The following is a 54,514-nucleotide window of genomic DNA, read 5'->3' on the forward strand; positions in this document are numbered from 1 at the left end:
TCACCCCCTCACCCCCAGAACGCTAAACTCATGGAGAACAAGCGCTGGATAAACCATGACCGTCGACTACGATGGGGTAATTTTGGGCGGCACGGTGCAGGGGCGAACGGCGGCGGCCCTAGCGGCCCGCGAGGGGGCGCGGGTAGCCCTGGTGGAGCCGCCAGGGGAAACCGCCCAAGGCATTCGCCGCCAGATCGCCCTTCCAGCGCTGGCCCAGGCCAATGTTGCCCAACCCTGGGGCGACCTCATGACCCAGATCGAAGCCTTGGAAGCCGTGGCCTACCCCAACCTGAACCTGGACTGGCTGGCCACCAGCGGCGTGGATGTGGTACTGGAACCCGGTCAGTTTAGCCCCCGCCCGCAGCTGGCGGTGACCACTGCGACGCGAAGGCTCAGATCGCGCCGCTACCTCCTGGCCCCCGGCACTGCCGTCACGGTGCCCGACATTCCGGGGCTGGCGGAAACTCCTTTCCTCACCCTCGATACGCTGCTGGATTTAGAGGCGCGGCCTGAGTCGGCGATTGTTTTGGGCCACAGCGGCACGGCGATCGCCCAGGCCCAGGCCCTGGCGCGCCTCGGTACCCGCACCGCGCTGGTCAGCCGGAGCGATCGGCTGCTGCCCACCGAAGACGCCGATCTCTCGGCCTTTGTTGAGGTGCTGCTCGAATCCAGCGGGGTCGAGCTCAGGCTGGGCAGCCAGATCGTGTCCATTCGCGCCAAAGACGAGGCTGAGCTTTTGCTCACCAGCGGCGATCGCCTTGCCGCTCAGCAGTTGATCGTCGCCACCGCCAGCCAGCCTAGATTATCTCCCCTCAACCTGGGCTGCATCGGCCTCAAACCCCGCCAGGTCCACGGCACCCCCACGGCCCTGCCGGTGGACGATCGCCTGGCCACCGCCCACCCCCAGGTCTTTGCCTGCGGCCCCGTGCTGGGCGGCTACTGGGCCGAGAGCGCCGATCGCCAGGATGTGGCGATCGCCCTGCACAACGCCCTCTACCTCCCCTGGCGCAAGCTGTCTTGCCTGAATCGCTCGGCTTTGCTGCACACCGCGCCAGAGTATGCCCGCCTGGGCCTCACCGCCACCCAGACCCGCCGCTGGTACGGCAGCGAAGCCACTGTGCTACAGGTTCCCTTTGGCCAGGTGCTCAAGACCCACTACGGCGACGACATCACCGGCTTTTGCCGCTGGATGGTGCGGGCCGACGGGCAGCTTGTGGGGGCGCAGATCTGCGGCCCCGGCGCCAGCGAGCTGATGCAGACCGTGGCCCTGGCCCTGCACCAGGAGATTCCGCTCCAGCGGCTGGATCGCCTGCCAACGCTCTCCCCCAGCCTGGCGGCGATGGTGCCGCTGATGATCGATACCTGGCAGCAGCAGCGCTGGCGGCCCGGCACCTGGCGACGCGACTGGGCCGAGAACTGGTTTAACTGGCGGCGCACTCGCAGGCGGCGATGGTAATTGGTCGGCAATGGGTCAGCCGCGTCCATGGCGGAACTGCTAAGGTTTTGATCAGCTCTTTCCTAGCCTTTGCTGCCGAAGAGGTTGCTATGACGGCCATTCTGTACAAATGGAGTCTGGAGCGTTATCACGCCGCGATCGATGCCGGGGTGTTTGACGATCAGGCCGTGGAGCTGCTGCGGGGAAATATTGTAGTTATGGCCCCAGAACGGGAACCCCACGCCTGTTACAGCAGCCTTGGAGCCGAGTATTTGCGGCAGCTGTTGGGCAGCCGCGCTGCCGTGCGCGAAACCAAGCCAGTTACCCTGCCCAACCATTCTGAACCCGTGCCCGATGTGGCGATCGTACAGTCCCCCCTAGAGCGCTACCTGGCCCACCATCCCTACCCAGCCGATATTTTTTGGCTATGTGCTAATCCATGTGCGGCGGCTCTTGAGTTAGAGCGGCTGGTGGTGAGCAGAATCGTCCAAAAGCGCCGGGAACTAGCGCAGGCTCTCGCAGGCAATGCCGTCGTGGTCGCCGTCAAGGCGATGGGGATCGCCGGGGAAGGCATCTAGGACGGCCTGGGCCTGTTGCCATGTGGCAAAGTCGCTACAGTCGCAGTCGCGTGAGACGCAGGCGGGCAGGCTTTCGGCGGCGGGGGATGGGGTGGCGGGGGATGGAGTAGTTGGAGCGCCTGGGGTGGTGCCGCCCCGGCGAAAGTCCCAGGGCATGGTGGGGTTAGGCTTGCTCCAGAAGTTGCGGCGGGCATTGCGGGCGGCGGCTTCGGCCTGGCGGTAGTCGTCAGCGGTGGCGGCACAGCCGGAAATATACTGCTCGTAAACCACGGCGTAGCCCTCGCGCACCAGCTGCAAGCCAACGGATTGGCCGCCGCTGTAAATTTCGGCCACGGTTCTACCGTAGCGATCGCGCTCAATCGCCCGCACCTCCACCGGCTGCCCGGTCGAGAGCAGCTGCCGCAGCCGCAGCGTGGCCTCCGGGCCAAAGGCCTGATTCGTCTCTGGGGCATCGACACAGGCCAGACGGATGGTGACGGGATCGCCCTGCCCCTGCACCCGCAGGGTATCGCCATCGCCCACAGACACGACCGTAGCGGTGGGCAGGGTCTTGGCGGCGGCAGCATCGGCGGCGTAGGCCCGGTTGGCTTCGTATTCCTGGCGTTTTTGCTGGGCAGTGGAAAAGATATTGCTGCTGCTGGGGATGGCGGCAAGGGAGGCGATCGCCCCGGCCCACTGCCCTTCCACCTGTTGCCAATCGCTGGCGGTTTGGGCAGTTTGGGTGGCCACCGCCGCCGCCATGCCCTGGTCTAACGCCTGGCTGTAGCGCTGCTGCCACCGATCGCCCTGGCCAGAAACCTCAGCCCCAGCAGCCCCAGTCCCAGCAGCCTCAACCACTGAGGAGCCTGGCCCACTGGCCGGAGCGTCGGTAGCGGGATCGGAGTTTTGCCCGATCGCTTCCACCTCAGATAGGGCAGAGCAGCCCGACAGCACCATCACGAGCCCGAGGGCGGACATATTCTTAAGAATTGCAAGAATTGCAGCGTATTGACGGTTCCAGTTCTGGGGCATAGGTGGGGCCAGTAGTGCGATCGCCAGTTTTATCCCATCAGAGCACCCCACGCCATCATAGCCGTCCGCCCCTGCCGCAGGTTGCAGGGGCGGAGGCTCAAGCTTCCCGCGCCTGGGATGCCGGTGGGGCAATCGATATCCTAGGCGTAGGCCGCCGGACGGCGATCCCCAGGTTAGCGCGGCCTAGTAGACTGCGGCGCAAGTGTGGCGACTATTGCCAATCGCTAGGGAGCAGGGGAGCTAGGGAGCAGGGGAGCTGGAATAGTCGGCATATTTCCGCCTTCGAGTACTAGGGACAAAGCGATCGCGTTAGGAGTACGGCGGCCAGCAGGGCGGCGACGGTGCGCACGTGGTTCCACCAGGTCCAGACGTTCAGGTATTTGGCCCAGAGGGCTGCCCCGGCGGCACTGTCGGGCTTAACCACCGCCAGGGCATCGTTGAGGGGGACATTGCCCGCCATCGTCACGCCGATGGTGCCAATCAGGTACAGCAGACTGCCGACCAGCCAGTAGCGAGTCTCCGGCGACATCCCCCGCCGCAGCGCCAGCGCCATCAGCCCCAGGCAGGCTACCCCTGGCCCCAGGAAAACCGTCATAAACCAGGGATTGATCACCGTAATGTTGATGGCCTGCATGGTAGCGATCGCCGTCGCCGCTGGCTGTCGCGCCAGCGCCTGCATCACAAAGGTGGAAAAGGCCAGGAAGACGCCTGCGGTCAGGGCGCTGGCGATCGCAGCGAACATCACCAGGGGCACCCGCCAGGTATTGAGCGTGGCCATAGAAACCTCCAGATATCAAAAAAACTCAGTAGGAAAGGCCTGGGGTCTGGTGCAGATAGGCATCATTTCCCAGCTGTTTCACAATGAAGTCAGCCACATCCGCCCGCGAGATTTTGAGCTGGGAGGTGGTATCGTTGCCCGCAAACCCGTGGCGATACTGCCCCGTTCGCGGCCCGTCGGTAAAGGCCCCCGGCCTCACGATGGTCCAGTCGAGTGGGCTGCTCTTAACCGCGTCCTCCTGCCGCTGGTGGTCGGCAAACACCCGCCGCAGAACAAGGCCAAACATGATGTATTTCCAGTAGAAGTTCAGCGTTCCCCAGCTGTCGCCCGCCCCCAGCGTAGACTGGCAGATCAGTCGGCGCACCCCCGCCGCTTCCATCGCCCGAACGATGTTGCGCGTGCCCTGCGATCGCACGGTGCTCGTCAGGTTTTGCCCCGAACCTAGCACGCAGACCACCGCATCCTGTCCCTGGACAGCCTGCTGCACAGAAGGCAGGTCGAGCACATCCCCCTGCACGATCCGCAGATCGAGATGCTGAACCTCCAGCTTAGCCGGACTGCGAACAAAGGCCGTAACGCTGTGGCCCTGCTCCAATGCCTGGGCGACTACCTGGCGACCAATGCTGCCGGTCGCGCCAAAAATCAAGAGTTTCATCGGTTCTCCTCCCGAGCTATGACACTCTCAGCTTAGGGAGGGGGCGGAAACCCAGCTTTCGGCTTCTTGCTGAACTATCACAATCTTGCGGTCAGTTCGCCGACCGGAGGCTGGCGATCGCAAAAATTGGCGATCGCACTATAGTTGGAACCAGGTAGCCTGGAACTATAGCCTTCGTCACGTTAGTTAGGATTCTGAAGTTAGGACCCTGAAGTTAGGACCCTGAGAGACGTTGAGAACGTTCAAACGCTGGCTCTGAGCAATGCCCTAGCCTACCCGTCGGCTGCTATAGATACACTGGGTTCGTACTGTGGAACAATTGGCGCTTCATCCCGCTCAGCCTGATCTTCTCCCCTGCGGCCCGGCCCCCACCCTGGGATGGGAGCATTTGCAGGTGGACCGCTTTCAGCCCGCCGCCGGGGAAGGGACCTGCCACTGCGAGCGCGAGCACGCGCTGTTTATTTCCCTAGCGCCCCGCCCGGTGCCCATGGTGCACCGCCAGGCCGGTAAAACCTATACCGGGCTATACGGCAAAGGGGATATGGCGATTACCCCCGCCGACACGCCGCTGTTCGCCCGCTGGGAGGGCCACGACGACTTTTTGCAGATTCGGCTCACCGCTGAGTTTCTGCGGCAGGTAGCCCAGGAAACCCTGGATCGCGATGGCGATCGCACCGAACTGCTGCCCCAGTTTCGCCACCGCAACCCCGAGCTAGAGACCATTGGCCTGATGCTCTTTACCGAACTTCAGCGGGGCGGCGCGTCCAACCAGCTGTACCTCGACTCGCTGGCCAACGTGCTCGCGGTGAACCTGCTGCGGCACTACGGCGCCATCCATATCCAGGTGCCCACCTACGAGGGTGGCCTGCCGTCGTACCAGCTGCGGCAAGTTTTAGACTACATCGATGCCCATTTAGGCAGCGATATCAGCCTTGCAGACTTGGCCCAGCTGGTGGATATGAGTCCCTTTCATTTCAGTCGTCTCTTCAAGCAGTCGGTCGGTCGGTCGCCCCACCACTATCTGCTTCAGCAGCGGGTAGAGCAGGCCAAGCAATTGCTCAAGCACACCGACCGATTGATTTTAGATATTGCGCTAGACTGCGGATTCAGCAGCCACAGCCATTTGAGTAAGCTGTTTCGGAAGTTCACCGGCACAACGCCAAAGGCCTACCGAGCCAGCTAGGGCTTGACGGTTGTTTTTTGCTCCGCCGCGCACACCAAGCTAAAATCGCAAAGCCAAAATCCGCAATTGATTTCACCCCATCAAAATCACGTTGTCAAGCACGTGGATGATGCCGTTGTCGGCCTCAATGTCGGCAGCCAGTACCGTGGCATTTTTCACCTCAAACCCTTCGGTACCGTCGATCGGAATCGGCGCGCCCTCCAGCGACTCCACCGTGCCGAGCTTGATCAGCTCGTCTTTGGTGTACTTGCCAGACACGACGTGAAACTTGAGGATGCGGCCCAGCTGGGGCGGATTCTGCACCAGGGTTTGCACCGTGCCGGGGGGCAGCTTGGCAAAGGCGGCATCGTTGGGGGCAAAGACGGTGAACGGGCCAGGACTTTGCAGCGCTTCCACCAGTCCGGCGGCCTGGACGGCGGCGACCAGGGTGGAGAAACCTTCGTTGCTGACGGCGATATCGACGATGGTAGGCATAGGGGTGGATGGGTAGTGGGGTGGATGGGTAATGGGGTGGATGGGTGTCGGGATGGACGGGTAATGGGATGGATGGGGTAGAGCGTAAAGAGCCAACAGGGGGTGAAATGCAAAATGATCAATTCAAAGTTCAAAAGGGAAATTCATTTATTTTGAACTTTGAATTTTCAACGCTGCATTCCCCACCCTTCTACTCATCCACCATCTACCCATCTACCGATAGTCTGGCCCCTGCACGTCGCGCAGGCGGGCTTCGGGGCGCACGAAGCGGTCCATCTGGGCTTCGAAGAATTTGCGGTTGGCGGCCAGGTGGCGGGGGTTTTGGTCATCTAGCGGGTACAGCAGGGCGGTGCGCAGGGCCTGAATGACCGCCGAGGTGACGTTGTACATCGATCGCTGGAAGGTGATCCCCAGCTGAATCAGCATGTCGTCTTCGCCCCGGCAGTGCTGCTGGTAATACTCCAACAGGTAGGGCGGCAAAAAGTGGAGCATGTCCTGCATCAGCAGCGTCGGGGGAATACCGGCGCTGCCCACGGGGAACACGTCGGCGTAGAGAATGCCGTAGTGGAAGTCGTTTTGATCTTCCGGCACCTGGCCCGCCTGGGCGTTGTAGGACTTGGTGCCCCGGAAGGGGGCGGTGCGGTAGAACACGGCTTCCACGTAGGGCAGGGCCGCTTCGTACAGCCAGGTAAAGCCGCAGGATTTGGGGATCAGCTCGAAGCATTCGTCACCAACGTAGACGTGGTGGTAGATGGGGCGGCCGGCAACCGCAAAGATGCCGTTGACGATAAAGTTCATGGCGTCGGGCACGCCCGCAAAGCCGCCTTCGTCGTAGATGTCGCTCATCTCAAAGAAGACCGGGGCCATCACTTCCCAGAACAGGCCCAGGTTGGAGTAGTAGGAAAGCTCGCGGCACTTTTCGTAGAACATCTCGGGGAAGGCTTTGTGCAGCCCCAGCATCACCGGGTTGCCCTTGAAGTAGGCTTTGATGGCGCGATCGCACGCCGACTTATAGTCATCGGTGTACAGGTAGTCGTTGAACCGCCCGCCCATATCCTGGTGCCACAGCATCGCTTTCATGCAGGCTTCGGCAAACTCCATGTTGACGCGATCGTGCCAGAGGTGCAGCAACAGCTTGGGCAGCTTGCGCTTGGTTTCCCCTTTGGCCATAAACTCCAGCAGCTCGGGGTGGGCCTCCGCCTCGCCGCGCCAGATCCGCAGATCCGCCGTATCGCCCGCGTAATGGTTGGGCAAATCCAGATATTCCTGGGGCAAAAAGTACTTAAAGGCGGGCACCGGGTTGAGAAACACCCGCTCAGCAATGTAGAGCAGGTCGCGCCAGTAAAAATCCATCGGCACCGCGTAGGCTTTGTAGATGCCGATGATCTGCATCAGGTTCTCCGGCGTATCGGGCAGCATCGAGCCGCCCGCCTCCAGGCGGTGCACCACGTCGGCGTGGGGGTGGGTGGAGGGGGGGATGAGGGGTTTGGTTTCGGTGAGAGTAGGCATAGGGGTGGATGGGTGGATGGGTAAAAGGGTGGATGGGTGGAGGGGTAAAAGGGTGGATGGGTAAGGGGGTGGATGGGTCGGTGGGGAATGCAAAATTCAAAGTTCAAAATTCAAAGTGGGTTTTCTTTTTAATTTTGAATTGTTCATTTTGCATTCTTAATTCTCTCTATGCTGAGACAGGTGATTTAGGAAGCTGCCCATGGCAAAGAAAGCGCGGATTCGGCCCATTTCGATTTGCCTGCTGCGGCGGGGGGAAGAGATTCTGGTCCATGAGAGCTACGACTCGGTAAAGGAGCGGGGCTTTGCGCGGCCTCTGGGGGGCGGCATTGACTTTGGCGAAACCAGCGCCGATGCGGCAGTGCGTGAAATCAAAGAGGAGCTGGGGTTTGACATCACTGGAGTCAAGCTGCTGGGCATTGTGGAAAACATCTTTGTCTGTGATGGCGAGCCAGGCCATGAGATTGTGTTTGTCTACGACGGGCAGTTTGTCGATGAATCACTCTATGGGCGAGAAAGCCTGGCGGCGGTAGAGGGGAAGCGGCGGTTCGAGGCGGTATGGCGATCGCCTGCGGCCCTCCGCAATGGCCCCCACTACCTGGTACCCGAAGAACTCTGGGACTTGCTCTAACCTCCTTCTCTTGGGTCTCGTAGGGTGCATTAGGCCAAAGATTTGCTCTGCTATTGTCAACAAATTTGGCTTTGGCCGTAATGCACCATTCCGGGAATTTGGCGGGGTAGATAACTTGCCCCATGGGTGGTGCATCGCTGCGCGGATGCACCCTACGAGATCGCCTGTCATCGCAGGGGTGACAGTGCGGCAACGGGCAATAGGACAGGATCCATAGGCAGACCTCCATCAGGCTCCGTAGCTGAGGGAATTTCCTCAATTACCTCATCGGCTACCACCCCTATAGCTACCGGCGGAATAGCGGCGACCATGGTGCTGGCGGTGCGCTCGCCCCATTTCACCAGCCAGTTGGGCTGAATGCCGAGGAACAGAATCAGCCCGGCCAGCACGTAGGCGGGCAGTTTCTCAGAAAAGGTGACCTTGGGGAAGTAGGCGATCGCATTGTCCAGCCGCCCAAAGCAGGTGCGGTTGAGCAAAATCACGAAGTACACCGCCGTCAGGCCCGTGCCGATTACCCCCAGCAGGGTCTGCACCGGGTACACCGCGTAGCTGCCCTGGAACACCAGAAACTCGGTGACAAACCCGACCAGGCCGGGAATGCCCGCGCTGGCCATGCCCCCCAGCACCAGCAGGGCGCTGACCATGGGCAGACCCCGCACCGGGTTCATCAGGCCGTTGAGCACATCCAGCTCGCGGGTGCCGACCTTGGCCTCGATTACGCCCACCAGGTGAAACAGAATGGCCAAAATCAGGCCGTGGGATACCATCTGGCTGAGGGCACCGGTCAGGGCCAAATCGGTCATCGCTGCGCCCCCCAGCAGCACGTAGCCCATGTGGCCAATCGAGCTGTAGGCCACCATGCGCTTGATGTCTTTCTGGGCGATCGCCGTAATCGCCCCGTACAGCACGCTAAACGCCGCCCACACCGCCAGGTAGGGCGACAGCTCCGCCCAGGCATCCGGAAACAGGCCCAGGCCAAAGCGAAACAGGCCGTAGGTGCCCAGTTTGGCCAGCACGCCGCCCAGCATCATCGCCACCGGGGTCGAAGCCGACACGTAGGTATCGGGCAGCCAGGTGTGAAACGGCACCAGCGGAATTTTGATGCCAAAGGCCACCAGCAGCAGCCCCAGCAGCACCACCTGCCACACCATCGGCAGCTCGTGGCCCATCACCGAGTAGTAGGTGAAATCCTTCGCGCCGCTGAGCCATACGGTACCGAGGAACCCGGCCAGCATCAGCGCCCCCGACAGGGCCGTGTAGAGCAAGAACTTCGTCGCTGAGTAGGCCTTTTTCTCGCCGCCCCAGATCGCGATCAGCAGGTACAGCGGCACCAGCTCAATTTCGTAGAGCAGGAAGAACAGCAGCAGGTTCTGGGCCACAAAGGCCCCGGCTACCCCGCTGCTCACCAGCAGCAGCAGGCTGTAGAACAGGCGGGGTCGCTCAGTTTCAGGGGAACTGCTCCAGATTGCAATCCAGGTGATCAGGCTGTTGAGCGCCACCATCAGCAGCGAGAGGCCGTCCAGGCTGAGCTCGTAGTTGAGGCCCAGGGCGGGCAGCCAGGGCAAAAACTCGTGGAACTGAAAGCCGCCAAAGGAGAGGTCGAACTGGATAAACAGCCAGGCCGTCCACAGCAGCGGCAGACTGGCGACCACCAGAGCACCGTTGCGGGCCTGCTTGCTAGTGAGACCGGGCCAGCAGCCGATCGCGATCGCACCGAGGAGAGGAATCAGTAGGAGTGGAGTGAGCATGGTGAGTAATGGGGTGGATGGGTAGAGGGTGGATGGGTGGGAGGGATGGGGGAGATGGAAGGATGGGGAGGACAGTAGCTTGGGTCAGGCATCTCCAGCAGTGGCCGCAATCGGACAACCCCATGGCGCGGCCCCCAGACCTCGATTTGGAAAATTCGCTTAAAACAGCGCCGTCAGGGCATGCCAGTTCATCAACACCCCCAGCAGAGCAACCCCCAGCGAAATCGTCAGCACGTAGAACTGAAGCTGACCGGTGTTGCCGTATTTGAGGGTTTCGCCGCTAAACAGCGAGGCAAGCCCCACCGCGTTAACCAGACCATCGACCACGTAGCGATCGAGCCAGTCGGTCAGGCGCGACAGCATATCGACCCCCAGCACAAAGGTGTTGCGGTAGAGCTTGGGCGTATAGAAGTCGTAGGCCAGCAGGTTTTGCAGGGGTTTCTTCACCAGCCTGGCCGGATGCTCAACCACGCGATTGACGTAGAGCAGCGTGCCAACTGCCGCGCCCAGAATGCTCGACCAGGTCAGCAGCAGCGCCATATCCTGACTCACCTCGGCCCAGGCGGGCAGCAGGCCCAGCAGTCCCAGCACCAGCGGCAGGTGCAGGGTAAAGCCCGCCACAATCGCCGTCGGCAGCACAATCAGCCAAATCGGCTCTGGGGCGCGGATGGTCATCTGCTGGGTGTTGCCAGCAAAAATTAGACCCAGCATGCGGGCCAGGCTGAAGGCGGCGAGCCAGTTCACCAGCAGCACGATCGCCACCAGCAGCCCCCGCTGGCTATCCCACAGGCCAGAAACCAGCGACAGCATGGCCCAAAACCCGCCCAGGGGAGGCAGCGCCACCAGACCCGCCGCCCCGGCGATCATGGCCATGGCGGTGACGGGGCGGCGACCCCAGAGGCCCCCCATCTGGGTCAAATCTTGAGTGGTGATATTGATGATCACAGAGCCTGCCCCCATCACCAGGGCCGCCATGCCCAGGGCGTAGACCAGGGCCAGCAGCAGGGCGGCACCGGGCTGGTGGGCGCCGACGGCAATGAACATCAGCCCCATGTAGGCGCTGCTGAGGTACGAGAGCACCCGCTTAATGTCGATCTGAGCGGCGGAGATTAAGGTGGCGCCGAGGGCGGTGACGGTACCGACGGCGATCGCAAAGGCACTGGCCGTCGACGACAGGGCAAACACCGGCTCTAGCTCCACCAGCACCCATACCCCGGTTGTCACCACCACCGCGTTGCGCAAAATTGTGCTGGGCAGCGGGCCTTCCATCGCCTCATCCAGCCACAGGTGCAGCGGAAACTGGGCGCACTTGCTCATCGGTCCGGCAATCAGCCCGATCCCGAGCAGCGTCATCAGACCTGGATCCACATTTGCCGTCTGAGCCCAGGCCGCCAGCTCCCGAAAGTCCCAGGTGTGGGCCAGGGGATAGATGGCCAAAACCCCCATCAGCAGCACCAGGTCGCCGACCCGCTTGGTCAAAAAGGCATCCCGCGCCCCCGTTACCACCAGAGATTGGTTGTACCAAAAGCCCACCAGCAGGTAGGTGCCCAGGGTCAAAATCTCCAGCAGCATGTAGGCAAACAGCAGCGAGTTGCACAGCACCAGGGCGCACAACCCCGCCTCGAACAGGGCCATCATGGCGAAGAAACGCCCCCAGCCCCAGTCCATTTCTAAATAGCCCACGGCGTAGATCTGAGCCAGCAGGTTCAGCGTCGTAATCAGCACGCAGGCGCCCAGGGTAATCGCCGACGCCTCCAGGGGAATGTTCAGGTTTAGCCCGGCCACATCGAGCCAGGGGGCAAAGAAAAACTGGGGCGACGACTTGCCCCAAAACGCTAGAAACGCGAGGACGCTGTGGGTCAGAGCCAGGGCCGTCATCACAATATTGATGTAGCCCGTCGGGCGCGGCCCGGTGCGGTGAATCATCGCTGGCGACCAGGGAATCGTCAGCAGCGCTCCCAACAGCGGGTAAAGGGGAATCAGCCAGCTAGTTTGAGCCAGAATCGGGGTCATAGTCGGAGAATCCTGGGCAAAAAGGACATCAAAGGGTTGCCAGACGGGGCGGAGGCAGGAACATTACCCCTTCCCCGAAGACGCAAAGTAGATTGACTTGAGTCAATCTATAATCTCATTAAATAGAGTCAGGCCTATTTGAAATAGAGTTTAGCCAATGCTTGGCCCAAAAGGAAGGGGTGGATTGACTAAATGCTATTTGCTTTTCGTTCCTGATTGATAAAGTTCAATAATCAATCTCCCCCCCTCCCCTATCTCCTTATCTTCTCCCCTCCCAACTCCCCCACTCCCCATCCCCCCATCTCCCCATCCCTCCCACCCATCCACTCTCTACCCATCCACCCAACCCCCCTCTCCCCCATCTCCCCAACCCCCCTGAACAAGCTTACTGCCGCACCCGCGTCTATCTTCTTTGTCTATTTCTTTTAAGAAAACTATCCTGACGGCGCGATCGCCCCGCGAAGAGTAAACCAGTAGCGGTAAAGCCCCCCTGACGCCCCCTCAGTTACCGCCACGCCCAGCGTTTGCAATCATCAGGGGAAATAACGTGGCCGATAATCATTGGTTGACCAGGGCCGAACGCGCCCTCGTGGTGGGCTCTGGCGTCGGTGCCATCGCCTCCGTTGCCGCTCAGAACATTGCGCTAGCTTCAGCGCCGCTGACGGTGCTGGCCGCCGTCGGGCTGCTCAATCGCAACCGGGTCGAGCAGCAGCTCGAAGAAGCCCAGGAAAAACTCGCCCGCCAGCACCGCCAGGCCGGGCACCGCCTCACCAATCTCAGCAAACAGGTGACGGCAATGCCCTCCCCTGAGGCGCTGACCAACTTTCAGCGGGCGGTGATGGATCGCAACAACCACTCCTTTATTCGCTTCTCCAAAGAAATTAAGGGGCTCAAGGCCCATGTTGAGCAACGGCTAGAGGCGTTGCCCGTTCCCGATCTGAGCGGCATCAACCGGCAGATTGCCCAGCTGCAAGAGCAGTCGGCGGCGGCCCAGGTCAGCTTTGAAAACCTCACCACCTACATGCAGCGGCTGGCCACCACCCCTCGGGTAGAAGCCGCCGAAGGCAAGCTCTCCCAGGTTAAAACCGACCTCATGCAAACCCGCGTGAGCCTCGAAAACCTGCGCTCGGAGACCCGCAGTCTGGTCAGCAACCTGCAAGATGCCTTTGGGCAAATCGATCGCCGCTGGCACGAATTTCCCCAGACCAGCAGCCCAGGCCAGTACCGGGACGAAATTGGGGCGGTGGTCAAGGCCATGGCGGCCCTGGTGCCCCAGTCAGAATTTAGCCAACTGGTAGAGCATGTCAAAGATCTCACCCGCCAGCAGGCCCGGCTAGAGCAGGCGTTGACCAAAATTCCGGTGGGCAGCGTGAGCGGGCTGCCCACTGCGGCCCCGGCGCCCAGCACCGCTGAGCTAGAGCGCCTAACCGCTAAGGTGCAGCAGCTCCAGCAGCAGATGAGCCGCCAGGAAACCGCTGGCCACACCCAGGAGCAGGTGCAGCAGGTGGTGTCGCAGTACCTGGGCCAGGTGAAGGCCCAGGTGGCGCAGCTCGAAGGGGTGACGCGATCGCTCTCGGAACGCCAGCTGCAGCTGACCAATCAGCTGGTCACCGCCCCCGCCGATACCGCTAGCCGCAAGGCGCTAATCCAGCTGGCGCGGCGGGTGCAGCAGACCGAGACCGACCTCAAAACCTCGCGCCAGGAGCCTTTAGCCAGGGCGGCGGCCCCATCGTCCCAGCCCAACTGGATTATTGATCTGCCCGTGGCGGCCGCAGGCGAACCCCAGGCCATGGCCAGCCGCCAGGCCCTGGAGACCGCCCTGGAGACCGCCACCCGCCGGGTGCTGCTGGTGTGGCCCTGGGCCAGCTACGTCACCATTGATGAACAGCTGCTGAAGCGATTCAGCCAGCTGCTGGAGCGGGGGGGGCAGCTGGAAATTGGCTGGTGCCACCGGGGCGACCAGCACGATGGCCGTCTGGCCTGGCGGATTAGCCAGCGCTGGGGCACCGAGTCCAGCCAGCTTCAGCTGCTCAAGGCGGCCCTCAACCAGCTCTTGCCCCTGCGGGAAAACTATCCCGATCGCTTCAAGTTTAGAATTATGGGCACCGCCGAGAGCTACCTGGTCTGCGACAGCGGCAGTGGCGCCCCACCAGAGAACACCTACGCCATTGTCAGCCTCAAGGCGCTGCCCACCCAGAGCGCCGTCATCCCCGACCTGGAGGCCAAGCTGCGCACCGCCGAACCCGCCGTGGTGCAGGCCCTCATGCAGCGCTTCCACGACCCGGTGATTCCCCCCGGCGATGCGGTCGCCTTCTTTAACCGGGGCACCACCCGCCACGACCTGCGCGATCAGCCCGGTGCCATCAACGACTACAGCCAGGTGATTCAGATGCAGCCTGACCACGCCATTGCCCTCAACAATCGGGGTGTGGCTCAGCTCGAGCTCAATCAGATCGATGCCGCCGAAGCCGACCTCAGCGAGGCCATTGACCAAAACGGCAAGCTGTTCGCCCCCTTCTGCAACCGGGGCTGGCTGCGGCTGGAGCAGCGCCGCTATGCCGCCGCGATCGCTGACTTTACCCAGGCCATTGCCCTCAAACCCCACCTGCCCATGGCCTACGTGTACCGGGGCAGCGCCCTGCAAAAGCTGGGCGACTTAAAGGGCGCCGTGCGCGACTACAGCGACGCGATCGCCTGCGGTGACCCCATCGCCCTGCCCTACTGCTACCGCAGCGCCGCCTACCAGAGCCAGGGCGACCAGCAGCGGGCGATCGCAGACCTAGAGCGAGCCAGTGCGTATCTGGAGGCCCAGGGCGATCGCCAGGGACTGTCGTCGGTGCAGCGCACCCTGGGCCGACTGCAAACCATGGCCGGGCAGCAGGCGCTGTCCCCAAACTAAGGACCTGCGTCGGCTGCACCCCACCGCAGGAATGTCCTCCGCAGGGAGCATAACGCCGGGGCAAGACCCCGGTAACCTGCAAATATGCACCCCAGCAAATTAACGCCAGCAAATCAACAATCGTTTACCCTGTCGCCACCGCCGCCGCATCCTCAACCAGGGCGGGCCGAAGCGCCAGATACAGGCCAGCGCCCACCAGCGGCAGGGCCAGCACCGCTGCCATCACCCAGCTCGCCCCCAGGCCTCGCCGGGCCATATCGTCCTTTAGCAGCACCGGAAACAGCAGCCACAGGGCGCAAAAGTCGAGCGACATCACGTGGATGAAGCGGCTGGTCTGCCACTGCCGCCAGAAATCGGCCCAGTCGCCCTTGAGTAATGCAAAGGCGGCCAGGGCGATCGCCCCCACGGTCAGCAGCAATCCCAGCCAGCGGGATTCTACCAGGCGCAGCAGCAGCCCCTTGGCACCGCTAAAGCTGGAGCTGGGCTGGCGCAGCCCCAGGTAGGGCAGCAGTGCAAAGGCCCCGACGGCAAACGATCCCAGCACAAAAGGACTGGCCCACAGCTTTTGACCTCGGCCATCGACCAGGGCCAGGGCCGCGTAGATCATCGGCCAAAGCCCCATGGCGTTAAACAGCGCTATAACAGCGGGGTTGATGCCCTCCCACGCCCCCGTAGAGAGGCGCAGAATCAGATCTGTGGTATCGGGGCGAGCGGGGGGAGCAAGTATAAATGCATACAGAATAAACCCTATCCAAAGCCCCCAAAAAATCAGTCGATTCATGCCTGCTCAAGTGCTAAGTTTCTCACCAAATTATCAAACAAAAGCAACGAAGGCGATTAGGCTAAGAAAAAGCAAATAAGCTGTATCCAAGCCCTACAGACCCTAAATGGGGCAATTGTTAAAAAATAATTAATCACATTTTGAACTGTAACCTTATGTTCCTGAGTCTTAGTTAAAGAAGCGTTAACCTCACTCATAAAATTCGATCTTCAAAGTTGTTTTTAATACCTCCCCACAGTTTGTATGCCCCGATTTGGGAATCTAACGTGTCCTTAATTGCCCCCCGTGAGTCGGCCATCTCTCCGGCTCACCACCGAAGCATTATGCACATTCAGTACTTTCTGGAACTGTACGAAGCCGGATACCGCGACTTCACGGGCATTAGCCTGGCCGGTGCCGACTTTAGCCATCACATTCTGGTCGATGTCGATCTCAGCCGCGCCAACCTCAAGGGGGCCGACCTCAGCCGCTCGTTTCTCACCCAGTCAAACCTCGACTATGCCGACCTCAACTGGGCCAATCTGAGCTTTGCCAAAATGAGCGAAACTCGCCTGGCCCAGGCCGATCTCACCAAAGCCAACCTGCGGGGGGCGTTTTTGGTGCGGGCCGACCTGCGCCGTGCCAAGCTCAGCGGCTGCGACCTGTGCCATGCTAACCTGCGCCAGGCCGATTTGCGGGGGGCGAATCTCTGCGGGGCCAACCTCAGCGGCGCTAACCTGCGGGGGGCCAACCTGGGCGGGGCCAACCTGTCGTGGGCGCACCTGACCGGGGCGCGCCTGAGCGGGGCCGACCTGGAGCGTACCTGCATGGATGCGGTCAATTTAGAGGGGGCCTGGCTCAACGGACTCGACCTGCACGGCATGAACCTGGCCGGGGCCAATCTCAAAGAGGCCAAGCTCAACGGGGCCAACCTGAATGGGGCCAACCTCAGCTCGGCCAACTTGGCCCACACCACCATGCGCGGCGTCAGCCTGGTGGGGGCCAACCTCAGCGGCTCTGACCTCACCGGAGCCGTACTGTGGAACGGCATCTTAGACGGCGTAGACCTGTCGCGGGCTGACCTCACCCGCGCCCACCTGGGGGAGGCCTCGCTCAAGGCGGCGGTGGTGGTGGGTACTGAGTTCACCGAGTCGGTGCTGCCCGCCGAGGCCCGCGCCTATCTCTACGAAGCCGTCCAGGGCGAAACCCGCTGGACCCATCGCCCCGCCCGCGAAACCCTGAACCAGTCGCAGTTTGTCGATCGCATTCCCTAGCCGCATTCCCTAGCATGACAGCGCCCGCAACCCCTGGCATTGTGCTGGTCACCGCTGGCTCCGAGGCCGAGGCCGATCGCCTGGCTCACTACCTGGTAGAAGCCCGCCTGGCCGCCTGTGTCAGCCTGTTCCCGATGCGATCGCTCTACCGCTGGCAGGGCGAGGTGCAGCGCGAGGCCGAGTGGCAGCTGATCATCAAAACTGACCTCAGCCAGTTTGAGGCGCTGAGTCAGGCGATTATCCAGCACCACAGCTACGAGGTGCCCGAAATCATTGCGCTGCCTATTGCCGATGGGCTGCCTACCTACCTCAGCTGGCTTCAGGCTCAGGTATTAGGAGTCCTATAGCTGTAGCCGGTCTGGTTAAGACATGTCTCCTATGAACGTTCAAACGTTTGAACGTCCACAGGGTTTCTGGATGTCCTAACCAACGTGACTATTGCTATGACAGTCAAAAAAGGGCAAAAAAAGGACTGGCCATTGGCCAGCCCCGATTCAGCTACTCAAGGAGATGTTTAACCACGGTCAAGTCGATTTAGCGACGGTAGGCCAGCGCCAACTCGCTCTCAATCTCGTCAGGCTCAGAGACCAAAACGGTTTCGGTTTCGATCGCCAGGTTCGGCTCAGCCCCCGCCTCTAGGGCGGCAGCCTGGGCCAACCACCGCTTACGCATCAGCACAGTGCCGCCGGTTAGCAGCGCTGCGATCGCGCCCAGCCCACCCAGCGCCACCCCAAGGGCATTGCTGTCTGGAGAGGAGGCCCACCAGCCACCGGGCGGATGGCCAGAGGCAGTTACCTGGGGCGCAGTGGAGGCAGAAAACGGACAGCCAATAGCTGCGTTTCCAGGTACAGCGGCCGCAGTCAGCAAACCAGCCGCTGCCACCAAAGCCACCAGGGCAGAACGTGGGACAAGTTTCATAGCCAGATGAGAAGAAAACGTAAGGCTATTGTTGCGGCACTTGCTCAATCCCACAGCCGCAGGGGCTACAGAACGTGAGAAAAATCTAGCTATCTGAGAATGCGCCCCGCGTTCAAAATGGCCAGCAGGGCAACACCGACGTCGGCAAACACCGCTTCCCAAAGCGTGGCCACCCCGATCGCGCCCAGGGCAATAAACAGCGCCTTTACCGCCATGGCAAAGACAATGTTTTGCCAGACAATGCGCCGGGTTTTTTGGCCGATGTGAATGGCTTCGGCCACCTTCGAGGGGGCGTCGGTCAGAATTACCACATCGGCGGTTTCGATCGCCGCATCGGACCCCAGCCCGCCCATGGCAATGCCCACATCGGCCCTGGCAATCACCGGCGCGTCGTTAATGCCGTCGCCCACGAAGGCGACTTTGCCTCGGGTGCGGCGGGCACGGTGCAAAATTTCCTCCAGGGCCTCTACTTTGCCCTCGGGCAGCAGTTCAGCCCGATACTGGTCGAGGCCGAGCTGACGGGCGATGCGATCGGCCACCGCCTGACTATCGCCCGTCAGCATCGCGGTTTCAATGCCCTGGGCCTGGAGGGCGCGAATGGCCTCAGCGGCATCGGCCTTCAGCTCGTCGGCGACGATAATGCGGCCGCTGTACTCCCCATCGACGGCCAGGTGAGCCACGGTGCCGTCAACCACGCAGACATCGTGGGGAATGGCCTCGCGGTGCAGGAGGCGATCGTTGCCGGCCAGCACGGTGCGCCCGTTGACCCTGGCCCGAATGCCGTGACCAGAGATCTCTTCGTAATCTTGCACAGCGGCGGTATCGACGGCTTGGCCATGGGCTTGACGAATGGACTGGGCGACGGGGTGGTTAGACTGCGATTCCACCTGGGCGGCCAGCTCTAGCAGCTGGGGCTGGCTCAGGCCGTTGTGGGCAATCACCTCGCTGACCCGAAAGTTGCCCTGGGTGAGGGTGCCGGTTTTGTCAAAGACGACGGTTTTGACCTGGGCCAGGGTGTCGAGGTAGGTAGAACCCTTGACCAAAATGCCCCGCCTGGCCGCCCCCCCCACCCCGCCAAAGTAGCCCAGGGGAATGCTGATCACCAGGCCGCAGGGGCAGGAAATGACCAGCAGCACGAGGGCGCGGTAGGCCCACTCGGCCTGGGTGGCTCCGGCCAGCACCAGGGGCGGCAAAAGCGCCACCGCCAGGGACAGAAAGACCACTGCTGGCGTGTAGTAGCGGGCAAAGCGGGTGATAAATTTCTCGGTTTCGGCCTTTTTGCCGCTGGCGTTTTCCACCAGGTCCAAAATTTTGGCGATCGACGACTCACCGAAAAGCTTGCTCACCCGCACGGTTAGGGCGCCCGACTGGTTGATCATGCCCGCCAACACAGTTTCACCGGGGGCAACGGGGCGCGGCACCGATTCACCCGTCAGGGCTGAGGTATCGACTAGCGATTTGCCCGCCAAAATCTCCCCATCCAGGGGCACCTTTTCGCCGGGGCGCACCAGAATTTCAGCGCCGATGCTGACCGTGTCGGGCGCCACCGCTCGAATGTCGCCGTCAACGTACAGGTTGGCGGTGTCGGGCCGGATTTCTAGCAGGGCTTTGATAGAGCGCCGCGAGCGCCCCACCGAGTAGCCCTGAAACAGCTCCCCCACCTGGAAAAACAGCATCACCGCCACCGCTTCGGGAATCTGGTGAATGGCGATCGCCCCCAGGGTGGCCACGGTCATCAAAAAATTTTCGTCGAAGATGCGCCCCCGCAGAAGGTTGCGCCCTGCCGTGGTCAGCACAGTCCAGCCGCTGATCAGGTAGGCGGGGATCAGCACGGCATACTCGGCGATGGCGTAGGGCGTGTTGTGCAGCGCCCCGTTAAAGCCAAATCCGATTGCAAACAGCACTGCCGCGATCGCGATCGGGGTTAGCTCTTGCCGCAGGTCAAAGTCGCCGGAGCCATGGTCATGACCGTGGCCGCAGCAATCGTTATGGACCTCATGCCGGGCAGCTTTCTGGCTGGCAGCCGGAACTGACTGATCGTGGGCGCAGTGGTCGTGGGAGTGGAGCTCTGCCATGGGGACACCTGCCGGATGCGTCTGAATATATGAAAGACTATTCAGATGATATACGATCCTAGAGACCCCATCCCTGGAAATGGGCCATGCTCTGGGCCGCTGCCAGGAAATTTGCTGGGCTAACCTTCCTCTAGATGTTCGGCCACTTCGCGGTAGAGGGCCATAATGTGGCCATCGGCCAGGCCGTAGTAGACGTTGCGGCCCTGGCGACGGTACTTGACCAGCCGCTGCGATCGCAGCACCCGCAGCTGGTGCGACACCGCCGACTCGCCCATCTTCACCGCCGCCGCCAGATCGCAGACGCAAAGCTCCTGCTGGGCCAGGGCCGACAGCAGTTTCAGCCGGTGGGGATCGGAGAGGGCGCTAAAAAATTCCGCCATGCGCTGGGCCTGCTCGGTGCTCAGCACCTCGGGCTGCACCTGCCGCACGTTGTCCAAATGCACCAGCGACTCATCGCAGGCCGGAGCATCGGTCCCTGGCGTTGGCTGTGTGTTCGGCGGTTGCGTATTTATAGAGTGAGAATTGGCCACTACAGCACCCATCGCAGTACTGTCTCCATGATACTGAGAATCATTCCCCTATGAACCCCTGTTCAGATGGTGGGGGATTGGGCCTCATCTCTTCACGGCCTTGGCCAACTCTGCCTCCAGGGCCAGCAGCTTCTCAATGCGGGCCTCGGTCGAGGGGTGGGTGGCAAACAGTCCCGCCATTCCCTGGCGGGAAAAGGCGTTAATAATCAGCAGCGGCTCAAAGGCTGGATTTCCCTGAATTGGCGTCCGCTGGGCGCTGGCCTCCAGCTTTTGCAGGGCGCTGGCCAGGGCGCGGGGGTTCTTCGTCAGCCGCCCCGACCCGGCATCGGCCTCAAACTCGCGGGTGCGCGAAATCGTCATTTGAATCAGCGTTGCTGCCAGGGGGGCGACAAAAATCGCCAGCAGCAGCCCAATGGGGTTCGGCCCACGGTTGTCATCCCGATCGCTGGCCATGCCGTAGCTGGCCCACTGGGCCATATAGGCCAGCGACGAAATCGCGCCGCCCACCGTGGCCGCCACCGCCTGGGTGAGGGTGTCGCGGTTGAGAATGTGCGATAGCTCGTGGGCGATCACCCCCTCCAGCTCTGCGCTGGTCAGCATGGTCACAATGCCCTCGGTGACGGCCACTGCCGCGTGGCTGGGGTCGCGCCCGGTGGCAAAGGCGTTGGCCGCAGGGCCAGGAATCAGGTAAACCCCCGGCATTGGAATTTCCGCCGCCAGACTCAAGCGTTCGACCATGGCGTAAAGGGCCGGGGCCTGATCGCGGCTGACGGGCTGGGCATTGTAAGCCCGCAGGGCAATCTGGTCAGAGAAGTACCAGGAGCTGAGGTTGCTAACGGCTGCGATCGCCAGCCCAACCAAAATGCCCGTGGGACCGCCAATAATCCAATAGCCGAGGCCCACCAGCAGCCCCGACAGCAGCGACAAAAGCGCAAGGGTTTTGACCTGATTCATCACCGTTTCTCCTAAGCGAAGGGGTAAGCCAATCTGCCCCAGGGCCGCCAGCACCTGGCTCGCGATCGCGCCTGAACGGTGGATCGGCACCTCCAAGCGCAGGCCAGCCAGCGACCCGTTTGCCGTATCCATAACCAGGCGACCCATCCTACAAACCAATCATACGCAGGCCCCAAGGGCTGAATTTTCGGGCCGTAACGTTTCTCAATGCCGCTCTAAGGTCAGAGATTCCTGGCTTTTGCGCCCCACACCTAAAGAAAACCTTTGAGAGCATGGCCATTTTGAAAAAGTTGTTTAGGCTGTTGACAGTTTTGATGTAAGTGACAGTTTTGATGCAATCGGCATCCCATTAATGTCCTACTTAATGCACTCACTCCATAGTTTTCCATAGCAATCTGCTTCCGACTGTCGACCGAACCGTTACCGAGAAATTGATATGGCACAGAGTTTTGGTGTAATTGGCCTCGCCGTAATGGGCGAGAACCTGGCGCTTAACGTTGAGAGCAAAGGCTTTCCGGTGTCGGTGTACAACCGCACTGCATCGGTGACCGAGCGCTTTATGGAAAAGCGGGCCCAGGGTAAGAACGTGGTGGCGGCCTACAGCCTCGAAGAGTTTGTGCAGTCGCTAGAGCGGCCCCGGCGCATTTTGGTCATGGTAAAGGCGGGCGCCCCGGTGGATGCGGTGATCGGCCAGCTGCGCCCCCTGCTGGATGACGGCGACATGATCATTGACGGCGGCAACTCCCTCTACGAAGACACCGAGCGCCGCACCAAAGATATGGAATCTACGGGTCTGCGGTTTATCGGCATGGGCGTCAGCGGCGGTGAGGAAGGAGCGCTGCTCGGCCCCAGCCTGATGCCCGGCGGCACCCGCGCCGCCTACGATTCGATCGAGCCCATCGTCAAAAAGATTGCCGCCCAGGTGGATGACGGCCCCTGCGTTACCTACATTGGCCCTCGCGGGGCTGGCCACTACGTCAAAATGGTGCACAACGGCATCGAGTACGGCGACATGCAGCTGATTGCTGAAGCCTACGACCTGATGAAGAACGTGCTGGGCCTCGACCACAACCAGCTATTTGAGGTATTTTCTGAGTGGAATCTCACCGAGGAGCTAGATTCCTTCCTGATTGAAATCACCGCCGATATCTTTACCAACATCGACCCCGACACCAACAAGCCCCTGGTCGAGCTGATCATGGATGCGGCGGGCCAGAAGGGCACCGGTCGCTGGACGGTGATGAGCGCCCTGGAGCTGGGAGTGGGTATTCCGACGATTACGGCGGCGGTGAATGCGCGAATTATGTCGTCGATTAAGGAGGAGCGGGTGGCGGCTTCTAAGGAACTGAGCGGCCCGGTGGCCAGTTTTGACGGCGACACCAAGGTCATGGTGAACAAAATCCGCGATGCGCTGTACTGCTCGAAGATTTGCTCCTATGCCCAGGGTATGGCGCTGATTGGCACCGCCTCTAAGCACTACGAGTACGATGTGAATTTGGGCGAAACGGCCCGGATTTGGAAGGGGGGCTGCATTATTCGGGCGCGCTTCTTGAATAAAATCAAGCACGCCTACGATGAGAATCCCAGTCTGCCGAATCTGCTGCTGGCCCCTGAGTTTAAGCAGACGATTCTCGATCGCCAGTCGGCCTGGCGGGAAGTGATCGCGATGGCGGCGACGTTTGGTATTCCGGTCCCGGCGTTTAGCGCGTCGCTCGATTACTTTGACAGCTATCGGCGCGATCGCCTGCCGCAAAACCTGACCCAGGCCCAGCGCGACTATTTTGGTGCCCACACCTACGTGCGGGTTGATAAAGAAGGGACGTTCCACACCGAGTGGACGAAGGCTCCGGCGCGGGTGTAGGGTTTTCGCCGTCAGTAGCAGCCGCCGATCCGGTTTGGGTTGGCGGCTGTTTTTGCGTAGGGGCGATCGGGCGGGCGCGATGAAGCGTTTTTGGCTTCAGGTTACCGATCGCGGCGCACAATCTGGTCTACAAGCCAGATTTGCTGCTGGGGGCATTTCGCAGCCCCCAGACCCCTTCGACAAGGACGTTCCGTCGTCCTTGACCTCACGGAAAGGATTGATCTGCCATCGGTTTAAACCTCTGTTCTGCCAATTGACCTTTCAGCACCTGTGGCTGACCTATGCACCCGAAGCCGGTAGGGTGCATAACGCTAAGGCGAGGCTCCGCCAACGCGAAGCAATGCACCAATAGAGCATCATATCCGCAAGACATTTCGCGGCCTCGGTATAGTGAAGGTATCCCCTCACACAAAAAGGTCTATGGCTGGACTGCCTCCTGGTTTGCTAATTCGCACGGCCAAGTTGGTCTGGACTACCCTGTGGCAGACCATGATGGGGCAGATGGCTCCCAGCAGCAAGGGCGGCGACTACCAGCGGCCCGAAAGCGAGTTTCGTCAGCGGATTGAGCCGGAGGGTGCCTTTCCTCCGGCGGCCAATCGCTATCAGCTCATTGTGGGTATGGGCTGTCCGTGGGCGCACCGAACGCTGGTAACGCGATCGCTGAAGGGGCTGGAGGGGGCGATTTCGATCATCCCTGTGGTGCCCTCGCCGGACGAGGGCTGCTGGGTGTTTGAAACGCCGTTTCGCGACTGTCGCACGCTGCCGGAGCTGTACCGTCAGGCTCAGCCGGGGTATGGGGGGCGGGCTACGGTGCCGGTGCTGTGGGATGGCCAGAGTGCGGCGATCGTCAACAACGAAAGCGCCGACATCATCGTGATTTTGAATGAAGCCTTTGGTGAGTGGGGCACTCGGCCAGGGGTTGATCTCTACCCGGAAGCTCTCAAAGCAGACATCGACCAGTGGAACGATCGCACCTACCAGGCGGTGAACAACGGCGTCTATCGCTGCGGCTTTGCCCAAACCCAGGCGGCCTACGATCGCGCCGTCAGCGAGCTATTTGACGCGCTGGATGCGATCGACCAGGCGCTGGGCCAGCGCCCCTACCTCTGCGGCGACATGGTAACGCTGGCGGATGTGCGGCTGTTTACCACGCTGTTTCGCTTTGATGTGGTCTACTACAGCCTATTTAAGTGCAACCGCCGCCGCATTCAGGACTACGCCCACCTTGGCCCCTACCTGCGGCGCATGTATCAGCTGCCGGGGGTGGCAGAGACCTGCGACATTGATGCGGTTAAGCACGACTACTACGGCAACCTGTTTCCGCTAAATCCTGGCGGCATCATTCCTTCCGGGCCAGATCTGGCCTATTTGAAAGCTCCGGCTGAAGCGGTATCGAGTTTGTAGGCGATCGCGCTTCAGCTAGCAGACACAGCCCTGGGCCTACAGCAAGCCTAAATCCTCAAAACATCGCCGCGTCAACTCTACTCGATGGCGCGGATCGTTCTCATTGCGAATATCAATGTTGGTGGCAAAGAAATAAACGTTCTCACCCTTTTCGAGATAGCCAACGTACCACCCAACTTGAGATAGCTCCGGTTGATCAAAGCCCACCCAGCCCGACTTTGCTCTAATGGTGTACGTTGGGGTTTGCTCCACAACCATAATATCTTTGACTATGGAGAAAGTTCGTTCGGAAAACGGCAGATCGTTTTGGTAAAACCGACGGAGAAACTGAATCTGCTCTGCGGGCGTAGTTCGAAGCTTTCCGTCTAACCAAAATGTATCGATGTCCTCTTCATCGCCAATAGTTTGGTTGCCGTATTCTGCCTGAGTAACCCCCTGCTGCATGCGCTCGTGCCCCACGCGGCGAGCTAAAACTTGGTAAAAAGGATAGGCGGAAAGCTTAAATGCCTCTCGCATATTCAAGTCTCGGTTCCAGGCGGGCACCTTCCTGGTCACACCATCCCAGGTGAGAATAGCAATTTCATCGGCAATGACGCCATTTTCTAGCGAAATCAGCGAGTTGAGAATTTTAAATGTTGATGCAGGCAAAAAGGCCGTTTGATTGCGCGTAGGGTTGTGTTGATAAGTTCGATCATTGGCGGAATCGTAGATTAAGATAGACCCTTCAACATCCAGGTCTTCAAAGTGCCGTCCAAAGTCAGTATCTTCAGCCGAATTGAGCTGGGCTACCTGCACAGAAGATGACTGGGGCAATGGCGCAGGCATCGTGGCCGCCGCCTCTCCCGACTGTAACCAAACAGCCACAGCGCAGCCGATCGCTACGCAGCCTGCAACCAGTAGACGAGATAGTCGATTCATAAAACTCTTTAGCAAAAAGACAACATATAGCTGCTGCGCGTGGCATGCAGAAAGTCTCAGAGCAGCACGTCGAAGAACTCCTGCATCCCTGGCAGACTATTCGGAGCGCTAATTGATAGCGCTGGCCAATGCGCTTAGGGCATCAGTCACGACCAATGGCAAAAACTGTGCTGGCGTAGGTTGGGTTAGCTTTGGCGTAACCCAACAAAATTTTGTCAGTCAATCAGCTGGCGCGCAGGCATCACTCCAGAGGGCTAACGCAGAATGTCCCACCAAGTTGGTGGTGGCTATAGACAAACTACTGCGAGATGAACCCCGTCACCAGCAGGGGCAGCAAAATCAGCGCCGCCAAAATCACCATCAGGGTTGGCACATCGATTTTAAGGACGTTTTTCTCTGAGGCCGAGGGGTTGCGTTTAGTAGAATTGGGGTCAGTCATAGTTGAACCACTCCGGTTAGCGTACCTGAGCTTAGCTCCAGGGTATCCCCCACCGCCTCTCCCGTATGGTAGGCCGCCAGCAGCACGTCGCTGGTTTTGCCCCAGGCAATTTCTCCCCGGTGGCTGAGGGCGATCGCGCCAAAATCTCGCCCGTTCGCCGTCGCTTCGGCAAAGGATTTCTCCAGGGCAGCGGCGATCGCCATGCCGTCGGTCACTCGCACCACAATGCGGGAGGCCAGACACTCGTCGATAATGTCTTCGCCAATGCCCGTGCAGCTCACTGCCGCAACGCCGTTGGCGTAGTTGCCCGCCACGGTGGCCGAGTCGCTCACCCGGCCCAGCCGCTCCAGCCCCTTGCCCCCGGTGGAGGTGCCCACCGCCAGCCGCCCCTCCTGATCTAGCACCACGACCCCGATGGTGCCGCGCCGCGCCTCAGAATCACCAGAACCGGCAGAATCAATCGGTTCCGCCACCACTCCGGCCATGCTGCGCTGAAAGTTATGGGCTCGCTCCTGCATCCACTCCTTCAGGCGCAGGTCAGTCACCGGGTCAAAGGGCTCAATGCGCATCTCCCGCGCCAGTTCCGCCGCCCCCAGGTCAGAGAGCACGCGATCGGGGGCGGGTTGCAGGTAAGCCGCCAAGTCAATGGGGTGCCGCACCCGCGACACGTTGATAATGCCGCTAAACCGCTGGGTGCTGCCGTCCATCAGCCCCGCGCTCATCCGCACCTGGCCGTCCGATTGCAGCACCGACCCGTAGCCCGCGTTAAAGCGGGGGGTATCTTCGAGCAGCTGGCAGCCAAACACCACGCAGTCGCGGGCGCTGGCCCCGGCCTCGGCTTTACTGTAGATCTGCTCCACAATGGCGTGGAGATCGTGGCGCAGGGCGTTGAGAACGTCTGGATGGGCCAAAGCACCACCGGCTCCCCCGTGGATAATGACCTTTGGTAACGCCTGCGTCATGGTGGTTGTCCTTAAGAATGCTTTTTTATCTTAAGGGGTACATTGCTGGGGAACTGTAGCGTGGGCGATCGCGCCGCTAGCTCAATTCCCCCGGCTCGCCGGGGTAGAACGTCTCATCTAGAACCTCATTGAGGGTATAAACGCAGCGGGGGGGGAAACGTTCGGTCAGGTAAATCGGTTGCAGCGATCGCTAAATCTCTGCCATTGGCGTAGGCATCCGCCAAAATCTCCTCTAAAGCAGATTTCAGACTGGGGCTTTCCTTCAGCAGACGCAGAGCCTCTCGCCGCTGAATTCGAGCGGTAGCGAGCCAGCTGCGGCTGCGGCACTGGGGCTGGTGCTGCCATTTCAGCAGATGCCCCAGCAGCATGCTCAATCGACTGCGGAGTTCCTGACGCTGCTGCCGACCCAAGGACTCAATCTCCTCACTCAGGTTGGGCAGATCAAGTTTGTTCCAGTGGCGATGGCCCAAAAGTTCGGCCTGCTCCACCGTCCAGGCATAAAAATCACTGTCGTAGAGGCTGGGGGTAGCCATGGATCAGCCTAACGAGAATGGCTTAATTTTAGGCTAGCGGCGGCGACGGCAGCGATCGCTGCAATACTTCACCTCATCCCAACAGTCGGCCCACTTTTTGCGCCAGGTAAACGGTCGCTGGCACACCGGGCACACCTTGGTGGGCAGGTCGGCCTTAGCCCGCTGCTTGGGCACCGCTACGCCTCCTCGCTCCACGCCGGGTGAGTCAGCAACGCGGCCATCATCCGCACGCCCCGCAGCTGATTCGACAGAGGCAGATGGCCATCGGGGGCGCTCAAGTCCCAAATAAAGCCGCCGGGGTAGCGGGTCCAAATGTTGTCGTCTTTCCAGGCAATGCGGGGCCAGAGCTTGTCCCAGTTTTGGCCCAGGCTGAGCCAGAGGCGACGCTGCACCGAGAAGCCAAATTTGCCCTCGGAGTAAGCCAGCCACAGGCGATCGAGGGTTTGCAGATCGACCGCAGGAAACTGCTCTACCTCGGTGAAGTAAACCCACTTGCGCTTCACCGCCGTTGGTCCGGCCAGCTCACACAGCTTCGCCAGGGTCAGGCGATCGGCCTCCTCAAAGTCTTGCTGTACCAGCAGCGCTTGCAGCGGCCCGTAGTCAATGCCCTGGGCCGAGGGCATCTCCAGCCGCCCCTGGGGCCAGTGCTGGGTGAGCAGATCGCGCAGCTCATCCCGCTCGGTCGCGTAGAGCACCTGAAAAAGTTTGCCGTCTAGAATTGTGGGCAGCTCGTCTTTGCGATCGATCAGGGTCGTCGTCAACACCTCAACACCCTGCGGTCCCAAAGCCAGCAGCTCGTGAACCGCCGAGAGCTGCTTTTTCAGCGAGTCGCCCTGCAACCGGCTGCGCAAATCTACCAATGTGTCGCTATCCGAAACCATAGATACCGCTAACAAGCGCCATGAGAGTGCCCGCTCTTTATGATAGGGCGTGTTGGGCGACCGGGTGAAGTGGGAGATGGGGGGATGGGGGAGATGAGGAGATGAGGAGATGAGGGGATGAGGGGATGAGGGGATGAGGGAGAGAATTGTGAATGTGGGTGTTGAATGCTTGGTTCCTAAAGCTCAAATCCTGTCTTCCTCACCTTCCCCACCTCCCTCACCTTCCCCATCTCCCCCACCTTCCCCATCTCGCCAGCCCATCACCCCCGCTCCTCCCCCTCCGGTATCTGATAGCCGTGCTCAAAGGCAAAGCGCACAATCTGCGAACGGTTCTCCAGGCTGAGTTTGGTCAGTATGTTGCTGAGGTGGGTTTGCACCGTGCGCGGGCTGAGAAAGAGGTGCTCGCCAATTTGCTTGTTGGTAAAGCCCTGCACCACCTCCCAAAAGACGCGCTCTTCGGCGGGGGTAAGCGGCAGGGGCGCGGGCCGGGCGGTGGACTGTTTAACCATGCGCTCAAAGGCGCTGTGGAGTCGCTGCGATCGCGCGATCGCCCCCCTGACCTTGGCAATTAGCTCCTGGGCCGAGAAGGGCTTGACCAAATAGTCGTCGGCCCCTAGCAGGTGGCCCTGCACCCGATTCGTCAGCTCCCCTAAATTCGTCAGAAAGATAAACGGCACCATCTCTCCTTCCGGTCTGGAGCGCAGCAGGTGGCAAAACTCAAACCCGCTCATGCCGGGCATCATCACATCTGACACCACTACATCGGCGGTTTTAGTCATCAGCATCTCCAGCGCCTCTTCGCCAGAGGTGGCGTTCACCACGTCAAAGCCCTGGTCCTGCAACCGCCGGGTCAGGGCCAGCTGCATAATGGCATCATCATCAACGACTAAAACAGTGCTCATGGATCAAGGCTCTAGAGGGTACGCAGACCAACGGGGTGGGGGCAACGGGGGCTAGCACATCACTTAGCCGCCGCAGTGAGCTGGTGCGGCAGGGGCATTGGGGACCAAAAAGGTCCTGGGAGGCTGCCGCGCCACCGCCGCAGTCTGTCCAACGATTCGCCCCGAAGCGGGGATTTTCGGCCCAGATTCAAATCGTTGTTAAACGAGCAAAAATGTGGGTTAAAGCGCATTAGACTATGGGGTGTTTTATCGTTTGCGGGCAATTTGCGATGTATGAACGGATCACTCCCCCGGCAGTAGGCGAGCGCATCACCTTTAAAGATGGCGAACCTGTCGTGCCAGACACGCCTATCATTCCCTACATCCGCGGCGATGGAACGGGGGTAGACATCTGGCCTGCATCCCAGCGGGTGTTTGACGCAGCGGTGGCCAAGGCCTACGGCGGCAAGCGCGAGATTGTCTGGTTCAAGGTTTATGCAGGCGACGAAGCCTGCGAGCAGTACGGCACCTACCAGTACCTGCCCGACGACACGCTCAAAGCCATTGAAGAGTATGGGGTGGCCATCAAAGGCCCCCTCACCACCCCAGTCGGCGGCGGCATTCGCTCGTTAAACGTAGCTCTCAGGCAAATTAACGACCTCTACGCCTGCGTGCGCCCCTGCAAGTACTATGCGGGCACCCCCTCGCCCCACCGCAGCCCCGAAAAGCTCGACGTTATTATCTATCGCGAAAATACCGAAGATATCTATCTGGGCATTGAGTGGAAGCAGGGCGATCCGGTCTGCGATCAGCTAATCAAAATTCTCAACACCGAACTGATCCCCGCCACCCCAGAGCACGGCAAAAAGCAGATTCCCCTCGACTCGGGCATTGGCATCAAGCCGATCAGCAAAACCGGCAGCCAGCGCCTGGTGCGCCGGGCCATGAAGCACGCCCTGCGCCTGCCCAAGCCCAAGCAGCAGGTCACCCTGGTGCACAAGGGCAACATTATGAAGTACACCGAAGGGGCCTTCCGCGACTGGGGCTACGAGCTGGCCACCTCTGAGTTTCGCGCCGAGTGCGTTACCGAGCGTGAGTCGTGGGTGCTGGGCAACAAAGAAAAGAATCCGGACCTGTCCACCGAAGACAATGCCCGCCAGATCGAGCCGGGCTATGACGCCCTGACCCCCGAAAAAAAAGCCGCCATCTGCGCCGAGGTAGAGGCGATTCTGGCCGACATCTGGGAGACCCACGGCAGCGGCCAGTGGAAGGACAAAATCATGGTGAACGATCGCATCGCCGACAGCATCTTCCAGCAGATTCAGACCCGCCCCGACGAGTACTCCATTCTCGCCACTATGAACCTGAATGGCGACTACCTGTCGGATGCGGCGGCGGCGATCGTCGGCGGCCTGGGCATGGGGCCAGGGGCCAACATCGGCGACACCTGCGCGGTGTTTGAGGCCACCCACGGCACCGCCCCCAAGCACGCCGGGCTAGACCGCATCAACCCCGGCTCGGTGATTCTCTCCGGCGTCATGATGCTGGAGTACATGGGCTGGCAGGAAGCGGCGGACTTAATTAAAAAGGGCATGGCGGCGGCGATCGCCTCCCGCGAGGTCACCTACGACCTGGCCCGGATGATGGAGCCACCCGTCAACCCGCCGCTGAAGTGCTCGGAGTTCGCCGAGGCGATCGTCAAGCACTTCGACGATTAGAGAAAGGAGGTACGGTTAGCGGTGCGCGGTTGAAGGCAACGCCGTACACCGCTAACCTTGAACCTTAAACCTTCTTCATCACCACCGCCAGCCCTGCCCCCAGGGCCTCGGCCAGGGTGCCCACCAGGCGGTACATCGCCACGGCGCTGAGCACAACGCCGGGGGACAGGGTGCCTTGCAGCAGGGTGACGGCGATCGCCTCAAACACCCCCAGCCCCCCCGGCGCACCGGGAATCACCAGTCCCGCCAGCCAGGCCAGACTGAACAGGCTCACTACCGGCAGCCAGAGCTTTATCGGCAGGGGGCTAACGGCGCTGACCACCAGCGCAAACCCGATGCCCCGCAGCAGCACAAACCCCAGTTCTCCCAGCAGCGGTTTGAGGGGATAGTGGTGAAGCGTTACCGGGGGCAGGGGTTCAGCGGCCTCTGCCCCGGCCTTGGCCTGCCCCAGCCAGTTCATCAGCGGGTTGAGCCGTCGTGGGTTCATCATTTCCAGCACCACAGCCAGCATCACCCACTGCCAGGGCCAGTAGCGAGTTGGGCTGGCCAACCCCAGCAGCAGCGCTGCCGCCGCCATCAGCAGGGGTTCTAGTGTCACCCCCACAATCGCCGGTCCCCTGGCCACGCCGATTTCTCCCAGGGCGCGCACTCGCCCGTAGAAGTGCCACACATTGCCGGGCAGGTATTTCAGCAGATTGGTTTTGAGGTAAACCGGTGTACTCCAGGTGCCCTTCACCGGCTGCTGGAGGGCCTGCAAAATCCAGCTCCAGACCCAGCCCGACCAGGCGTGGGCCAGCAGCGTTGTCAGCAGGGCAAGCCCCAGCAGAGCTAGACCGCTGGGGCGGAGGCGGAGGGCCGTAACCTCGCGACCGTGGCTGACCAGGATGTGGGCCAGAAAGGCGATCGCGGCGGCCACAATGCCCCAGCGCAGGTAGCGTTTCAGCAAATCTCCACCCTGGCTTTCATTGTGATACCCTAGTAAAGTTGTCAAAAAACCACACATTCGAATTTTCGGGTCTCCCCCAAATTTAGTTTTTTGGGGAGCACGTTCGAATGGAGGATTAACCCGAAAGGAGTCAAAACCAAATGCCCGTTATTACTCTACCCGAGCTACTAGAGTCTGGGGTTCACTTCGGCCACCAAACCCGCCGCTGGAATCCCAAGATGGATCAGTACATCTTCACGTCTCGCAACGGCGTCCACATCATTGACCTGGTGCAGACCGCCCAGCTGATGGAAGAAGCCTACAAATTCGTCCGCACGGCGGCAGAACAGGGCCAAAAGTTCCTGTTCATTGGCACCAAGCGTCAGGCGGCTGGCATTGTGGCCCAGGAGTCTAGCCGCTGCGGCTCCCACTACGTCAACCAGCGCTGGCTGGGCGGCATGCTCACCAACTGGGAAACGATCAAGTCCCGCGCCAACCGCCTCAAAGAGCTGGAGCGCATGGAAGAAATGGGTGCCATTGACCTGCGCCCCAAAAAAGAAGCCGCCGTGCTGCGCCGCGAACTGGAGAAGCTGCAAAAGTACCTGGGCGGCATTAAAACCATGCGCAAGGTGCCCGATGTCGCCATCATTGTCGACATCAAGCGGGAGTACAACGCCGTGTCGGAGTGCCACAAGCTGGGTATTCCAATCATTTCTCTGCTGGATACCAACTGTGACCCCGACCTGGTGGATGTGCCCATCCCCGGCAACGACGACGCCATTCGCTCCATCAAGCTGATCCTCGGCAAGCTGGCCGATGCTATCTACGAAGGCTCCCACGGCGGTCAGTCGGTCGGCGATGACGACGACTACGACTACGACGGCGCCGAAGACGACGAGTACGGCTACGATGCTCCCGCTGCCGACAGTGACGAGGCTTAGCCGAACAACTGAGCAGCTGATTGAGCCGCCGCAGGGCCTCTAGGATCTTGCAACCATAGGTTTCCTCCCCCGCCATCAGCCCAGGGGGAGGAAGCATACTCCATAGGCATCCCCGAAAGATGCCCCCAGGGGTTTAAGCTGAATAAGGCTTTCCCCCTTTGTTTGGATTGAGTTCGACGACAGCGCGTTAGGACGTGAAATCACCATGGCAGATATTTCTGCAAAGCTCGTTAAAGACCTGCGCGACAAGACTGGCGCAGGCATGATGGATTGTAAAAAAGCCCTGAAAGAAAATGAGGGCGACATTGAGAAATCTATTGAGTGGCTGCGCCAGAAAGGCATTGCCTCGGCCTCAAAGAAAGAGGGCCGGGTGGCTGCCGAAGGCCTGGTTGACAGCTACATCCATACCGGTGGCCGAGTGGGCGTGCTGGTGGAAATGAACTGCGAAACCGACTTTGTTGCCCGCCGCGACGAATTTAAGTCCCTGGTGCGCGATGTGGCCATGCAAATTGCCGCCTGCCCCAACGTTGAGTATGTGCGCGTCAGCGACATTCCCGCTGATGTCGCCGAGAAAGAAAAATCCATCGAAATGGGCCGCGATGACATCGCCAACAAGCCCGCCGCCATGCAGGAGAAGATCGTCGAAGGACGCATTCAAAAGCGCCTGAAGGAGCTGTCTCTGATGGATCAGCCCTTCATTAAAGACCAGAATATCTCCGTAGAAGAGCTGATCAAGCAGGCTATTTCTAAGCTGGGCGAGAACATTCAGGTGCGACGCTTTTCTCGGTTTGTGCTGGGTGAGGGCATTGAAAAAGAAGAGACTAACTTCGCCGACGAAGTGGCAGCCCAGGCGGGGATGAAGAAGGAAGCCGCCCCAGAGCCTGCGCCACCTGCTCCAGAAGCCTCCGCGAAAAAGAAGAAGAAAAAGTAGATCTAGTCCTTCAGGGCTAGGGGGCGGGGGTGCTGTTGTTGCGCCCCCGTTTTTATATCAACCGAGGTCAAGGCCAGAGTCGGGGGTTTGCCAGGGGAAACCTGTCGCTCCCGAGCGGGACCTGGAATAATTCCTATAATCAGGTATGGCATGGGCAGAGGAGCATGGTAAGGCCGGTCGAAAGCATTCGCAAGGATCTCAACACGCTGGAGGGTGCCACCGCTACCCTGGCCGCCGAGTTTAGCCAAATTTATGCCACCTACCTGACGGTGCTAGGGCACGCGATGCGGCGGCAGGTGATTATGGCGACCTATCACCTCTGCACCCAGGTCTACCCCGAGGCCTTTTTGACGCTGACGGTTAGCGATCGCGCCCGACTCCAGCAGAGCATGCAAAATCTGGGGCGCAAAGCCCAGGGCTGGCTTCAGCAGCTGATGGAGCCCGATCTGTCGCCGCCGGAGATTGACCTGACCCAGCGCCTCGCCCCCGATGACCTGAGCCGCCTGGAGGCCGCCCTGTCCACGCTGGCCGATTCCTCCGAGGGGGGTGAGGTTCGCATCGAGATCTCGACGAAGGGTGACGAGGCTGCGGCAGGCCTGCTGTCCGGCGAGGAAAGCGGAGCCGACCCGCTGGCTGCCGAGGGCCAGAACGAGGAGGCGATCGCCCCAGAGACCAACCCAGAGGCCAATCCAGAGACCGACCCAGACACCTCGGCCCCTGCCTCTGACGCCGAGGCCGCGCCAGAGGCAGGCATTGACCCCAAGAAACTGGTGCAGTCTGTGATCATGGCTGCCATGGCCAACGATGTTGACGAAACCTTTAGCGATCGCCCCTTTACCGGCGATCCGCTGACGCCGACGCTGGTCGCCAAGCACCACCTGATTTTGGAGCAAATGATTCGCGCCGTGCTGGAGCGGGCGTCCAAAAAAGCCAATACCCTGCTCAGAACGGCCCAGGTTATTCCCGACCTGCCGGAGTCGTTGCTGGAGGTGGCTTCGGATGCGGATGGGTTTGCGCCCAAGGGGCGCTCTGTGCCCAACGTGCTAAATGTACTGGTGGCGGTGGCGGGCGACGTCGCCTCAGCGTTTGACCGCCCAGAGCCAGAGGAGGATGACCCCGACGGGGAAACCTCCGGCGACGAGGAGGACGACGACGAGTCCATTGAGGGCACCATGACCCACCTGGCGGCCATTCACCTGCGCCTGGCCGACATTGAGTTTAGCGATGTCCAGGCGGCCCTCTGGCGCAGCAAGCTGCGTACGGCGGTGGGCAGGCTGCGCAAACTGGGCAAGCAGTACCAGCAGGCCGAGCGAGAATTGGCGATCGCCCAGGCCGAGCAAGCCTGGCGATCGGTCTGGTACGACGACTCATCCCGGTAGGATTCTGGGGAATGGACCCATGGCGGACGTACAATCCTCCCTACCCGACTGGGTAAGGCTCCAGCGGGCGCTCTCGGTTGAGGCTGAAACCGGCTTCAACGACCTGGTGGGCAAGCAGCAGAGCTTTAGCGAGTTTTTGCGCGGCAGCCTGCGGCTGCCGCCCCCGGTGCTGCCCCCAGACCAGCAGCAGTCCTGGCAAAGTCTGGCCCAAAAATACGACGGCTACGGCGATCTGAGCTTTGCCCAGCGGCAGCACCTGGTGGCCGAAACCCGCCGCTTTTTGCACGGCACCCAGCGCCTGCTAGAAAAATTTGCCGAAACCAAGGCTCTGCGGGCCAGAGAAAGTGCCGCCCCAGAAGCAGGGGAATCCGCGCTTCCGAAGGCTTCCCGAAAGCCCAAAGCCACGCCCAAGACAACCCAGCTAGCCGAGGCCTCGGGCACCGGCAGCCTTCGGTTTGGTCTCGATCAGCCGGTCACCTATCTCAAGGGGATTGGCCCCAAAAACAGCGATCGCCTCGCCAAGCTGGGCCTGTTCACTGTGCAGGATGTGCTCTTTTACTACCCCCGCGACCATATCAACTACGCCCAGCAGGTCAAAATTCGCGATCTGGAACCGGGCGAAACCGTCACCGTCGTCGGCACCGTCAAGCGCGTCAACTGCTTCACCAGCCCCCGCAACAAAAAGCTCACCATCTTTGAACTCCAGCTCTCCGACGGTAGCGCCACCCTCAAGCTCAACCGCTTTTACCCCGGCAGCCGCTACGCCACCCCCAGCTGGCAGCAGCAGCAAAAGCGCCAGTATCCCCAGGGGGCGGTGGTTGCCGCCTCTGGCCTGGTCAAGGACGGCAAGTTTGGCGTCACCCTGGACGACCCGCACCTGGAGGTGTTGGACAGCCTGAGCGATCGCATCGAATCTCTCACCATTGGCCGCATGGTGCCGGTGTATTCCCTCACCGAAGGCGTGGCGGCAGATTTGGTGCGCAAGGCCGTGGCGGCGTCGCTCCCGGCGATTCCCGAATTGCAGGATCCGCTGCCGGTCGATGTGCGCCAGCGCCATGGGCTGCTGGGGGTGGGACAGGCGATCGCCCAAATTCACTTTCCCGACGACGAAGAAAACCTGGCCAAAGCCCGCCGTCGCCTGGTCTTCGACGAATTTTTCTACCTCCAGCTCGGGCTGCTGCGCCGCCGTCAGCAGCAGCAGGCCCAGCAAACCGCCATCACCCTGGCTCCCACCGGAGCGTTAATCGATCAGTTCTACCAGGTGATTCCCTTCCAGCTGACCAACGCCCAGCAGCGGGTGGTCAACGACATTCTCGCCGACTTGCAGCAGCCCGTACCCATGAACCGCCTGGTACAGGGGGATGTGGGATCGGGTAAAACCGTCGTTGCCGTCGTCGCCACCCTGGCTGCCATTCAGGCCGGATACCAGGCCGCGCTGATGGCCCCAACCGAGGTTCTCGCTGAGCAGCACTACCGCAAGCTGGTGGAATGGTTTAACCAGCTGCACCTCCCCGTAGAGCTGCTCACCGGCTCCACCCGCGCCGCCAAGCGCCGCAAAATGCTGGGGGAGCTGGCAACCGGAGAACTCCCCATCTTGGTCGGCACCCACGCCCTGATCGAAGACCCCGTGCAGTTTCGCGACCTGGGCCTGGTGGTGATCGACGAGCAGCACCGCTTTGGCGTGCAGCAGCGGGCCAGGCTCACCCAAAAGGGCGCCAACCCCCACGTGCTCACCCTGACCGCCACGCCCATTCCCCGCACCCTGACGCTGACCATGCACGGCGACCTGGATGTCAGCCAGATCGACGAGTTGCCCCCAGGGCGCAAGGCGATTCAAACCACCCTGCTCACCAGCAAAGAGCGGCCCCACGCCTACGACCTGATCAAGCGCGAAATTGCCCAGGGACGCCAGGTGTACGTGGTGCTGCCCCTGGTGGAAGAGTCCGAGAAGCTCGATCTCAAATCTGCCGTCGAGGAGCACCAGCGGCTGGCGGAGGTGATTTTTCCCGAATTCACCGTGGGCCTGCTCCACGGGCGCATGTCCTCCGCCGAAAAAGATGCCGCCATTACCGCCTTCCGCAACCAGGAGTCGCAGGTTCTGGTCTCTACGACGGTGGTGGAGGTGGGGGTAGACGTACCCAACGCCTCAGTCATGCTGATTGAGCACGCCGAACGGTTTGGTTTGTCTCAACTGCACCAGCTGCGGGGCCGGGTGGGTCGGGGGGCGGCGCAATCCTTCTGCCTTTTGCTCAGCAGCAGCCGCAGCGAACAGGCTATCCAGCGGCTAAAAGTGCTGGAGCAGTCGCAGGACGGCTTCTTTATCGCCGAGATGGACCTGCGCTTTCGCGGCCCAGGGGAGGTGCTGGGCACCCGCCAGTCGGGGCTGCCCGACTTTGCCCTGGCCAGTCTAATCGAAGACCAGGACGTCCTCATGCTGGCCCGCGAGGCGGCAGAGGCCATGCTGAAAGAAGACCCCACCCTGGCCCGCTGGCCCAAACTGGCCCAGGAGCTTCAGCGGCGCTACGAAAAGCTGATGGGTGGCACCATGATGACCTAACTGGCCTTAGCCCATTGGCCACAGCTACCGTTGGGATTGCCCCTCAGTGCGCTTCGCCGATGCGATCGGGCAGCACCCCCTCTAGCAGGGGCGTCAGGTTATCTTTCAGCTGCCCGCCCCGAATGAACTCGGCGTAGGTGTCGGCCTCGATCGCCAGCAGTTCTTCCCGCATCTGCTCGGAGGCGTACTCGCGAATGGTGTCGTTTTTTTGCTCCAGCCGGGTAATTTTTTCCTTTACTTCCTCTAGCTGACCCTGCACCAGGGCCATCTGGTAGCCGACAAACTCGGGGTCAAACTCCTCGTTGGCTTTCATGTCCTCCAGGCGCTGCATGACGCGGGTAAGGGCGACGCGGTGGGCAGTCATCTGGCTGTACTCCAGGCGCAGGGGCTGATCGCCCAGCAGGCCGAGATATTCCAGCAGCGGTTTGGTGGTGAGGCCCTGCACCAGCAGGGTGAACAGCATGACGCCAAACACAATCGAGATGATCTCCTGGCGATCGCCCAGCACGGCAGGCACGCTCAGGGCCAGGGCCACCGATACCGACCCGCGCAGGCCGCCCCACCACAGCACCGTCTGCCCTTTGATGGGCAGATCCATTTCGGGTCCGGTGATGGCGTTGCTGAGCGCCCCCAGGCCGTAGACGCTGATGGCGCGGGCCACCAGCATGATGACGATCGCGATCGCAATTTTGTCCAGCTCGTTGATCAGCTCCGAAAAATTGGCCTGATCGCCAATCAGCAGAAACACAATCGAGTTGATAAAGAACGAGACAAACTCCCAAAACTCCGACACCACCAGCCGGGTGCGGGGGTTCATGCCAATCCGCGAGCCGAAGTTGCCCAGAATCAGGCCCGTGGTCACCACGGCGATGACGCCGGACCCGCCCAGTTCCTCCGCCACCAGGTAGGTGCCGTAGGCCGACACCAGCGTCAGCGACTGCTCCACCAGGGGAATGTCAAACCGCTGGGTGAGAAACGAGAGGCCAAAGCCAATCAGCCCGCCGATGCTGATGCCCACCCCGGCAAACACCAGAAATCGCGCCACCGTCACCGAGACGTCGAACTGCTCCAGGCCCAGGGCAATGCCCAGCAGCAGGTTAAAGGCCACCACCGCCACGCCGTCGTTGAACAGGCTTTCGCCCTCCATCACGGTGGTGAGTTTTTTATCGACCCCCAGCTCGCGGAACAGGGCCACCACCGAGACCGGGTCGGTGGCCGACAGACTGGCCCCCACCAGCAGGGCCGTGGCCAGGGAGGCTCCGGCAAAGGCCTGCAAGCCCCACACCAGGCTGCCGACGCAGATTACCACCCCCGCGATCGCGTACAGCACCACGGGCACCGAGTACTGCTTCAGGCTCTTCCAGTTGAGGTTCCAGGCGGCCTCAAACAGCAGCGGCGGCAAAAAGATAAACAAAATCAGCTGGGGCGATAGGTTAATCAGCCGCACATCGAGCACCGCCAGGCCCAGGCCCACCAGCAGCAGCAGCAGGGTGTAGGGGATGTTGCGCAGGGCGCTAAACACCCGCGACAGGGTGGCTACCCCCAGCGACACCGACAGCACCAGGCAAAACTGGCGCAGGTGAGCCTCAATCGAGGGGTCTTCTAGCAGCGAGGAGGAATTGTCTAAAAGGGGGTCGACAGCGAGGAAGAAATCCATAGAATGCGGGCCTAAGGTCGAGTACGCGACGGATTGAGACAGCTTCAGGTGGATAATACCAAACCCGACGAGATATCATTCCCCCAGCCCTACAGCTTTGCTCGCAGACTGTCCGCCTGGGACAGCAGCGCCTCAGCAAAGGAGAGCGACTGCTGGTGCGACTCGCCCCCGGCCAGCTGGGCCAGCTCTTCGCGGCGATCGCTGGGCGACAGCGGCAGCACCCGCACCACCGTCCGCTCGGTCTCGCCCTCGGTCGCCTGTGCCCCTTTTGCCGCCACCCCAGCAGCTTCCACCACCTGCTTGCCCACCCGAAAGTGGGCATCGGCCAGGGCCGCCACCATGGGCTGGTGGGTAACGCACAGCACCTGGTGCTGGCGACCGAGCTGGTAGAGCTTCTCGGCGATCGCCTGGGCCACCCGCCCCGACACCCCCACATCGATCTCGTCAAACACCAGCGTGCCCACCGGGTCCACCTGGGAAAAGCAGGCCTTCAGCGCCAGCAGAAACCGGCTCATTTCGCCCCCCGAAGCAGTCTCAGCCAGGGGTTGCAGGGGTTCCCCAGGGTTGGGGCTAAACAAAAACCGAATGCCGTCGGCCCCGGTGGTAGTAGGCGCAATGGGTTTTAGCTCTACCTCAAACTGCACCCGATCCATGGCCAGGGGTTTGAGTTCGTTGACCAGGCGGGTCTCGAGCTGCTGGGCCACGCCCTGGCGCAGCTGGGTGAGCTTGGCGCAGGCCTCTCCTAGGATGTCCTGGGTCTTCTCGACTTCGGCTTCTAGGGCCTCGATGGATTGGCCTTCGCCAGAGAGTTCAGCCAGCGATCGCACCACCTCGTCGCGGTAGGCCACCAGCTCCGGCAGGGAGCGGCTAAAGCGGCGGCACAGGGCCTTGAGCTGGCGCATCCGCTCTTCCACCTCTTCCAGCCGCTCGGGGTCGGCCTCCACGCTGGCCCCGTAGGCATTGATGGCGCGCCCGGCCTCTTCCACCTGGGTGAGGGCTTCGCTGACCATCGCCAAAATCGAGGTGATGGCCGGGTCGTAGCGCTCCATATCGATCAAAATGCCCTCGGCTTTGCCCAGCAGGTCGGCGCAGGCGCTCTCCCCGGCATCGCTCTCGTAGAGAATTTGGTAGGCCGCGTAGCTGTTTTGCTGGAGGTCGACGCTGTGGTTGAGGCGATCGTGCTCCTGGGCCAGGTTGTCGAGTTCCTGAGGGTCGTCAAGCTGAGCCTGCTCTAGATCCTGGCGGTGCATTTGCAGCAGCTCCAGCTGATCGCGGCGCTGCTGGTCGGCCCGGCGACGGGTCTCCAGGCGTTTTTTGGCCTGGGCAGCGGCCTCGTAGGCCTTCGCCACCCGCTGGCGCTGGGCCACCAGGGGGGCACCGCCAAAGCCGTCGAGCCACTCCCGCTGGCGATCGCCCGAGCCGAGCAGCACCGTCTGTCCCTGGGCGGTAATTTCCACCAGCTTTTGGCGCAGGCCCTCTAGCTGGGGCCGGGTGGCGGGGCTGCCGTTGAGAAACGACCGACTGCGCAGGGTTTTGCCCAGGGTTAGCTCCCGGCGCAGCACCAGGGCACCGTCCGCCGGGGGAAAGTCCTGCTCCGCCAGCCAGGTTTGAATGTCTTTTGGTACGTCAAAGGTGGCTTCTACCAGGGCCTTGGCGCTGCCCGATCGCACTAGTCTTTGATTCGCCTTGCCCCCCAGCGCCGCATCGATGGCGTCGAGAATGATCGATTTACCGGCCCCGGTTTCACCCGTGAGCACGTTTAGCCCAGCCTCCAGCCGCAGATCGAGGTGATCGATCAGGGCAAAGTTCTCGATGTGCAGGGCGGTCAGCATAGGGGCGATGTTCCAGTACCCACGTATTTTAATGGGAAGTCCTGTGGATACGCCGCTGAAAAGGGGCAGAACTTAGAGGTTACTGCTTTGCCTGTAGCCATTCTAGTGATGCCGACCCCACCGTAGAGCACCCGAGCCACCCCCTGCCTGAGCATAGAGTTCATACACAATAGACGCAGGTTGGGTGACCTTCCGTTTCGCCCAACACACTGAAACTAAGCTTTAAGCCTTTAATTTGTCGCGATGGAGTAGGGGTGCGATCGCATGTATCGACGGTAAAAACGTAGATGGCTTCTGGGATTTGGGGCAGCGATCGCGCATGGATGAACACAGAAATTTGTGCGCTTAGGGCAGGTTATTTAGCAAGAAAACTATTAGGGGAACTGAGTTTCGCTGGCGCCATAGCGAGGTAAGAGTTAACGATTCGGTTCAGCGGCAGCAGTATTCTCGAACTCGGAACTGGAGCTATCGGATGTCCGCTGCAACCGACTGGTTATGCCGCCACATGGGTCAAATCTAACACCTACTAAACAATGCCTTCATTTCGTTTGCTATTTTTTCAAGTTGTCCAGCTTCGACCTCTACATTGAACTTTGCAGACCATAACTCAGGAGCATCACGTCCTACCAACTCGACCTTGAGCGCAATATGCCCTAATCTGTCTGAAGTGCAAGAGAGACTAAAGTCACCCTCAATAGCATCCCAGGTTTTCGCCCCTTCCCAGCCTGTCCAGTTTTCTGCCATCTCCATAAACAAGCTGACTAACTGCTCACAGTCTCCGGTGTAAACCCAAACTCGATGTGATGCACTTAGAGACGCGCTTGAAAATGTGACTGTAAAGTATTCATTCCCAACTTCTGAAAATTCCAGCTTTGCCCCTGTATTTGCAGACTTGATTGTTACTTTGGACATTGCATGCTCAATACGAAAACGAACGACGATCGCCCCACCAATAATTGAATATACCGCTTTGCCAACAATCTCAAGGTTACTAAAGTCTGAGTGCTAACAGATAACCTTGTGGTTGCTGTCCTTGCCGGGGACTTGCGGCATAACAAGTTATTGGACTGATCTAATCTGCCTATATCCCTACTATGGGGTAGATATGCAGATAATCCGATGCATAATCACCTCTTGAAGGCAGATAGGCGGCGAATAATCTGCATAATAGCCTTCGCAAGGGTAGATAGGCAGAACTAATCTGCCTAAATATCTGCTAGAGCATCGTTCCATCCTATACGGTTGACGGAGAGCGTCTGTATCAGTACTCTTTTACGTTAAGCCGTTCAGCAGAGCGGTGTTCACACAGAACTCGAAAATCTTGGCGCTGCCTGAAGGTGCGGGAACACCAACAGACAGCTAACCCCGCAAGTCTCTCGGGCAGATTGCGAGGCTATGGTCATCGTACCCTAGCCCCCCCAGTTTGCACTTTAACTGCGGGTGGCTGGGGTTTTCGCGTTCTGTCTTCCTAACCCACAAAAAGGAAAACAGAACCGATGTTTGACTATCTCGAACCCGACACCAGCGATGATCAAGGGAACCCAGGGACCGGGTCCCTGCCGCTCTCATCAGAGATTGGCGGCCAAGGCCAAGGCACCCGGTCCCTGCCCCGCTCCCTCAACCCCGAGAAGGTGCGCCACATGCTCTACGGCAGCTTGGCGGGCATCGACCGCACCATCAAAATCCTCCACGCCCTCGGCTACACCGACCCCAACGACTGGAGCGACCCCATCCCCGTGCCACCGAGCGCTGGGATGGGTGACACAGCCCGGTCGCTTCGTCTCCGCTCAGCGACTGGAGCCGAGATGCCAGCATCGGGCGGAGTCGAGATGTGGATGGCCATTGCTACCAAAACCGTGCTGATTGAGTAGCGCACCCCACCCGCCCCCGATGGCAAAGCGTATGCCGTCGGGGGCGCGATCGCCCCTATCCAGCCCACTGTTCCCAACTCGGCCTGTTGAACAGCCCATTTAACAATCCGAGGCTGCGATCAAGCATGTTGACCCCGCGATCAAACATATTGACCTCGCGATCAAACATATTGACCCCGCGATCGAACATATTGACCCCGCGATCAAACATATTGACCCCGCAATCAAGCATGCTGATCCCGCGATCAAACATATCGACCCCGCAATCAAGCATGCTGATCCCGCGATCAAACATATCGACCCCGCAATCAAGCATATTGACCCTGCGATCAATCATATCGCCCCCGCTGTGAAGCATATCGACCCCGCAATATGCTTTACTGGCACAGCGATATAGCAAAGTGGCACAGCTGTGCAAAGTGCAAAACTCACCCATCGCTGCCAGCATTGATTGACCCAGCCAGCAGCGTTTCTCAAGGGCTAGCGGGCACCAAAAACTCCTCCACCGGAATCACCCGCAGATGGAGTTCGACCGATCGCTTGAGCTTGTCCGCTAAAAACGCCTGCGATGCTCTGACATCCCCCGCCGAAATCGAGTTGGCCGGTGCCACAACATCCAAAATAACCACCAGCACCCCGTCTTTTTGCTGGAGGTCGAGCGCCCGCAGCTCGGCCTTATTCGACAGGGGCATCTCGTTGCGCACCAGATAGCCCACCCGTTCGCGCGAGTTGGCCTGAACCAGCAGCTTGTTGAGCGAAAGCCCCAGGGGAATGCCAATGACCACCATCATTAGTGTAGACAACACAATGCCGCCCTGGGCCCGCTCCAGGGTGCCATAGCGCTGCCACAAAAAGACCAAAATGCCGCTGAAGATAATGCCGATCAGGTTGGTGACAAACAGCAGGCTGGCCCCCCCAAACACCGCCGAGTTGAGCAGCGCCAGGCCAATACCAATGGTGCTCAGCGGCGGTACCAGCGCCACGGCGATCGCCACCCCCGGAAAGGCGTCGGCAATATATTTGCGCGATTTTGCATAGGCTCCCGCCGCCCCCGCCGCCATCGCCACCATCAAATCCAGCAGAGTTGGCTCGGTGCGCAGCAAAATTTCTTCGGTCAACACCTGTAGCCCAATCAGCTTGGCAATCACCATGGAGCTGGCAATGGTGGCGACCGTACCCCACAGCACCGTCAGGCCCGCCCGCTTCATCAGGCGGCGGTTAGAAATGGCGATCGCGTAGGCAATGCCAATAATTGGCCCCATCAGCGGAGCAATAATCATCGCCCCGATCACCGTGGCGGTGCTGCCCGCCAGCAGCCCCAGGGTCGAAATCACCCCCGACAGCGTCAGCATCACAAAAAAGCTCAGCGACGGCACCGATTCCCGCCACAGCAGCCGATTCAGGCTGGCCACCGTGGCCGGTTTGCTCTTCAGCCACTGCCAGTCGCCGCTGTTGCTCAGCCACAGTTTGCGCTTCTGGCGGCGGAGGCGAGCCAGCATTTTGAGATATTGGTACCGCTGCGTCATCGCCTGCCACCACGCTGTAGAGGTAGCCCCATTCTCCAGCACCGGAGAACCCTTTGCGCCAAATTGAAACCGTCGTTAAAGTCGGCCCCAGTCCGCCATCGTCCCTTGGGATGCCGCCCAAAATGCCCCCAGGGGCGCTATCTGAGACGCTCCCAGAGACACCGCGCTGTTTTGGGGTTACAGCCCCGAAAAGCGAACCCCGTAGGAAATCTCCTCGATCGGCACGTTTTCGCTGTCCCAGTCGTCGTAGCGCAGCTGCAAGCGCTTTTCTCCGGCATAACCCACCAGCTTGCCGCTGTAGCGCTTGGCCTCGGTGCCCAGGCTTTGAATTCGCACGGTGCCGTTAAATACCGTGGCGCGGGCCAGATAGATCACCAGATCGTCGCGCGAGGGGCGGTTTACCGTGGTGCTGGCGGTGAGGTGGCCCAGGCCGCGCTCATCCATCTCCTGGCCCAGGGCCATGGCCGTATTGCGAATGCCGCGAATCGCCACGATCGCAGAGGCCACCGCCATGGTGATATCGACCCCCTCGTCGGTCAAAATCTGCTGGCTCGACAAAAACTGAAAGTTGCGCTCGCCCAGGTCGCTGCGAATGCGGCGGTGGATCAGGTTCTCGGGCTGGAAGTGGCTCAGCGCGCCGACGATCGCGCCGCAGGCGGCCCGAGGTTCCCGCCAGGGCGACTCGCGGGTCTTGCCGTAGACCTGCTTGCCGTCTTCTTGAATGCGGCCCACGTGGGTTTTGAGGTCGATCGCCACCAGCGAAATCGACTGGGGGTTGCCCTCGTAGACCCGCCGCTTCAGCTTTTCATCCAGCTCGTGGGCCACGGTGACGTGGGCCAGCGTCGCGCCATTGTCGGTGCCGCCCCCGGCGGGGAAAAACGCCTCCAGCTTCAGTTCGCCAATTTCGGACAGGGTGGCGAACCGCGAGGCCACCACATCCCGGTAGCGCTTGGTCGCCTCGCCCTGGTGAATGCGATCGCCGCAGTTGGTGTAGGCCAGCGTCGTCACCGCGCTAGGCAGGCTCATGTCGGCCCCGCAGGCGCCAATATCGGTGGGGCTGGCCCCGGCAAACTGAAGCTCGTCGCGCAGCAGCTGGAGGCCTTTGATCAGGGCGTAGCGATCGCTGACAATCTCATTGAGATAGTTGTGGTAGGCATTGCGCTCCATGCCAAAGCTGGCCGAGAGCTGCCAAAACCGCTCAATTCGCGCCTGGCTGGGGGCTGCGTCAAAGGGCAGAGCCATAGCATAAAGACCCTTTTCTAAGGAAATGGCACCTCTAGAATCATGCCATGGCAGCAGCTTAGCCCAAAAGCTACCCGCAAAAACCCGGCCCTTAGGCAAACCGGCTCAAATTTTCACTGGCCAGAGGTTCATAGGCCCCAAACTTCCGCCTCAGAGTGCCAGCTACCGGGCTGCGGGTGCCCAGCGATCGCCAGAGATCTCATCCGCAGGCCCAAGCAATCATCCGCTGGTAATCGACAGTCCATCCAGCAGCACCGAAGGCGTATAGCAAGAGCCATTCCAGTCGCCATCGCTGCCCAGCTCTACGCGGTCTTTGAGCGCAGTGTAGATATTGCCCGCCACCATGGTGTCTTTGACGCGGCCCACCAGCTGGCCCCGGTGAATGCGATAGCCCAAATCAATATTCACCGAAAAATCGCCCGATATGCCCGCCCCGCCGCCCAAAATTTGGTCCACCAGCACGCCGTTTTCAACGCTCGCAATCAGCTCATCCAGCGATTTTGCTCCCGGCTGCACCAGGGTGTTGTAAAGGCTGGGAGTTGGGTAGCTGCCCAGGCCGGGGCGAAAGCCGTTGCCGGTGGACTCGGCCCCCAGGCTGCGGCCCACGGTGCGATCGCAGTAAAACAAATTCACCACGCCATTTTCGATAAATACCAGCCGCTGGGTGGGGGTGCCCTCATCGTCAAAAGGGCAACTAAACGGGCCGGCCTCGGGGTCTTGCCGCAGGGTAATGCGCGATGAGGTCATCTGCTCCCCCAGGGCGTTGCTCCAGGGCGACGATCGCTCCAGCACTCGCTTGCCGCTGAGGGCCGATTGCAGCGTATCCCACACCATATCGGCGGCCTTGGCGGTAAAAATCACCGGCATGCGCCCGGAGTTTATGGTCGCGGCCCGCTCCGCCCAGGCCAGTCGCTGCAGCACCTGATCGCTCAGGGCTTCGCCATCGAGGCTGTCGCGCTGGGTCTGGCCGTCGCTCACGCTCAAAAAATCGTCGCCCCGCACCCAGTCTGCCGACAGGTAGCTACTCAGGGTGGCGTCGCTGTAGCGGCAGTCAAGCCCTTTGGTGTTGAGAATGCGGGTAGTTTCCACATCGCACTCAAGGTCCACGCCGCAAATCACCTCGGGATAGGCGCTGCGAATGCGATCGATCATCCCCTCGCCCCACTCGATCAGCTGCTCCACCGGCACCTCCTGGCCCATGTCGGGGTAGCGGTGGCGGCCACCCTCTACCAACTCAATGGTCTCAGGATCGTTGAGGTCGCTAATGGCCAGAGCCTTATCGATAATCGCCTCTGGATCAACGTTGCCGTAGGCTACCGCCAGCCCCGGCCTGCCATTGACCCACAGGCGCAGGGCCGTACCCAGAGCCGCCGAGCTTTCCAGCTGCTTCAGGCGGTTAGCCTCAAAAAATACGGGCCGCGATCGCGATCGCGATTGCAGCACCTCCGCTGCTTCGGCTCCGCGCTTTAGGGCCAGGTCAATCAGTTTCTCGGCCAGCAAATCGTCGGAAAGACCAGGCAGCATAGCAGTCCGTTGGCAGGGGCGTAACACAGTTCCCTTCATCTTCCTGGATTGCGGGTTCCCTGCAAAGGGCGCGGGGATAGATAACAGGCCAGGGACAATGGCACCATCGACAGTTTTTAGGGTTTTTTGCCTTGGGGTCACCCTCCCCCCCATTCAGCGGTAGAATAGCAAAGCCCCTTGGAGAGGTGGCAGAGTGGTTGAATGCGGCAGTCTCGAAAACTGTTTGGGGGTCACACCTCACGAGGGTTCGAATCCCTCCCTCTCCGTACCCGGCAAGGCTTTCGGCGGTTTAGGCACGATCAGTTAGATCGACCTAGACCTAGCCTAACTGGGGTGATTCGTGAGAAATTTAGGTCTGCAAAAAAGACCTAGACCTAGTGCCATGATTACCACCGAGCAGCTTGAGAGGGCCAATAAAGGGCTAAGTCATTGCCGGATAGTTTTGAAACCCGGCTATCAAACACTCTGCCTAAAGGCTACTCTTCCGCCCAAGCCAGGGCAGGAGGGTAAGCGACGGCAGCAGATTATCTCCATCAAGTGCAAGGCCACTGGTCCAGGTCTGAAGGTGGCTAAAGCTCATGCCCAGCGGCTCGATAGTGAGCTGGCCTTGAATAGATTTGCCTGGGAGAACTGGGGCTATCGGCAAAAGCAAGCCGCTCAGAGCAGGCCCCTCGACGGGTTCATTGCGATCAAGCGGAGTCAGATTCAACCATCCAGCCTCAGTCTCTACCTGCCCATCGTGGGCCAGATAGAACAGCTTGGCGGTGAGCTGACCACTGAGCAGCTGGTGGCCCTGGTGCGCGATCGCAGTGAAGACCACTCGAAGAATCGCAAGACCTGGTGCCAGGTCTGCGCTCAAGTGGCTGAGTATCTGGGCCTCGACCCCAAGCCTATCAGGGCCATAGCCGGAAGATACCAGGCTAAACCCGTAAACCCATCTGACCTTCCCACAGACGATCAGATCATCGAAATCTGGGAAGGCATGGGGGAGCACTGGCAATGGTTCTACGGCATGATGGCCACCTATGGGTTGAGGCCCCATGAGTGTTTCCATGTCGATACCGAAGTACGCCAGGGTACATTGATCGCAAACGTGCGGAAGGAAACTAAGACCGGAGCCAGAATCGTACTGCCGTTGCCGGGGGAATGGTGCGATCGCTTCAACCTGGCCAGTAAGCGTTTGCCCGATATCATCACAGAGGGGCGAGATAACCGCAGGCTCAGTGAACGGATCAGCCTACGGTTTCGGGACAAACAGGTGCCCCACACACCCAAGGCATTAAGACACGCCTATAGCTGTCGTGGGGCACGGTACGGTATTCAACCGGACGTTATGGCCCGAATGATGGGGCATTCAATTTCGGTTCACTGCAAGACCTATCAGGCAGCGATCAGCTTGACTCAGTACCAGGCTGTGTTTGCTCAGGCTGAGTCCCTGATAAATCGCTCTTAGTCTCTGTCCCTTGCTGCAACCACGTATCGAGCAAAGAGGCCAGAAGCATGGCGTTTAATGTGGCCTCAAAATCGGCCAAAGGCATTACCAAAACTTTGTCTTTTTCGATGAGATTTGACACAGCAATTTTCAGCACAACCATGTTGTATTCGTCATGGGTGCCAATCCATAAACCAGTTGAATCATCTGGGGGAGTAAACTTTACGCCTTCAGATTCTAGATTCTGTTTGATTTCAGGAAATGTTTCGGGGTGAATGACAGCAAACTCACTTCCAAAAAGTGGCTGAATAGAACCAGAAGCTTCCTTTAGCTGGTTGAACATATCTTTGCCAGTAATCATGATTAATTTGGGTAAAGAACTAAAGTCTGTAGGTTGGATTTTTGGCTGCCGCCTCACAGCTCGGAGAGTCGTTGCAGTAGCGAACGTTTTGAGTAACGCTGCCTTTGGGTAAATCGTAGTCGTGGCTGGTGTCAGAAGACACCACGCTAATGAAAGAATCGGGCCGCATTCGACGGCAAATGTGACATCTCCATTCAAGATTGGCAGGGTCAAACATAAATTAAATCCATCAAGATCTGAAGAGATATTCTAAATACTCCAGCAAACTTTTCAAAGGGTTGCGATTCATAATGATTGCTTCTACGATCACTCCAGTACAAAGGATTAAGAAGCATAGAGCAGCTAACCCTAATGCAAACTGCCAAGGGATAAATATCATTCTTCCTCCTGAGAAGTAAGTTCGTTGAGCCAGTCTTGAATCATTGTTTCGACATATTCAACTTCACGACGTTGTAAGCGCAGAAGCATTTCGGTTAGAAATTCAATGTCTTTTTCTTTATCCATCTTCGTCGCCTTCAATGTAAAAAAACTGGCTGCCAGGTGGTAGATCGTAGCGCTCAGCCGTATCGGCTGATTCTTCAATGTCGCTCAACTCTTCAATGTGAATGCCACACACTGAGAGCATTCGCTGCCAGTCGCCATAAAATTCGTTGTAGGCCATCATGGCCAGCAAAGCGTGATCAGAAATGTTTATGTCAATGCTCATGCCTCCTTCGAGTTTGAGCGTTTCCCCGTAGTGGCGACGGCACCAGTTGGCATGAATGATGTCAACAGCACTGGCCTCTTTACCAGATAGGTAGATATCTACTTGGGCCGGAGTCAATCCGTAGGTGGCACAGTAGAGCCACTTCCCAAAAGCATGAAAGTCAACCCGGATAGGTCGGGGAACTAGCGATTGACAGTCTTCACAATCGGCCTTGAGACGAAGGGCAAATTCTCTAATCAGCTTCTTCATTTCGAGGAATAGCGTAAGTATTAGGGTGAACTCTAGACTCAAGAGTAACGACTTCAAACGTTTCGGTTTGCAGTTCAAAGAGTGGTGGATCTAAAAGGGAAACAGCCACTTCAACTACTTCATAACGCCCTGAAGTCCCAAGCTGTTGATTTACTATTTGACAAGCTCTGACTGCTTCTGATTCTTGAAAGAAAATATAAGAGGCATCAGAGTTGCCATAGGCTTTGACTATATCAAAACCGCTTTTGCGCTTGAGCAAAACCATCCAGCATTGTTGTGTCATAGCTCTTTACCACTTTCATCAAAATAGTCGTAATAGCCTTCATCATCTGGAGTATAAAGTAGCATTTCAGGATCAGAAGATATAGAAGGAGATGCAGGGAGAAAAGAATAATTCAAATCTTCTTTCAAATCCTCTAGAGAAAGCATGGGCAAAAGACCATTCATCCAGGGAATCATGATAATTGTCATTCCATGAATATGGCGACGACCGTTAATTGCTAGTGGAGCGCTAATGTCAAACGTCATTGGATCGTTAAAAGCTTCTCGATAAAGCTTGTACTGTTCATCTCGACCAACTAACAAGAATTTGGGCAGCTTGCCAGATTGCTCATAAACAGCAATTGCTGTCTCATAGGCCATTTCTATTAACTCAGAGTCAGGGCCAACTTGAACCTCTGTATAGTTAACATTGACCCGTCTTTCCTTGTAGTCAGTTGCCCCAGCTTTTTTTAGAAGCCAGGTTAGAAATCGTTTTACCCTGGGTCGTTTAATTGAGGAAAGATCGTAGGAATCACGAATAGCCTCAAATAAAACAGACTGAGATCTGTCAAGAACGGCAACTTTATAAGACTTGGGAGAGAACATGGAATCACCTTGTAAATTGAAATTGAGTAGACATCTCGGGAAGCTTGGCAATTTCGTCCAAGACTTCAAAGAAGACAAAGATTAGATCGTCTGAATCAAATGATCGACCACTAATCAGCAGCTTCATTTGAATCTCTTCGAGAATACTATTTGCTGCCTTGCGCTCAAGGGTGTCGCCCTTGTAACCTCTGGCGATCGTGATGAACTGGTGGGCCACACCATCCCAATGCTGGGCAATGTGAGCCTGAACCAATGCCCTAATCTCCCTATCGGTCCAGGGCTTGGCCTTGGCCTTGCCGTTGCCCTTGGGAGCCAGCTTGGCGGCTAGTGTGGCACTATGCCTGTCGGAGTACAGTACCACCGGCATAAACACCTGGGGCTTGTGCCGTGTCACAAAATCATCGGTCAGATCACTAACCGTTATGATGCTGTCGATCGATTGAGCTACCTTGAGACAGGTCAGACGGGCACGGTCTGCAAGCCCCGGCTGCGCGTCAACTCTGGCCACTATGAGCGATGCACCACCGGGCAGGTAGACCCAGGTTCCAGGGGCGACAAATGCTCTGCCGTCGAGGAATCGAGCGCACCAGCCCCCGCCCCATTGGTCCTGCAATTCACGAATGCGGGCCGATGTGCGCTGGGCTAGGGCCTGCCGTTCTGCATGAGCTTGGAAGACCTGCCGGTGTAGCTCTTGCGGCGTTTTAGGAATCGAAGAAAAAATGTCGAGCTGCATGGTCAGACAATGAAGTTGCTAAGTCCTGTCTTGGTCTGTCGTCCATTCCTGACTTCTTCTAGGCGACGGACAGACATCAGAGAACTGATGATGAAAACAAGGCCAAGATCAGCAGGATTAAAATAGCCTCGAAATACCAAAGCAATTCCGAGGTAAACAAACATCCGAAATAACCAGTAGAGAAGAATATAGGTAAAGTTAGACATGGAATTGGTCCAGTAAGTAAATGGTTGATTAGCACTCTTCAAGTGCTGACTTGTTGGGATCGATAATCTTGAACGATGATATGTTTTCTACAACAATTGTGACCCGTTCATCAGGCTCACAATCTGACGTTTCATAAGCAATCATCGTTAGAAGGCGATCAAGAATGTGATGCTCAACGTACAGATGTGGGTTCTGCTCTGAGACATAAAACGTGTCACCGTTGTTCATTCGGATAGCGGCAACTCTAAGTGGATTCATGGTTCACTCCAAAATAAAATCTTTGATATCAGACCAAAGTTGATAGAAAACATAGAGTGCTTCATCGGGTTCGATGTAGCCAGCTGCATAGGAATCTTCAAGCCAATACTGAGCGATCGCAAACATCAGTGAAAGCTCATAAGGTGGCAAGCCTTCTATCCACCGAGGATCGGAAGGATCTACGTTATAAGCCTCGATCTCTGCTTTACTGCCACGAGCACGAAAATAAACATAGATTCCCGACTCATGGCCTAGCTCCATTTGAAAAGGGCAGCGCCCACCAATCATCAAGATGTTGTCAAAACCAAATAAAGCTAGAGTTTTATTAACTACGTTTAGCCAATCATAATTTTCAGCTTCAGGATTCATAAAGTGTCCTTGGTAACGTATCTTCAAAGCATTCGTGCTGTTCACCAATCAGTGTGACTTGATTGATGTTAGTGATATCCCTGGCTCTTTTACGCAAGGCAATGTTATTGCCTGGGCCAAGCTGATTCATGAACCAGCCCAGGCAATAAGCATCTTCGAGTTCATGGCAGATCATGACTCGGAGTTGATTGCTATCTAGACCGTATAAGTCATCAGCTTTAGCAATAGTCGATTCAAGCCCTTTATGCTTTTCCAAGTCATAGCCTGGAATATCGAAAGGATCGGCATCGACTCGCCAAGGGCATCCTCTACATTGCCTAGTTCGCTTCAACTCTTCAGGCATTAATAGCGCTCCTCTGGTGGAATTTTGAGAAATTCACCGTACTTAGAGATGTTAATCTTCCAAGCATTTTGAGTGGAGTCAGCGGCCATATCATTGCGATAATGGATGCCGTATACCAAGAGAGACTTTTGACCGGCTAGACGTTTAGCCTCAGCCGCTTCAATCTCCTCCATGATTAGGCGGCGAGACTTTCCAAAGAAAGCAACAGCCTCATTTGGTGTGACCCATTTGCCCACAGGCAGGCCAAAGGCTTGAACCAGTGCTTCAAGAAACTCAACCCGTTCAGTTAATTGCTGAACCAATAAAGTATCTGTGACCATTACCACGTTATGCCAATTTCTTCTAAAGTTTCGGACTCACCCGTACAGCACGGGCCACAAAGATTTGTTCCGCCCATTCCTCCTTGAATAAATAGTTCTGTTTTGCAGGACTGACAAAACTCTTTGCATTCACCGTTTGGATTATTTATCCAGTCTTGACACCAGATATAGCCTTCTCTGGTTGGATGTTTTTCTGGATAAGAACCAAGGAAACTGTCGGGGGACTCTGCCTGGAGCTGATGTTCCAAGCATTTTTTTACTCCGTCTTGCCAGAGTGCATGAGCTACTGAATGAGTGCTGGTCGGATAAGGATTTGCAGCGGACATCGCTTGCAAAATAATTGAATCAGACATCTTCTTCTCTAAGATGTAAAAGCGTTTTTACTTCGGATAACGGCATCAAGTGGCCCAGGTGAGCCACCATGACGGCACAAAGATTTACCTTCAATGAGTCAAAGTCAAGTCCATCAGCTGGGTAGGCTGACAGAACACAGTCGATCGCTTCATCAACGATCGTTTCGATTACTTGACTGGCAGGGCTGTTGACAATGCAAACTGCTGGGGAGGCGATTTCAGTCTCGGTGGTTTCGACAAGATTCATAGTCATGGTGGTATAGCCCCTGGGTTTCCAGGGGCGGCTAAGATAAAAGTTAGATAGGAACAGTCTGGATAAGCTAGCTTGCGCTAACTGTTCTACGATATCAGACTGATTCTATAATTACAACTTAGTAATTCTAGAATCGTAACAATCAGTCCAGGCGCTTAACTCGGATTAAGGTGGTCTGCTTGCCCCAGCGAGTATCGTCAGCGTGAGCCTTGACCGTGGCGCGAATACGGCAAGGGCCTTCGATGAACTGCTGCATCTTGCCCTTGTTGAACCAGACCCATTTATTGCCGGTCCCGGCCTGGACTCCCTTGATAATCTCGTAGGGTCCATACATGCCATTGGGTTCAACGCTGATGTGGGTTATCACTACGTCAATATCAATCTTCTCATTGGGCACCCCAATGAAATTTGACTCCTGATTGTCCCCTGCCCGTTCGTTGGCGATCGCCTTGTACTCACGGGCCAGCATTCCAACAGCTACAGCCATTTGGCGGGGCTGAGGCGTAATCAGGCGATTGACGGCAAAGAGATGCTTTCGATACTCCCATTCATCGGCGTGGGCCAGGTCGCCTCTGATGCGCTCAGAGACATCTAACCAGCGTTGCAGAATGATTTCAGCAAACCCCTCTTCCTCGGGGGTCGGCTGGATCTTGTCTTCG

The 54,514-nt window shown here is 59.0% G+C and carries 57 protein-coding genes and 1 tRNA gene (1 of these 58 only partly in view); 18 read left to right on the plus strand and 40 right to left on the minus strand.

From position 1 onward, the window contains the following. Window positions 1–55 precede the first annotated feature (55 nt). A complete protein-coding gene (locus LEPTO7104_RS0131140; protein WP_017302484.1) occupies window positions 56–1,456 on the plus strand; it encodes an FAD-dependent oxidoreductase in 1,401 nt (466 codons plus the stop codon). A gap of 89 nt (window positions 1,457–1,545) precedes the next feature. Beyond that, complete coding sequence (locus tag LEPTO7104_RS36425) at window positions 1,546–2,013, plus strand: Uma2 family endonuclease (protein ID WP_083887235.1); 468 nt, start codon at window positions 1,546–1,548, stop codon at window positions 2,011–2,013. Here LEPTO7104_RS36425 and LEPTO7104_RS36430 read toward each other — a convergent pair. From LEPTO7104_RS36430 to LEPTO7104_RS0131160, 3 genes are all read right to left on the minus strand, one after another. Beyond that, entirely contained in the window at window positions 1,939–2,970 is a 1,032-nt protein-coding gene (locus tag LEPTO7104_RS36430; RefSeq protein WP_017302486.1) for a thermonuclease family protein, read from the minus strand. The two genes, LEPTO7104_RS36425 and LEPTO7104_RS36430, sit on opposite strands and share 75 nt — an antisense overlap. Before the next feature lie 343 nt (window positions 2,971–3,313). After that, the gene (locus LEPTO7104_RS0131155) at window positions 3,314–3,802 is read right to left on the minus strand and encodes an anthrone oxygenase family protein (RefSeq protein WP_017302487.1); all 489 of its coding nucleotides are present in this window, start codon (window positions 3,800–3,802) and stop codon (window positions 3,314–3,316) included. Window positions 3,803–3,827: 25 nt separating this feature from the next. Then, a complete protein-coding gene (locus LEPTO7104_RS0131160; RefSeq protein ID WP_017302488.1) occupies window positions 3,828–4,457 on the minus strand; it encodes an NAD(P)-dependent oxidoreductase in 630 nt (209 codons plus the stop codon). A gap of 310 nt (window positions 4,458–4,767) precedes the next feature. Here LEPTO7104_RS0131160 and LEPTO7104_RS0131165 point away from each other — a divergent pair, with 310 nt between their 5' ends. Then, complete coding sequence (locus LEPTO7104_RS0131165; RefSeq protein WP_155524024.1) at window positions 4,768–5,640, plus strand: helix-turn-helix domain-containing protein; 873 nt, start codon at window positions 4,768–4,770, stop codon at window positions 5,638–5,640. Window positions 5,641–5,712: 72 nt separating this feature from the next. On the opposite strand, the gene LEPTO7104_RS0131170 is transcribed toward LEPTO7104_RS0131165, so the two are convergent. Together LEPTO7104_RS0131170 and LEPTO7104_RS0131175 are read right to left on the minus strand one after the other, a co-directional pair. After that, window positions 5,713–6,114, minus strand: coding sequence for a fasciclin domain-containing protein (locus LEPTO7104_RS0131170; RefSeq protein ID WP_017302490.1), 402 nt, complete (start codon window positions 6,112–6,114; stop codon window positions 5,713–5,715). Between the two features lie 213 nt (window positions 6,115–6,327). After that, complete coding sequence (locus LEPTO7104_RS0131175) at window positions 6,328–7,623, minus strand: CO2 hydration protein (RefSeq protein ID WP_017302491.1); 1,296 nt, start codon at window positions 7,621–7,623, stop codon at window positions 6,328–6,330. Between the two features lie 199 nt (window positions 7,624–7,822). Between LEPTO7104_RS0131175 and LEPTO7104_RS0131180 the strand changes: the two genes are divergently transcribed. Next, the gene (locus LEPTO7104_RS0131180) at window positions 7,823–8,251 is read left to right on the plus strand and encodes an NUDIX hydrolase (protein ID WP_017302492.1); all 429 of its coding nucleotides are present in this window, start codon (window positions 7,823–7,825) and stop codon (window positions 8,249–8,251) included. Window positions 8,252–8,418: 167 nt separating this feature from the next. On the opposite strand, the gene LEPTO7104_RS0131185 is transcribed toward LEPTO7104_RS0131180, so the two are convergent. Together LEPTO7104_RS0131185 and LEPTO7104_RS0131190 are read right to left on the minus strand one after the other, a co-directional pair. Next, window positions 8,419–9,999: an NADH-quinone oxidoreductase subunit M gene (locus LEPTO7104_RS0131185; RefSeq protein WP_017302493.1), complete on the minus strand. Its 1,581-nt coding sequence runs from the start codon at window positions 9,997–9,999 to the stop codon at window positions 8,419–8,421. A gap of 159 nt (window positions 10,000–10,158) precedes the next feature. Next, complete coding sequence (locus LEPTO7104_RS0131190) at window positions 10,159–12,012, minus strand: NAD(P)H-quinone oxidoreductase subunit F (protein ID WP_017302494.1); 1,854 nt, start codon at window positions 12,010–12,012, stop codon at window positions 10,159–10,161. A 547-nt stretch (window positions 12,013–12,559) separates the two neighbouring features. Here LEPTO7104_RS0131190 and LEPTO7104_RS37700 point away from each other — a divergent pair. Beyond that, window positions 12,560–14,911 carry a tetratricopeptide repeat protein gene (locus tag LEPTO7104_RS37700; RefSeq protein ID WP_017302496.1) on the plus strand — a complete coding sequence of 784 codons (2,352 nt, stop codon included), beginning with the start codon at window positions 12,560–12,562 and terminating at the stop codon, window positions 14,909–14,911. A 124-nt stretch (window positions 14,912–15,035) separates the two neighbouring features. Here the strand turns inward: LEPTO7104_RS37700 and LEPTO7104_RS0131205 are convergent, their stop codons facing one another. Continuing rightward, window positions 15,036–15,692 (minus strand): hypothetical protein, encoded by a 657-nt coding sequence (locus tag LEPTO7104_RS0131205; RefSeq protein WP_017302497.1) that lies wholly within the window; start codon window positions 15,690–15,692, stop codon window positions 15,036–15,038. A 266-nt stretch (window positions 15,693–15,958) separates the two neighbouring features. Between LEPTO7104_RS0131205 and LEPTO7104_RS36440 the strand changes: the two genes are divergently transcribed. Together LEPTO7104_RS36440 and cutA are read left to right on the plus strand one after the other, a co-directional pair. Beyond that, a complete protein-coding gene (locus tag LEPTO7104_RS36440; protein ID WP_225887128.1) occupies window positions 15,959–16,945 on the plus strand; it encodes a pentapeptide repeat-containing protein in 987 nt (328 codons plus the stop codon). A 14-nt stretch (window positions 16,946–16,959) separates the two neighbouring features. Continuing rightward, window positions 16,960–17,292 (plus strand): divalent-cation tolerance protein CutA, encoded by a 333-nt coding sequence (gene cutA, locus LEPTO7104_RS0131215; RefSeq protein WP_017302499.1) that lies wholly within the window; start codon window positions 16,960–16,962, stop codon window positions 17,290–17,292. Window positions 17,293–17,479: 187 nt separating this feature from the next. On the opposite strand, the gene LEPTO7104_RS0131220 is transcribed toward cutA, so the two are convergent. The 4 genes from LEPTO7104_RS0131220 to LEPTO7104_RS0131235 form a co-directional block, all read right to left on the minus strand. After that, window positions 17,480–17,863 carry a hypothetical protein gene (locus tag LEPTO7104_RS0131220; RefSeq protein WP_155524025.1) on the minus strand — a complete coding sequence of 128 codons (384 nt, stop codon included), beginning with the start codon at window positions 17,861–17,863 and terminating at the stop codon, window positions 17,480–17,482. An 89-nt stretch (window positions 17,864–17,952) separates the two neighbouring features. Then, window positions 17,953–19,938, minus strand: coding sequence for a heavy metal translocating P-type ATPase (locus LEPTO7104_RS0131225; RefSeq protein ID WP_017302501.1), 1,986 nt, complete (start codon window positions 19,936–19,938; stop codon window positions 17,953–17,955). 119 nt (window positions 19,939–20,057) lie between these two features. Then, window positions 20,058–20,480, minus strand: coding sequence for an ArsR/SmtB family transcription factor (locus tag LEPTO7104_RS0131230; protein ID WP_083887228.1), 423 nt, complete (start codon window positions 20,478–20,480; stop codon window positions 20,058–20,060). Between the two features lie 72 nt (window positions 20,481–20,552). Beyond that, the gene (locus tag LEPTO7104_RS0131235) at window positions 20,553–21,422 is read right to left on the minus strand and encodes a M48 family metalloprotease (RefSeq protein WP_083887237.1); all 870 of its coding nucleotides are present in this window, start codon (window positions 21,420–21,422) and stop codon (window positions 20,553–20,555) included. A 436-nt stretch (window positions 21,423–21,858) separates the two neighbouring features. Between LEPTO7104_RS0131235 and gndA the strand changes: the two genes are divergently transcribed. Beyond that, window positions 21,859–23,283 (plus strand): NADP-dependent phosphogluconate dehydrogenase, encoded by a 1,425-nt coding sequence (gene gndA, locus LEPTO7104_RS0131240; RefSeq protein ID WP_026073246.1) that lies wholly within the window; start codon window positions 21,859–21,861, stop codon window positions 23,281–23,283. Between the two features lie 420 nt (window positions 23,284–23,703). Further along, entirely contained in the window at window positions 23,704–24,687 is a 984-nt protein-coding gene (locus tag LEPTO7104_RS0131250; RefSeq protein ID WP_026073247.1) for a glutathione S-transferase family protein, read from the plus strand. 36 nt (window positions 24,688–24,723) lie between these two features. Here LEPTO7104_RS0131250 and blaOXA read toward each other — a convergent pair whose 3' ends face one another. From blaOXA to LEPTO7104_RS0131285, 7 genes are all read right to left on the minus strand, one after another. Then, window positions 24,724–25,605 carry a class D beta-lactamase gene (blaOXA, locus tag LEPTO7104_RS0131255; RefSeq protein WP_026073248.1) on the minus strand — a complete coding sequence of 294 codons (882 nt, stop codon included), beginning with the start codon at window positions 25,603–25,605 and terminating at the stop codon, window positions 24,724–24,726. A 298-nt stretch (window positions 25,606–25,903) separates the two neighbouring features. Then, window positions 25,904–26,044: a hypothetical protein gene (locus LEPTO7104_RS41415; protein ID WP_017302508.1), complete on the minus strand. Its 141-nt coding sequence runs from the start codon at window positions 26,042–26,044 to the stop codon at window positions 25,904–25,906. Further along, window positions 26,041–27,006, minus strand: coding sequence for an isoaspartyl peptidase/L-asparaginase (locus LEPTO7104_RS0131265; protein WP_040697978.1), 966 nt, complete (start codon window positions 27,004–27,006; stop codon window positions 26,041–26,043). Before LEPTO7104_RS0131265 ends, LEPTO7104_RS41415 begins: the two co-directional genes overlap by 4 nt. A gap of 125 nt (window positions 27,007–27,131) precedes the next feature. After that, a complete protein-coding gene (locus LEPTO7104_RS36445; protein ID WP_264308859.1) occupies window positions 27,132–27,539 on the minus strand; it encodes a DUF29 domain-containing protein in 408 nt (135 codons plus the stop codon). 33 nt (window positions 27,540–27,572) lie between these two features. After that, on the minus strand, window positions 27,573–27,713 hold the full coding sequence (locus LEPTO7104_RS39125; RefSeq protein ID WP_071527445.1) for a DUF2256 domain-containing protein: 141 nt from the start codon (window positions 27,711–27,713) through the stop codon (window positions 27,573–27,575). Between the two features lie 2 nt (window positions 27,714–27,715). Then, window positions 27,716–28,420 (minus strand): GUN4 domain-containing protein, encoded by a 705-nt coding sequence (locus LEPTO7104_RS0131280; RefSeq protein WP_017302511.1) that lies wholly within the window; start codon window positions 28,418–28,420, stop codon window positions 27,716–27,718. Window positions 28,421–28,680: 260 nt separating this feature from the next. After that, complete coding sequence (locus LEPTO7104_RS0131285) at window positions 28,681–29,322, minus strand: response regulator transcription factor (protein WP_017302512.1); 642 nt, start codon at window positions 29,320–29,322, stop codon at window positions 28,681–28,683. A gap of 269 nt (window positions 29,323–29,591) precedes the next feature. Here LEPTO7104_RS0131285 and LEPTO7104_RS0131290 point away from each other — a divergent pair, with 269 nt between their 5' ends. Continuing rightward, complete coding sequence (locus tag LEPTO7104_RS0131290; RefSeq protein WP_017302513.1) at window positions 29,592–31,019, plus strand: NADP-dependent isocitrate dehydrogenase; 1,428 nt, start codon at window positions 29,592–29,594, stop codon at window positions 31,017–31,019. 64 nt (window positions 31,020–31,083) lie between these two features. On the opposite strand, the gene LEPTO7104_RS0131295 is transcribed toward LEPTO7104_RS0131290, so the two are convergent. Then, on the minus strand, window positions 31,084–31,965 hold the full coding sequence (locus LEPTO7104_RS0131295; RefSeq protein ID WP_017302514.1) for a hypothetical protein: 882 nt from the start codon (window positions 31,963–31,965) through the stop codon (window positions 31,084–31,086). A gap of 140 nt (window positions 31,966–32,105) precedes the next feature. On the opposite strand from LEPTO7104_RS0131295, the gene rpsB reads away from it, so the two are divergent. From rpsB to recG, 4 genes are all read left to right on the plus strand, one after another. Continuing rightward, entirely contained in the window at window positions 32,106–32,885 is a 780-nt protein-coding gene (gene rpsB / locus LEPTO7104_RS0131300; RefSeq protein ID WP_017302515.1) for a 30S ribosomal protein S2, read from the plus strand. A gap of 205 nt (window positions 32,886–33,090) precedes the next feature. Next, window positions 33,091–33,816, plus strand: a complete 726-nt coding sequence (gene tsf / locus LEPTO7104_RS0131305; protein ID WP_017302516.1) for a translation elongation factor Ts — start codon at window positions 33,091–33,093, stop codon at window positions 33,814–33,816. 164 nt (window positions 33,817–33,980) lie between these two features. Then, complete coding sequence (locus tag LEPTO7104_RS0131310) at window positions 33,981–35,195, plus strand: hypothetical protein (RefSeq protein WP_017302517.1); 1,215 nt, start codon at window positions 33,981–33,983, stop codon at window positions 35,193–35,195. Between the two features lie 19 nt (window positions 35,196–35,214). After that, complete coding sequence (recG, locus tag LEPTO7104_RS0131315) at window positions 35,215–37,752, plus strand: ATP-dependent DNA helicase RecG (protein ID WP_017302518.1); 2,538 nt, start codon at window positions 35,215–35,217, stop codon at window positions 37,750–37,752. A 43-nt stretch (window positions 37,753–37,795) separates the two neighbouring features. On the opposite strand, the gene LEPTO7104_RS0131320 is transcribed toward recG, so the two are convergent. The 3 genes from LEPTO7104_RS0131320 to LEPTO7104_RS40875 all read right to left on the minus strand — a co-directional run bounded on the left by LEPTO7104_RS0131320 (window position 37,796) and on the right by LEPTO7104_RS40875 (window position 42,153). Then, window positions 37,796–39,409 (minus strand): cation:proton antiporter, encoded by a 1,614-nt coding sequence (locus LEPTO7104_RS0131320; protein WP_017302519.1) that lies wholly within the window; start codon window positions 39,407–39,409, stop codon window positions 37,796–37,798. An 89-nt stretch (window positions 39,410–39,498) separates the two neighbouring features. Next, complete coding sequence (gene recN / locus LEPTO7104_RS0131325; RefSeq protein ID WP_017302520.1) at window positions 39,499–41,241, minus strand: DNA repair protein RecN; 1,743 nt, start codon at window positions 41,239–41,241, stop codon at window positions 39,499–39,501. Between the two features lie 516 nt (window positions 41,242–41,757). After that, window positions 41,758–42,153, minus strand: coding sequence for a DUF6228 family protein (locus LEPTO7104_RS40875; RefSeq protein ID WP_155524027.1), 396 nt, complete (start codon window positions 42,151–42,153; stop codon window positions 41,758–41,760). A gap of 584 nt (window positions 42,154–42,737) precedes the next feature. On the opposite strand from LEPTO7104_RS40875, the gene LEPTO7104_RS37705 reads away from it, so the two are divergent. Both LEPTO7104_RS37705 and LEPTO7104_RS43995 read left to right on the plus strand, forming a co-directional pair. Then, complete coding sequence (locus LEPTO7104_RS37705) at window positions 42,738–43,112, plus strand: hypothetical protein (RefSeq protein WP_017302522.1); 375 nt, start codon at window positions 42,738–42,740, stop codon at window positions 43,110–43,112. A gap of 169 nt (window positions 43,113–43,281) precedes the next feature. Further along, window positions 43,282–43,509, plus strand: a complete 228-nt coding sequence (locus LEPTO7104_RS43995) for a hypothetical protein (protein ID WP_422879864.1) — start codon at window positions 43,282–43,284, stop codon at window positions 43,507–43,509. Window positions 43,510–43,585: 76 nt separating this feature from the next. Here the strand turns inward: LEPTO7104_RS43995 and LEPTO7104_RS0131345 are convergent, their stop codons facing one another. The 3 genes from LEPTO7104_RS0131345 to LEPTO7104_RS0131355 form a co-directional block, all read right to left on the minus strand. Next, a complete protein-coding gene (locus LEPTO7104_RS0131345) occupies window positions 43,586–44,638 on the minus strand; it encodes a DUF389 domain-containing protein (protein WP_017302524.1) in 1,053 nt (350 codons plus the stop codon). 177 nt (window positions 44,639–44,815) lie between these two features. After that, window positions 44,816–45,880, minus strand: coding sequence for a hypothetical protein (locus LEPTO7104_RS0131350; protein WP_017302525.1), 1,065 nt, complete (start codon window positions 45,878–45,880; stop codon window positions 44,816–44,818). A gap of 219 nt (window positions 45,881–46,099) precedes the next feature. After that, window positions 46,100–47,404, minus strand: a complete 1,305-nt coding sequence (locus LEPTO7104_RS0131355) for a TldD/PmbA family protein (protein ID WP_017302526.1) — start codon at window positions 47,402–47,404, stop codon at window positions 46,100–46,102. Between the two features lie 179 nt (window positions 47,405–47,583). Here LEPTO7104_RS0131355 and LEPTO7104_RS0131360 point away from each other — a divergent pair. After that, a tRNA-Ser gene (locus LEPTO7104_RS0131360) sits at window positions 47,584–47,670 on the plus strand. 299 nt (window positions 47,671–47,969) lie between these two features. Beyond that, complete coding sequence (locus LEPTO7104_RS0131365) at window positions 47,970–48,857, plus strand: site-specific integrase (RefSeq protein ID WP_155524028.1); 888 nt, start codon at window positions 47,970–47,972, stop codon at window positions 48,855–48,857. Here LEPTO7104_RS0131365 and LEPTO7104_RS40880 read toward each other — a convergent pair. The 14 genes from LEPTO7104_RS40880 to LEPTO7104_RS0131420 form a co-directional block, all read right to left on the minus strand. Next, window positions 48,796–49,410, minus strand: a complete 615-nt coding sequence (locus LEPTO7104_RS40880) for a hypothetical protein (RefSeq protein ID WP_155524029.1) — start codon at window positions 49,408–49,410, stop codon at window positions 48,796–48,798. The genes LEPTO7104_RS0131365 and LEPTO7104_RS40880 overlap by 62 nt on opposite strands. Before the next feature lie 162 nt (window positions 49,411–49,572). Further along, a complete protein-coding gene (locus LEPTO7104_RS42685) occupies window positions 49,573–49,701 on the minus strand; it encodes a hypothetical protein (protein ID WP_017302529.1) in 129 nt (42 codons plus the stop codon). Next, window positions 49,694–50,152: a hypothetical protein gene (locus tag LEPTO7104_RS0131380; protein ID WP_017302530.1), complete on the minus strand. Its 459-nt coding sequence runs from the start codon at window positions 50,150–50,152 to the stop codon at window positions 49,694–49,696. Before LEPTO7104_RS0131380 ends, LEPTO7104_RS42685 begins: the two co-directional genes overlap by 8 nt. Further along, window positions 50,136–50,435, minus strand: a complete 300-nt coding sequence (locus LEPTO7104_RS40885) for a hypothetical protein (protein ID WP_155524030.1) — start codon at window positions 50,433–50,435, stop codon at window positions 50,136–50,138. The genes LEPTO7104_RS0131380 and LEPTO7104_RS40885 overlap by 17 nt, the downstream gene beginning before the upstream one ends. Then, window positions 50,432–51,019 carry a hypothetical protein gene (locus LEPTO7104_RS0131385; RefSeq protein WP_017302531.1) on the minus strand — a complete coding sequence of 196 codons (588 nt, stop codon included), beginning with the start codon at window positions 51,017–51,019 and terminating at the stop codon, window positions 50,432–50,434. Before LEPTO7104_RS0131385 ends, LEPTO7104_RS40885 begins: the two co-directional genes overlap by 4 nt. Window positions 51,020–51,023: 4 nt before the next feature. Continuing rightward, window positions 51,024–51,752: a hypothetical protein gene (locus tag LEPTO7104_RS0131390; RefSeq protein WP_017302532.1), complete on the minus strand. Its 729-nt coding sequence runs from the start codon at window positions 51,750–51,752 to the stop codon at window positions 51,024–51,026. A gap of 2 nt (window positions 51,753–51,754) precedes the next feature. Continuing rightward, window positions 51,755–51,958 carry a hypothetical protein gene (locus LEPTO7104_RS36455; protein ID WP_040697981.1) on the minus strand — a complete coding sequence of 68 codons (204 nt, stop codon included), beginning with the start codon at window positions 51,956–51,958 and terminating at the stop codon, window positions 51,755–51,757. A gap of 28 nt (window positions 51,959–51,986) precedes the next feature. Next, complete coding sequence (locus tag LEPTO7104_RS0131395; protein WP_017302533.1) at window positions 51,987–52,217, minus strand: hypothetical protein; 231 nt, start codon at window positions 52,215–52,217, stop codon at window positions 51,987–51,989. A 3-nt stretch (window positions 52,218–52,220) separates the two neighbouring features. Continuing rightward, entirely contained in the window at window positions 52,221–52,586 is a 366-nt protein-coding gene (locus tag LEPTO7104_RS0131400; RefSeq protein ID WP_017302534.1) for a hypothetical protein, read from the minus strand. Beyond that, complete coding sequence (locus LEPTO7104_RS40890; protein ID WP_155524031.1) at window positions 52,576–52,929, minus strand: hypothetical protein; 354 nt, start codon at window positions 52,927–52,929, stop codon at window positions 52,576–52,578. The genes LEPTO7104_RS0131400 and LEPTO7104_RS40890 overlap by 11 nt, the downstream gene beginning before the upstream one ends. Next, window positions 52,929–53,249: a hypothetical protein gene (locus LEPTO7104_RS0131410; RefSeq protein ID WP_017302536.1), complete on the minus strand. Its 321-nt coding sequence runs from the start codon at window positions 53,247–53,249 to the stop codon at window positions 52,929–52,931. Before LEPTO7104_RS0131410 ends, LEPTO7104_RS40890 begins: the two co-directional genes overlap by 1 nt. Continuing rightward, window positions 53,249–53,602, minus strand: coding sequence for a hypothetical protein (locus LEPTO7104_RS40895; protein WP_155524032.1), 354 nt, complete (start codon window positions 53,600–53,602; stop codon window positions 53,249–53,251). Before LEPTO7104_RS40895 ends, LEPTO7104_RS0131410 begins: the two co-directional genes overlap by 1 nt. Next, window positions 53,595–53,855, minus strand: coding sequence for a hypothetical protein (locus tag LEPTO7104_RS0131415; protein WP_017302537.1), 261 nt, complete (start codon window positions 53,853–53,855; stop codon window positions 53,595–53,597). Before LEPTO7104_RS0131415 ends, LEPTO7104_RS40895 begins: the two co-directional genes overlap by 8 nt. Before the next feature lie 142 nt (window positions 53,856–53,997). Further along, window positions 53,998–54,514, minus strand: partial view of a hypothetical protein gene (locus LEPTO7104_RS0131420; protein WP_017302538.1) — the 3' portion only. Its footprint extends 683 nt past the window's final position; 517 of the gene's 1,200 nt are visible here — the last part of the coding sequence; its start codon lies beyond the right edge, outside the window — the gene reads right to left on this strand; the stop codon is at window positions 53,998–54,000.

This window comes from Nodosilinea nodulosa PCC 7104 (genome assembly GCF_000309385.1).
Lineage (GTDB): Bacteria > Cyanobacteriota > Cyanobacteriia > Phormidesmidales > Phormidesmidaceae > Nodosilinea > Nodosilinea nodulosa.

Coding starts and splice junctions, on each gene's coding strand:
- LEPTO7104_RS0131140 (WP_017302484.1), top strand. CDS start 56: ATGACCGTCGACTACGATGGGGTAATTTTGGGCGGCACGGTGCAGGGG.
- LEPTO7104_RS36425 (WP_083887235.1), top strand. CDS start 1,546: ATGACGGCCATTCTGTACAAATGGAGTCTGGAGCGTTATCACGCCGCG.
- LEPTO7104_RS36430 (WP_017302486.1), bottom strand. CDS start 2,970: ATGTCCGCCCTCGGGCTCGTGATGGTGCTGTCGGGCTGCTCTGCCCTA.
- LEPTO7104_RS0131155 (WP_017302487.1), bottom strand. CDS start 3,802: ATGGCCACGCTCAATACCTGGCGGGTGCCCCTGGTGATGTTCGCTGCG.
- LEPTO7104_RS0131160 (WP_017302488.1), bottom strand. CDS start 4,457: ATGAAACTCTTGATTTTTGGCGCGACCGGCAGCATTGGTCGCCAGGTA.
- LEPTO7104_RS0131170 (WP_017302490.1), bottom strand. CDS start 6,114: ATGCCTACCATCGTCGATATCGCCGTCAGCAACGAAGGTTTCTCCACC.
- LEPTO7104_RS0131175 (WP_017302491.1), bottom strand. CDS start 7,623: ATGCCTACTCTCACCGAAACCAAACCCCTCATCCCCCCCTCCACCCAC.
- LEPTO7104_RS0131180 (WP_017302492.1), top strand. CDS start 7,823: ATGGCAAAGAAAGCGCGGATTCGGCCCATTTCGATTTGCCTGCTGCGG.
- LEPTO7104_RS0131185 (WP_017302493.1), bottom strand. CDS start 9,999: ATGCTCACTCCACTCCTACTGATTCCTCTCCTCGGTGCGATCGCGATC.
- LEPTO7104_RS0131190 (WP_017302494.1), bottom strand. CDS start 12,012: ATGACCCCGATTCTGGCTCAAACTAGCTGGCTGATTCCCCTTTACCCG.
- LEPTO7104_RS0131205 (WP_017302497.1), bottom strand. CDS start 15,692: ATGAATCGACTGATTTTTTGGGGGCTTTGGATAGGGTTTATTCTGTAT.
- cutA (WP_017302499.1), top strand. CDS start 16,960: ATGACAGCGCCCGCAACCCCTGGCATTGTGCTGGTCACCGCTGGCTCC.
- LEPTO7104_RS0131220 (WP_155524025.1), bottom strand. CDS start 17,863: ATGAAACTTGTCCCACGTTCTGCCCTGGTGGCTTTGGTGGCAGCGGCT.
- LEPTO7104_RS0131225 (WP_017302501.1), bottom strand. CDS start 19,938: ATGGCAGAGCTCCACTCCCACGACCACTGCGCCCACGATCAGTCAGTT.
- LEPTO7104_RS0131230 (WP_083887228.1), bottom strand. CDS start 20,480: ATGGGTGCTGTAGTGGCCAATTCTCACTCTATAAATACGCAACCGCCG.
- LEPTO7104_RS0131235 (WP_083887237.1), bottom strand. CDS start 21,422: ATGAATCAGGTCAAAACCCTTGCGCTTTTGTCGCTGCTGTCGGGGCTG.
- gndA (WP_026073246.1), top strand. CDS start 21,859: ATGGCACAGAGTTTTGGTGTAATTGGCCTCGCCGTAATGGGCGAGAAC.
- LEPTO7104_RS0131250 (WP_026073247.1), top strand. CDS start 23,704: ATGGCTGGACTGCCTCCTGGTTTGCTAATTCGCACGGCCAAGTTGGTC.
- blaOXA (WP_026073248.1), bottom strand. CDS start 25,605: ATGAATCGACTATCTCGTCTACTGGTTGCAGGCTGCGTAGCGATCGGC.
- LEPTO7104_RS41415 (WP_017302508.1), bottom strand. CDS start 26,044: ATGACTGACCCCAATTCTACTAAACGCAACCCCTCGGCCTCAGAGAAA.
- LEPTO7104_RS0131265 (WP_040697978.1), bottom strand. CDS start 27,006: ATGACGCAGGCGTTACCAAAGGTCATTATCCACGGGGGAGCCGGTGGT.
- LEPTO7104_RS36445 (WP_264308859.1), bottom strand. CDS start 27,539: ATGGCTACCCCCAGCCTCTACGACAGTGATTTTTATGCCTGGACGGTG.
- LEPTO7104_RS0131280 (WP_017302511.1), bottom strand. CDS start 28,420: ATGGTTTCGGATAGCGACACATTGGTAGATTTGCGCAGCCGGTTGCAG.
- LEPTO7104_RS0131285 (WP_017302512.1), bottom strand. CDS start 29,322: ATGAGCACTGTTTTAGTCGTTGATGATGATGCCATTATGCAGCTGGCC.
- LEPTO7104_RS0131290 (WP_017302513.1), top strand. CDS start 29,592: ATGTATGAACGGATCACTCCCCCGGCAGTAGGCGAGCGCATCACCTTT.
- rpsB (WP_017302515.1), top strand. CDS start 32,106: ATGCCCGTTATTACTCTACCCGAGCTACTAGAGTCTGGGGTTCACTTC.
- tsf (WP_017302516.1), top strand. CDS start 33,091: ATGGCAGATATTTCTGCAAAGCTCGTTAAAGACCTGCGCGACAAGACT.
- LEPTO7104_RS0131310 (WP_017302517.1), top strand. CDS start 33,981: ATGGTAAGGCCGGTCGAAAGCATTCGCAAGGATCTCAACACGCTGGAG.
- recG (WP_017302518.1), top strand. CDS start 35,215: ATGGCGGACGTACAATCCTCCCTACCCGACTGGGTAAGGCTCCAGCGG.
- LEPTO7104_RS0131320 (WP_017302519.1), bottom strand. CDS start 39,409: ATGGATTTCTTCCTCGCTGTCGACCCCCTTTTAGACAATTCCTCCTCG.
- recN (WP_017302520.1), bottom strand. CDS start 41,241: ATGCTGACCGCCCTGCACATCGAGAACTTTGCCCTGATCGATCACCTC.
- LEPTO7104_RS40875 (WP_155524027.1), bottom strand. CDS start 42,153: ATGTCCAAAGTAACAATCAAGTCTGCAAATACAGGGGCAAAGCTGGAA.
- LEPTO7104_RS37705 (WP_017302522.1), top strand. CDS start 42,738: ATGTTTGACTATCTCGAACCCGACACCAGCGATGATCAAGGGAACCCA.
- LEPTO7104_RS0131345 (WP_017302524.1), bottom strand. CDS start 44,638: ATGACGCAGCGGTACCAATATCTCAAAATGCTGGCTCGCCTCCGCCGC.
- LEPTO7104_RS0131350 (WP_017302525.1), bottom strand. CDS start 45,880: ATGGCTCTGCCCTTTGACGCAGCCCCCAGCCAGGCGCGAATTGAGCGG.
- LEPTO7104_RS0131355 (WP_017302526.1), bottom strand. CDS start 47,404: ATGCTGCCTGGTCTTTCCGACGATTTGCTGGCCGAGAAACTGATTGAC.
- LEPTO7104_RS42685 (WP_017302529.1), bottom strand. CDS start 49,701: ATGGATAAAGAAAAAGACATTGAATTTCTAACCGAAATGCTTCTGCGC.
- LEPTO7104_RS0131380 (WP_017302530.1), bottom strand. CDS start 50,152: ATGAAGAAGCTGATTAGAGAATTTGCCCTTCGTCTCAAGGCCGATTGT.
- LEPTO7104_RS40885 (WP_155524030.1), bottom strand. CDS start 50,435: ATGACACAACAATGCTGGATGGTTTTGCTCAAGCGCAAAAGCGGTTTT.
- LEPTO7104_RS0131385 (WP_017302531.1), bottom strand. CDS start 51,019: ATGTTCTCTCCCAAGTCTTATAAAGTTGCCGTTCTTGACAGATCTCAG.
- LEPTO7104_RS0131390 (WP_017302532.1), bottom strand. CDS start 51,752: ATGCAGCTCGACATTTTTTCTTCGATTCCTAAAACGCCGCAAGAGCTA.
- LEPTO7104_RS36455 (WP_040697981.1), bottom strand. CDS start 51,958: ATGTCTAACTTTACCTATATTCTTCTCTACTGGTTATTTCGGATGTTT.
- LEPTO7104_RS0131395 (WP_017302533.1), bottom strand. CDS start 52,217: ATGAATCCACTTAGAGTTGCCGCTATCCGAATGAACAACGGTGACACG.
- LEPTO7104_RS0131400 (WP_017302534.1), bottom strand. CDS start 52,586: ATGAATCCTGAAGCTGAAAATTATGATTGGCTAAACGTAGTTAATAAA.
- LEPTO7104_RS40890 (WP_155524031.1), bottom strand. CDS start 52,929: ATGCCTGAAGAGTTGAAGCGAACTAGGCAATGTAGAGGATGCCCTTGG.
- LEPTO7104_RS0131410 (WP_017302536.1), bottom strand. CDS start 53,249: ATGGTCACAGATACTTTATTGGTTCAGCAATTAACTGAACGGGTTGAG.
- LEPTO7104_RS40895 (WP_155524032.1), bottom strand. CDS start 53,602: ATGTCTGATTCAATTATTTTGCAAGCGATGTCCGCTGCAAATCCTTAT.
- LEPTO7104_RS0131415 (WP_017302537.1), bottom strand. CDS start 53,855: ATGACTATGAATCTTGTCGAAACCACCGAGACTGAAATCGCCTCCCCA.